The sequence below is a fragment of the Candidatus Blastococcus massiliensis AP3 genome (assembly GCF_000582785.1).
In the GTDB taxonomy this organism is placed as follows: domain Bacteria; phylum Actinomycetota; class Actinomycetes; order Mycobacteriales; family Geodermatophilaceae; genus Blastococcus; species Blastococcus massiliensis.
Map to the genome: position 1 here is coordinate 331908 of NZ_HG931174.1, position 57671 is coordinate 389578.

Consider the following 57671-nt stretch of genomic DNA (forward strand, 5'->3'; position numbering starts at 1 on the left):
CTGGGGCGCGACCGGCGGCGGCGGAGGTGGCGGCGGCGCCGGGAGGTCGGCCACCACTCCCCCGGGCAGCGGCTCGGCCGGGCACGAGCTGAGCACCGTGGCCATCGTGTTCTTCTCCGCCTGGGTGACCCACGCGCCGTAGCGGATCTTCACCGCGACCTGCCGGGCGACGTAGGCACACCGGAAGGACGTCGCCGGCGGCAGCCAGGTGGCCGCGTCGCCGTCGCCCTTCTGCATGTTCAGCGGCCCGTCGACGGCCAGCAGGTTGAGCGGATCGTTGGCGAACTGCGTGCGCTTCGGGGTGTCCCACTGCTGGGCACCCTTCTGCCAGGCGTCGGACAGGGCGACCACGTGGTCGATCTGGACGGCGTCGCTGGTGCCCTGGCCGCGCTGGAAGGCGATCGTGCGCCCCGAGTACGGGTCGGCCAGCGTGCCGGTGAGGACGACGCAGTCGCGGGTGCCGGGCTTGAACGTCTCGCCGGTCAGGTCCCGGGCGAGCATGTCGTTGCGGGTGTCGCAGCCGTTGCGGTCGGTGTCCACCCAGCCGGCTCCGAACAGGTCGCGGTCGTACCCGGTGCGGGGCGCCCGTCCCTTCACCTCGAGCGCGGCCAGGGCGGCCAGGGCCGAGGTGGGCGCGGCGGTGCCGATGACGGCGTCGGCGCTGCCGGGGTTCAGCCCACCGGCGGACTCCGCGAGGCCGTCCGGAGGCAGGGGGTCCTCGGCCGTCTCCTGGTCGGCGACGCCCTCGTCGGCCACCGCGGCGGTGTCCGTGGGGGTGTCCGCGGCGGGCGAGGTCTCCGGGCCGCAACCACCCAGCAGCGCCATCGCCAGCAGCGGAGCGACCACGGACCGCACCACGCGTCGACGACGGGCGTAGAGGCGAGCGGACACGCGGGATCCCCCGGAGGTGAGACGGCAGCGCCCCGGAACCTAGGCCGGTGCGGGGGTTGCCGAGCCGCGACACGCAGGCCGCGGCCGGAGGTCAGGCGACGTTCGTCGTCGACCGGTAGAGGACCGCGGGACCGCGGGCGGTCACCGGTGTGCCCGCCGGCACGAAGGCGGAACTGCCCTTCGCGAGGGTCAGCTCCTCGTCGGCCGAGGTGAGCACGGCGGTGCCCTCGGTGCACAGCAGGAGCTGCGGGCCTCGGGTGGTGAGCGTCCCGGCCTGCTCGTCGAGCTGGCACCGGGTCAGGTCGAAGTCCTCGACCGGGACGGGATAGCGCAGCCCGCCGGGCCCGAGCACGGGGTGCAGCACGGGCACCTGGGCGTCGGTGAAGTCCAGGACCTCGATCAGCGCCGCGAGGTCGACGTGCTTGGCGGTGAGCCCGCCCCGCAGCACGTTGTCCGAGCTGGCCATGACCTCGACACCGGCGCCGGACAGGTAGGCGTGCAGGTTGCCCGCCGGCATGAAGACCGCCTCACCGGGCGCCAGCTTCAGGTGGTTGCACATCAGCGAGATGACCACGCCGGGGTCGCCGGGATAGGTCTCGGCCAGCGAGGCCGCCCACCGGTAGGTGTTGATGAACTCCGGGTCGTGCGCGGCCACGAAGCCGGCCGCCGCCTGCGCGACCTCGCGGACCAGCACCTCCCGGTGCTCGGGCGAGAGCGCCAGCAGCTGCGGGATGGCCGCGCGCAGCCCGCCGCGGGCCAGCGCGGCGATGGTCGGCTTCAGCTCGGGGACCTGGAGCTTCGCCAGGCAGTGCAGCGACTTCTCGACCGGCCGGAAGCCGCAGAGCGCCTCGAAGGGCGTCAGCGCCACCAGGATCTCGGGCTTGTGGAACGGGTCCTTGAACGTGCGTGTCGAGTCGTCCCGCGGGACGCCGGCAGCTTCCTCGGCGGCGAAGCCCGCCTCCGCCTGCTCGTTGGTGGGATGCGCCTGCAGCGACAGCGGCTGGTCGGCGGCGAGCACCTTCATCAGGAAGGGCAGCCGGGCGCCGAAGCGCTCGACGACCTCACGACCGAGGAGCACCTCGGGCTCGCTGGCGATGGCCTTGTCCAGCGGCACGCCGTCGGAGCGGACACTCGGCTCGTCGGGATGGGCGCCCATCCAGAGCTCGGCGTGCGGCCGGTCAGCCGGTGAGGGCAGGCCGATCAGCTCAGGGATGACGGTGTGCGAGCCCCACGAGTAGTGACGCACCGCATTCTGAAGCTGCCACATCGGCTCAGGCTAACCCGCGTGTCCGGCTCCCGGACCGTTCACCGGCACTGCGGAGCCCTCCCGTCGCAGGAGTCCCTCCGCTCCCCGCGGGAGCGACCCCGGCACGCACGTCGGGGGCGCCCAGCCGGGCGGCGTCGGCGGTCCGGTCGTCGGGCATCCGCTGCGACTCCCGCTCCGCGTCGACCCGGGCGGTGTAGTGCGCGACCTCCCGTTCGGTGCGCTCCTCGTCCCAGCCCAGCTCCCGGCCCATCAGCTCCGCGACCTGCACCGCGGAGTCCACCCCGCGGTGCGCCGTCTCGATGGAGATGCGAGTGCGACGGGTCAGCACGTCGTCGAGGTGCAGGGCGCCCTCCGCGATCACGGCGTGCACGACCTCGGCGGCGAGGTAGTCGGGCGCGCCCGCGAGCGGCCGGGCCAGCTCCGGGTTCCCGGCGGCGAGCGCCAGCACGTCGGCGGTGCGGTCGCCGTGGCGGCCGAGCAGCCGCTGCACCGCGTCCTCCGGCACCCCCACGCCGGCCGCGAGCGTCGCGGCGCTGCCGCGCACCTCCGCCCAGCGGTGGGCGCCGACCAACGGCAGCTCCTCGGTGCGCGAGGCGGGCACGCCGGGCAGTCCGGCGACGGCCGCGTCGACGGCGTCCTTCGCCATGACCCGGTAGGTCGTGTACTTGCCACCGGCCACCAGCACCAGGCCGGGCACGGGGGTCACGACGGCGTGCTCGCGGGACAGCCGGCTGGTCTCGTCGGACTCACCCGCCAGCAGTGGCCGGAGGCCGGCGTAGACGCCGAGGATCTGGTCGCTCGTGACCGGCCGGGTGAGCACCCGGTTGACCTGGTCGAGCAGGTAGGCGATGTCCGCGCTGCTGGCCGCGGGGTGGTCCCGGTCCAGCTTCCACGGGGTGTCGGTGGTGCCGACGATCCACTCGTCGCCCCACGGGATGACGAACAGCACGCTGGTGGGCGTGCGCAGGATCAGCCCGTCCGGCGTGCCGCCGGCAGCCACGAGCGAGCCGCCGTCGATCGCCGACCGGGGCACCACGAGATGCACGCCCTTGGAGGCGCGCACCGTCAGGTTCGGCGCCGAGTCCCCGAGCATCGTCCCGATGTCGTCGCTCCAGACGCCGGTCGCCGCCACCACGCTGCGCGCGCGGACGGTGAACGAGGAGCCGTCGGTGAGGTCGGCGACCCGCACGCCGACGACCGCGGCCATGTCTCGCCCGCCGTCCCCGTCGTCGCCGTCCCGGAGCAGGCCGGTGACCCGCGCGCTGGACAGCACGCGGGCGCCGTGTCCGGCGGCGGTGCGGACGACGGCCAGTGTGTGGCGGGCGTCGTCGACCTGCGCGTCCCAGTAGCGGATGGCGCCGTGGACGACGTCGCGGCGCAGCCCGGGGAACGCCTCCAGCGTGGCCGAGCGGGACAGGTGCCGATGGCGCGGGATCGGCCGGCGCCGGGTGAACGCGGCTCCGAGCACGTCGTAGAGCGCGACGCCCGCGCCGAAGTAGGCCCGCTGCCAGACCGGCGAGGTGAGCGGCAGCAGGAACGGCAGCGGGCGCACCAGGTGCGGGGCGATGGTCTGCACGAGCCGGGCGCGCTCGTGCAGCGCCTCGCGCACCAGCGGGAAGGCGAACTGCTCGAGGTAGCGCAGGCCGCCGTGGATGAGCTTGCTGGAGCGGCTGGACGTGCCGGCGGCGAAGTCGCGGGCCTCCAGGAGTGCGACGGTCAGCCCCCGGCTCGCCGCGTCCAGCGCCGCTCCGGCGCCGGTGACCCCGCCGCCGATGACCAGGACGTCGACGACCTCGTCGGCCAGCCTCGCGCGATCGGCCCGGCGGCGGGCCGGGGAGAGCTGCGTGCGGTCGGTGTTCGCCGGATCCATGACCTCTACTGTCCCCCGCCGTCCCGGAGCGGGCAGGAGAACCCCGTCACAAGGACCCGGCGAGTCGGTCCGGCCCGGAGCGCTGCGGTCACCGGGCGGATCCGGGGGCGTGCTCGGCGGAGGAGCCGCGGTGGACCGTCAGGTTCATGACCAGTACCGCCAGGGCGCCGACGCCGAGCCCGAGGAGGGCGCTGCCCAGCGTGTTGACCACCCAGCCGATGACTCCGCCGACGGCTCCGGTGGCGTCGTGGGCCGCCTCCTCCAGGTGGTGCACCGCGTCGTAGAGGACGTGCAGACCCAGGTCGTCGGAGCCCACCAGCAGGATGTGGCCACCGACCCAGAGCATCGCGGCGGTGCCGACCACGGTGAGCCCGGTGAGCAGCTTGGGCATGCCCTTGACCAGCCCGCGGCCGAACGCGGCCACGCCCTTGCCGGTGCGCTGGGACAGGCTCAGCCCGATGTCGTCCATCTTCACGATCAGGGCGACGACGCCGTACACCAGCACGGTGATGCCGATCGCGACGACGAGCAGGATGATCGCCCGCGACCAGAAGCTCTCGTCGGCCACCTCGTTCAGCGAGATCACCATGATCTCCGCCGAGAGGATGAAGTCGGTGCGCACCGCCCCGGAGACGAGCGACTTCTCGTCCGGGAGCGCGTCCTCCACCGTCGCGTGCGACTCCTCGTGGCCGCTGACCCGGTGCCACACCTTCTCCGCCCCCTCGTAGCAGAGGTAGACACCGCCCAGCATCAGCAGCGGGGTGAGCAGGAAGTCCAGGAACTCGCTGAGCAGCAGGATCGCGGGCAGGATCAGCAGCAGCTTGTTGCGCAGCGAGCCCGTGGCGATGCGCCGGATGATCGGCAGCTCACGCTCGGCGTTGAGGCCGTGCACGTACTGCGGCGTGACGGCGGTGTCGTCGATGACGACGCCTGCGGCCTTCATGCTGGCCCGTCCCGCGGCCGCCCCGATGTCGTCGATCGAGGCCGCGGCGGCCCTCGCCAGCACCGCGACGTCGTCCAGCAGCGCTACCAGTCCACCCGCCACGGGAAGTCCTTCCGGTCGGTCAGCGCTCGCGCTGTCCCAGTGATGTGATCCGTCGGACCGACGGACGCCGTCGTAGCCGCGCCGGGGACTACCCGGTCGCGACCGCCTCCGAATCGCCTGTCGGCCCGGTCATGGCCGCACGCCGCGTTCCTGATCCAGCACCAGGGCGAGGTAGACGGCGCTGAAGTCGGCGACGGCCAGTTGGCGCGCCAGCTGCGGCAGGCGGCCCGACTCCGGCTCGCCGTGCTCGGCGAGCGCGCTGACCGGGACGTTGTTGGCCGCGGCGGTGCTCAGCACCGCCTGCATGGCCTCCCCGGCCGAGCGGGGCTCCCGTTCGCCCGCCCCGTCGTGCCCACCGGCCGCGGCGTCCCGGATCGTGAGCAGCCGCAGCCGCCGGCCGACGTCGTCGGCGCGGTCCCGGAAGAAGTCGTCGGCGTCCTGCGGGGCCAGCGGCCCGCCGAGGACGGCGCACGCGGCGACCCGCTGGTCGGGCAGCCGGAAACCCGTCGCCGGCAGCCCGGCCAGCGTGGCCAGCTGGTCGGCCACCCGGGAGGCGGCGGCGCCGGCGAGCGGCCCCTCGGCCGCGAGGACCGGCAGGGCGTCGAGCAGCTCCAGGGCCAGGGTCTTCGCCGGGTTCACGAACGTCTCCCGCGCGGGGCCGCACTCCTCGGCGGTGCGGTCGAGCGCCGCCGCGATCGCCTCCGGATCGGCGACCTCCCCCGGCAGCAGGCCGAGGTCGGAGGCCAGGAGGAGCATCGGCGTCAGCAACGACCACAGCGTCGTGTGCCGCACCCGCGAGCGCGGCAGGGGAACGTACGGCGCCCGGGCGGTCGAGCAGGCGGCCTGCAGCGGCGCATCCTCCGCCCCGATGCCGAGCAGCGAGACGCCCCGGCGGGCGGCCTCGTAGGCGGGGGCGACGGCGTAGGCGCCGGCTCCCGTCCGGGTCGCGACGACGACGACGTCGCTGGGGCCCGTCCACAGCGGCAGGGCCGGTCCGGGCACGACGTCGACGGTGACCGGGCTGGCCGGCCCCAGCAGTGCACGCAGCACCGAGGCGGCCACCGCACCCTCGCGACGGGCGACCACCACCAGCCCGCGGGGGCGCCCCCCGCCGGTGACCCGCTCGAGCCCCGACTCGCCGGTGAGCCGGGCCGTCTCCCGCACCTGGGCGCCGGCACCTGCCACCGCCGGCAGCAGGCCCCGCGGATCGCGGGCCCGCAGGACGGCGAGATCGTCGAGGACCTCCTCGGCGAACTCGGGCGAGTTCACAGGTCGCCCGGGATCACAGGTCGTCCCGCATCACAGGCTCGCGATCACGCCGTGCCGTGTTCTCCGCCCGCGCCGCCACCCCGGCGACACGCCTCGTCGAGGAGGAGCACCGGGATGCCGTTGCGCACGGGGAACGCCCGGTCGCAGGTGGTGCACAGCAGCTCGCCGGCCGCCTCGTCGACGGTCAGCGGGCTGTGGTGGGTGTCCGGGCAGGCCAGGATGGCCAGCAGCTCGGGGTCGAGCCCGAGCGGCCCTCCGGTCGTCGCGTCCGTCGTCATGCCCGCACCATCCCCAGTACCTGATCCCGAAGTTCGGTCATCCGCGCCTCGTCGGGCGCTTCCACGTTGAGCCGCAGCAGCGGCTCGGTGTTGCTCGCGCGCAGGTTGAACCACGAGCCGTCGGACAGCTCCACGGTGAGCCCGTCGAGCTCGTCGACCCGCGCGCCCGGCTGGTCGGCGAACGCCGACCGCACGTCGGCGGTCCGCGCCGCGGCGTCGGCCACCGTGGAGTTGATCTCCCCGGAGGCGGCGTAGCGCGAGTAGGCAGCGGTGAGCTGCGACAGCGTGCCGGACTGCTCACCGAGGGCGGCGAGCACGTGCATCGCCGCGAGCATCCCGGTGTCGGCCCGCCAGAAGTCGCGGAAGTAGTAGTGCGCCGAGTGCTCGCCGCCGAAGACCGCGTCGGTGCGGGCCATCTCGGCCTTGATGAAGGAGTGCCCGACCCGCGTGCGCACCGGCTGGCCGCCGTGCTCGCGGACGATCTCGGGCACCGCCTTCGAGGTGATCAGGTTGTGGATGATCGTCGTCCCGTGGCCCTTGGCCAGCTCGCGGACGGCGACCAGGGCGGTGATCGCCGAGGGGCTCACCGGCTCGCCGCGCTCGTCGATCACGAAGACCCGGTCGGCGTCGCCGTCGAAGGCCAGCCCGATGTCGGCGCCGTGCTCGCGCACCGCCGCCTGCAGGTCGACCAGGTTCGCCGGGTCCAGCGGGTTCGCCTCGTGGTTGGGGAAGGAGCCGTCGAGCTCGAAGTACAGCGGCACGACGTCCAGCGGGAGGTCGGCGAGCACGACGGGGACGGTGTGCCCGCCCATGCCGTTGCCGGCGTCGACGACGACCTTGAGCCGGCGGATCTCCGACAGGTCGACCAGGCCGCGCAGGTGGGCGGCGTACTCGTGGATGACGTCCCGCTGGCTGACCGACCCGACCCGGCCGGGGTCGCGGTCGTAGCTGTCCCGCTCGGCGGACTCACGGATCTGGGCCAGGCCGGAGTCCTGCCCGATCGGCGCCGCGCCGGCCCGGCACATCTTGATGCCGTTGTACTGGGCGGGGTTGTGGCTGGCGGTGAACATCGCGCCGGGGATGCCGAGCGAACCCGCGGCGAAGTACAGCATGTCGGTCGACCCCAGCCCGGCCTCGACGACGTCGAGGCCCCGGCTGATCACGCCCTCGGCGAAGGCGCGCGAGAGCGGCACCGAGGAGTCGCGCATGTCGTGGGCGGTGACGATCGACGTGGCGCCGCTGTCCCCGTGCACGAACTCGGCGAAGGCCGCCCCGATCGCGCGGGCCACGCTCTCGTCCCACTCGTCGGGCACGACGCCGCGGACGTCATAGGCCTTGATGATCGATGACAGGTCCGGCAATCCACTCACCCTCGACAGTCCCCTGCCGCCGCCTGGCCTGGCAACGGTGCGAGGGCGACCCTATAAGCAGAAGGACCCCGTCGCCCCCCACCCCTCGCGAGCTCGGGGCGGGCCTCCGCGACGGGGCCGTCAGGAGAGGTCGGGGAGGACGCGCAGGTGGCCGCGCCGGGTGCCGCGGCCGTCGTCCAGCGGGTCGCGCGCCGGCTCGGGCCGGGCGGCCTCGCGGACGGCGTCGGCGAGGGCCAGCAGGTCGTCGCCGGTCGGGCCGACGTCCTCGAGGTCGATCTCGTGCCGGACGACCTCCCAGCCGCGGGGCACGGTCAGCCGCTCGGCATGGAACTCGCACAGGTCGTAGCTGTGCGGCTCCGAGAACGTCGCCAACGGACCGACAACGGCCGTCGACTCCGCGTAGACATAGGTCAGGGTCGCCGCTGCCGGTTGCGCGCAGCCGCTGCGCGAGCAGCGACGTGACTGCCTCACCACCGGTTCCTCACGCAAGGCACAGTAAACCCGCCTGCAGGCACACCGCAGCAGGCACACCGGGAATTCGGAGGAGGCAGCACCATCCTGCACGATGACCCCGTGGGCATCGACACAGGTCCGGTCCTGGTTCTCGGGGGGCGCAGCGAGATCGGCACGGCCGTCGCCGCCCGCCTCGCCGCACGCGGTTGCGGCACGGTCGTGCTCGCGGCGCGGCGCGCCGCCGACCTCGACGAGGAGGAGGCGGAGCTGCGCCGCGCGGGCGCCACCACGGTGGGCCGCGTCGAGTTCGACGCCGACGACCTGGCCGGGCACGCCGCCGCGCTGGCCGAGGTCGAGGAGCGGTTCGGGCTCCCCGCGACGGTGGTCGTGGCCTTCGGCGTGCTCGGGGACCAGGCCGCCGCGGAGCGCGACCCGGCGGCGGCCGTCGCCGTCGTGCACACCGACTACACCGCGCAGGTGCACGTGCTCACGCTGCTCGCCGACCGGCTGCGCGCGGCGGGTCGCGGCACGCTGGTGGTCTTCTCCTCGGTGGCCGGCGTGCGGGTCCGTCGCGCCAACTACGTCTACGGGTCGGCGAAGGCGGGCCTGGACGGGTTCGCCAGCGGCCTGGCCGACGCGCTCGCCGGTTCCGGCGTGCGGCTGCTGCTCGTCCGGCCGGGGTTCGTGATCGGCCGGATGACGGCCGGCATGTCACCGGCGCCCTTCTCCAGCACCCCCGACCAGGTGGCCGACGCCGTCGTCGCCGGCCTCGGGAGCCGCCGCGGGGAGGTCTGGGTGCCCGCCGTGCTCCGCCCGGTCTTCTTCCTGATGCGGCTCCTCCCCCGGCCGCTCTGGCGCCGGCTCCCCCGCTGACCGCGCCCCCGCGCCGTAGGCTCTCCGCCGTCATGACCCGCCCTCCGCGACGCCCCTCCCGCTCCCGCCGCGACCGCCACGGCCGCGGGCTGCGCGGACGCCTGGTGCCCGCCGAGGTGCCGATGGCGCGCAGCCGGGCCGAGCAGTTCGACGACCTCGTCCTCGACGCCGTCGAGGACCTCGAGCGCCGGTGGGAGCGCGAGCTCGCCGGCGTGGAGTTCGCCGTCGAGGACGTGCCGTGGGTCGAGCACACCAGCCCCGACGAGGTGGTGCTCGACGCCGACGTGCTGGACGACGGCAGCGTGCCGCTCTCCCGGCTGCTCCCCGCCCACCGCGAGGACGGCCGGGAGGTGCCGCCGCGGATCATCGTCTACCGGCGCCCCCTGGAGCTGCGGGCCGGCGACCGCGACGACCTCGCCGACCTGGTGCGCGACGTCGTCGTCGACCAGGTGGCGGCGCTGCTGGGCCGGGACCCGGAGGAGATCGACCCCACGGGGTGACGAGGGCGGCTGGAATGCTCTCGTCCGATGGACGTTCCCGCGGCGGCTGCCGGGCCCTGGATCGCGCTCGGCGCGGTGCTGGGCATCCTGCTGCTCCTGGCGGTGGGCGCGGTCCTCCTCCGGCTCCGCGGCGACGGCGGCGCAGCGGCACCGCAGGCCCCACCCCCGGAGGCGCGGGACGACCTCGCCCACTTCCTCGAGCACCCGCCCGGCACACCGGGCGCCACCGTCGACGACGGCGAGGGGTGGGCGTCTCTGTACGCCGCTCCCCCGGTAGGTCGGGGCGCGCCGGATGCGGCGCCGTCGGCCTCCGGGGCCCGCCCGGGCGCGGTGCTGACCGGGTTCGCGATCGCCGCCCTGCTGCTCGTGGGGACGGCGGCCGCACTCGCGACCGCCCGCTCGCCGGAGCGGCCGGCAGCCTCGGACACCGCCGCGCCCGCGGCGCCGTCGGGAGCCGACCCCTCGTCGGCTCCGCCCGCGCCCGACGGCGTCGCCGCCCGCCTGTTCTTCGGTGGCGTCGTCCTGGAGGAGCACGCCGTCGGGGTCACCGCGGCGTTCCCCGAGCTGGAGCTGAGCTGGGACGACGAGCGGGCCCAGGCGCACCTGCGACTGCCCACGGCCAACTGCCTGGCCGCCGAGGCGCCTGCGGCGGCCGGGGATCCTGCCTGCCGGCCGGGCCGCACCGAGTACGCCGACCTCACCGCGCCCGGGCTGCGCGTGGACCGGGACGGCGAGACCCTGCGGATCAGCGGGAGGTTCGCCACCTACCTGCGGCCGCCGGGGCGGTCCGCCGAGCCGACCGGGCGGAGCTATGAGCTGACGGTCACCGCCACTCCTTCCGTCGACGAGGACTCGGGCTGGCTGCCCGCCGAGGCGGAGCTGCGGTGGGACGACCGGACGGTCGTCGCCCGAGCGGAGGACCGGCCCAGCGCCCTGCGGTACGGCGGCTGACCTCCGCTACCGCCGTCCGACGCCGAGCCGGCGGGCCACGTCCGGCGCCGGCAGCAGGGAGCGGGCAGGAACGGTCAGCGACACCAGGGGCGACCCCGGCTCGGTCCGGAGGCCCGGCGTGCCGGGTGCGGCCCACCACGGCCACCGCTCGCCGCCGTCGAGGAGGGTGAGCAGGCAGCCCTCCGGCGCGGTCCCCGACCCGCCGGGTACGACCGCGACCTCCAGGGATCCGGTGGCCGCGTGCAGCCGGGCCGCGGCGCGCAGGAACGCCCGTGCCCGCCGGTTCCCCTCGCGCTCCAGCAGGAGGGGCAGCCGGTGCTCCAGCTCCCGGGGGTCCCGGCTGCGCGACACCGGCCCGGTCCCGTCGAGCTCGTCCACCAGGCGGGTGCTCCGGTCGTTCGCCAGCTTCGCGGCGGGGAACCGGGCGGCCAGCCGGCGGGCCGTCGGGTCGCCGAGGGGCAGTCCGGCCAGCCGGAGCGACCACGGCCACCGGAGGGTGCCCAGCAGTTCCGCGATGCCGTCCGCGAGACGGTCCGCGGCGTCCTCGTCCGCGGCCGGCAACCGGCCCGTGGGCCGCCCCCCGGGCAGCGGCGCGACGCCGTCGCCCAGGAGCGTCACCGACGTGACCGGCCCCCGCCGGCGCAGGTGCAGGAACGCCGCGGCGTCCACACCTCCCCCGCCGGGTACGTCCACGACCACCGCGACAGGGGTCCCACCCCCGCGGCGCGCCGCCCGCACGTTGAGCGCCGCGGTCAGCCACGGCGCCCGCGCGGTCAGCGGCGCGCGCAGGCGTTCGGCCAGCGCCTCCGCGGCGCGCAGTTCGCGCGCCACCCCGGCACGACCCACGACGACCCGGCTGCCCATCCCCCGAATAGCACCACAGCCGCCGACGAAGATCGTCGGCGGCTGTGCGGTGCCGGCCATCCTTCGGGGGGCCTGGCCGAGCCTGGAGGGGGGGTGGCCTGCTACTAGACGGCGCGACGGCGCAGGCGACGGCGCTCGCGCTCGGAGAGACCGCCCCAGATGCCGAACCGCTCGTCGTTGGAGAGCGCGTACTCGAGGCACTCGGCCTTGACCTCGCAGCCGGTGCAGATCTTCTTCGCCTCGCGGGTGGAGCCACCCTTCTCCGGGAAGAAGGCCTCCGGGTCGGTCTCGGCGCACAGGGCGCGCTCCTGCCAGGACTGACCCTCGGTCTCCAGACCGATGCCCAGCAGACCACTGATCCCCGGGCCGGAGGGAGACCCGAGGCTCTGCCCGGCGCCCGCCCCGAATCGGTCGGTCACCCGGTCGCTCCCGTTGACGTAATCGCTCAACCACGACACCTCGGCCACGATGCGTCCCCTCTCGTTCGCGTCCCGGTGCGCGGCTGTCGAGACGTTCTCGGTCCGCTCAGCACTCGATGACATCGCCGGAATTACACGCGTGTCGTTGCCACCTCGTCAACTTCGCTCGGTGTAAGCGACACGCCACACCAGTCACGCCCGTCACAGCGCATTCGTCAGATCTCGTGCGGTACCCCGACACGCCCGTGGAACAGTCGACAACTGCCTATCGGGCACGATGGCTTTGTGCAGATCGTCGTGCTGGCAGGTGGGACCGGTGGGGCTCGATTCCTGCGGGGGGTGCGAGCAGCCGCGCCGGGAGCGGAGATCACCGCCGTGGTCAACACCGGGGACGACGTGACCCTGCACGGGATGCGCATCTGCCCCGACCTCGACACGGTGATGTACACCCTCGGTGGCGGCATCGACGAGGACCGCGGCTGGGGCCGGGCCGGGGAGACCTGGACGGTCAAGGAGGAGCTCGCCGCCTACGACGCCGACCCCGACTGGTTCGGCCTCGGCGACCGCGATCTGGCCACCCACCTCATCCGGACCCGCATGCTCGACGCCGGCTATCCGCTCTCTGCCGTCACGGCCGCCCTCGCGGACCGCTGGCAGCCCGGGGTGACCCTGCTGCCCATGAGCGACCAGCGGGTCGAGACCCACGTCGTCGTGGACGACCCCGGGACGGGGCGCCCCCGGGCCCTCCACTTCCAGGAGTGGTGGGTGCGCCACCGTGCCGCCCTGGACGCCTCGGCCTTCGTCCAGGTGGGGGTGGACGCCGCCCGCCCGGCTCCGGGCGTCGCGGAGGCGTTCGCGGCGGCCGACGCCGTCCTCCTCGCCCCGTCGAACCCGGTGGTGTCGATCGGCACGATCCTCGGGGTCCCGGGGGTGCGGGAGGCCCTGCTCGCCTCCCCCGGGCGCATCGCCGGAGTCTCGCCCGTGATCGGCGGAGCGGTCGTGCGCGGCATGGCCGACCGATGCCTGCCGGTGCTCGGCATCGACGTCAGCGCAGAGGGCGTGGGGCGTCACTACGGCGCCCGTTCCGAAGGCGGGCTGCTCGACGCCTGGCTGGTGGCCCCGGACGACGACGCCGAGGTGGCCGGGGTCGACGTGCGCCGCGTGCCCCTGCTCATGTCCTCCCCCGAGACGACGGCGGCGCTGGCCGAAGCCGCCCTGGACGCCTGCCGTGGATGAGGAAGAACCCCCCTGCCCCCCACCGCCCGCACGCTCGCAGCGGGACCCTGCAGCGGGGCCGTCGGATCGGAAGGAGCTCCCACCTACCGGTCTGTCGATCCTGCCCGTCGCGGGGCTGCCGGAGTTCGCGCCCGGCGACAACCTCGCCGCGGAGATCGGTCGGTGCGCCCACTGGCTGGCCGACGGCGACGTCGTCGTCGTGACCTCGAAGGTCGTCTCCAAGGTCGAGGGCGCCCTGGTGCGGGTCCCGCCGGACGGCGACCGGGAGGCCGCGCGCCAGGCCGCGATCGACGACCAGACCGTGCGCGTGGTGGCCCGGCGGGGTCCGCTGAAGATCGTCCAGACCTTCCACGGGTGGGTGGTGGCCGCCGCCGGGATCGACGCGTCGAACGTCGACCAGGGCTCGCTGGTCCTCCTGCCCGAGGACGCCGACGCCTCGGCCCGGGCGCTCCGGGCGCGGCTGCGGGAGCTGCTCGGGGTCGACGTCGCCGTCGTCGTCAGCGACACCTTCGGCCGCACCTGGCGGGAGGGGCTCACCGACGTCGCCGTCGGCGCCGCCGGGATCCCGGCGCTGGTCGACCACCGCGGCGCGATCGACGCGCACGGCAACCGGCTGGAGACGACGCGCATCGCCCTCGTCGACGAACTCGCCTCCGCCGCCGACCTGGTCAAGGGCAAGCTCGACGGCGTGCCGGTCGCGGTGGTCCGCGGTCTGCCGGTGTCCCCGCCCGATCCCGACGAGGGCACCCGGCCACTGGTCCGGCTCCCGGACGAGGACCTCTTCCCCTACGGGTCCCGCGACGTCGTCGCCTCCCGCGAGGTGGCGGCCGACCTCGTGCCGCGGCCCGGCGAGCTGGCAGCGGTGGCCGCCGCGTTCCGCACGGCCAGCGCCGCGCTGCCCGAGTTCCCGGTCGTGCTGCGCTACGGCGGCGAGGGCGACGGGGTGGTCGACGTCCACCTGACCGACGCCGTCACCACCACGACCGCTCTCAACCTCGGCGCGCTGCTGGGTGCGGCCGTCGTGCAACTCCACGCCGAGGGCTGGCGCACCCGGTGGGAACCGGCACCGACGGCGGGCGGCACCTCGCTCGTCGGCCGCCTGTGGCTCGGGACGTCCGTCACTCCGGCAGGCTGATCTCCGTGGTCCCCTCCGGCGGGTACCAGACGAACGCCTGCACGTCCGGCGTGTCCACGATCTGCGTGGCCCCGAGCTCGAGGACCCGCTCGCCGGCGGCCTCCTGCTCGGCCGGCGTCGGCATGTTGCCCACGGTCGGCGAGAAGACGAACACCACCCGGTCCGCGGCGATCGGCACGGTCGACTGGACGAGGAAGCGGCGCACCTCCTCGCGTCCGGCGAACCGGCCGACGAGGCCGAAGCTCGCGACGACCTGGTCGTCCGGACGGAGCTGCTCCTCGACCGCGTCGAGCCCGGCCGCAGCCGACGCCGGCTCGGGGAACGGCGCCTCCGCGGGCGCGCGGCCGACCAGGACCACGACGGCTGCCACGACGAAGGCGGCGACCACCGCACCGCGTCGCCACGCCTGCGGCCGGGCGCCGTCCTGCTTCCTGCGGAACAGCCAGTCCATCGTCATGGCGGTCCCGGCCGTGACGAAGACGATCGCCGGGAAGTTCTGGAAGGCCGCGAAGAAGGCCAGGCTCTCCTGGAGAGCGCCGCTGACGACCACGACGGCGGTGACGCCGAAGGTCCACGGGTGGAGCATCCCCACGAAGCCGGTGCTGGCGAACTCGGCCGCGGTCAGGCCGGCCTTGCTCCACAGCACGGCGAGCGGCCGGCCCGGGTGCAGGAGGAGGGCGGTGAGCACCATGAGCAGCGCGCCGCCCGACACCGGCAGCGTCTCGTCGACGAGGTGCTGGTAGCCGCCGATGGCGGAGCCGTAGTTCGCGTTCAGGGCGCCGACGAGCAGCACCCAGCCCGCGCCGGCGGCGATGAACGCCAGCCCGGTCGCGCGGGTGTCCCGGCGGGCCACCAGGGCCGACAGCCCCAGTCCGGCGACGTAGGTGCCGGCCACGTCGCCGGTGAGCAGCGCGGGCAGGATCCACAGCCAGGCCTGCCGGGTGTCGCCGCGCCACAATGCGCGGGCGGCGCCCAGCACGAACATGGTCGCGAGCGCCTGGAAGTGGAAGTCGGCCTTGGCCGCGAGCCCGATGCGCTCGTTGGTCACGAGGGCGAACAGGGCCACCGCCACCGGCAGCAGGTGCACGGCGCGCAGCGTCCGGCCGCGCCGGACGACGTCGAGGACCCACAGGACGGCGAGCGCCTCGGCGCCGACGATGGCCAGGTCCTGGACGACCAGCAGCGTGAAGCCCGACGGGAAGATCGGGTACAGCAGCGCCAGCGGCCACATGATCACTTCGAAGTGGCTCTGCCAGTACGGGATGTCGGAGATGGTGCTGTGCGGGTTGAGGTTCCCGGAGCCGATCTCCGCCCAGGCCTGGTGGAAGATCGCGAAGTCCATGGACACCGCGCCGGTGTCCCACTGCACCCAACTGCGGTGGATCAGGAGCGCGAGCTGGCCGAGCAGGGTCACCCCGATCACCGCACGGGCGAGCACCAGCAGGCGCCGGGCGCGCGAGGCCTCGGCGTCCTCGACCGGCACCACGACGTCGCCGGCGCGCGGCGACTCCTCCAGCAGGACACCGGAGGCACCGGCGGGCAGCAGCTCGTCGGTGCCCGCCGAGCGCTTGCTGCCGACCATGCCGCCCCGCGACGTGGCGCGGGGCGTCGGGACGCCCCGTCCGTCCGTCGTCGGGACGACGACGGGCTGCGCGCCGGTCGGGGTGTCGGTACTGCTGGAGGTCATGTCGTCACGCTAGGGAACCAGCGGGTGCACAATCCGCCACTCCCCGAGGAATGTGTGGCGCAGCTCATGCCCGCGGCAGCTCCGTTGCCGCGCTGACCTGCGCGTTCATCCCGACCGCGGGCGACGGCGCTGCCCCGGCCACCCCTCGGCACTCATTCGTCCCAGTCGTCCCACGCGTCCGGCGAGGATCAGGCCGCACGCCCGTCTCCCCGACACCCGGCCGGGATCCGGCGGCCACCGCCAGGACCGGTCCGGCGCGCGGCGACTCACGCCGACGGGTGAGCACGTGATGGTTCGCGGCGGCCGGCGCCCCGTACGGTCTGTCCCGTGCGAGGCATCATCCTGGCCGGTGGAACCGGAAGCCGGCTCTTCCCCATCACGCAGGCCGTGAGCAAGCAGCTCATGCCGGTCTACGACAAGCCGATGATCTACTACCCGCTCTCGACGCTGATGATGGCCGGCGTCCGCGAGGTGCTGATCATCACGACGCCCGGTGATCAGGAGGCGTTCCGCCACCTGCTCGGGGACGGCAGCCGGCTGGGCATGCGGATCGAGTACGCCGTCCAGCCGCGGCCCGAGGGGCTGGCCCAGGCCTTCCTCATCGGCGCCGAGTTCCTGGACGGCGAGGCGGCCGCCCTGGTCCTCGGGGACAACATCTTCTACGGAGCCGGTCTCGGCAGGGCGCTGTCCCGGCTGACCGCGCCCGAGGGCGGTCACGTCTTCGCCTACCACGTGGGCAACCCGCAGGAGTACGGCGTCGTCGAGTTCGACCGCGACGGCCGCGTGCTCTCCATCGAGGAGAAGCCGGCCCGGCCCAAGAGCTCCTACGCGGTGCCCGGTCTGTACTTCTACGCCGGCGACGTCGTCGAGGTGGCGCGCGGCATCCGGCCGAGCGCCCGGGGCGAGCTGGAGATCACCGCGGTCAACGAGCACTACCTGCTGGAGAACCGGCTGACCGTCACCGCGCTGGACCGCGGCACCGCCTGGCTGGACACCGGCACCTTCACCTCGCTGCGCCAGGCGACCGAGTTCGTCTCGGTGGTCGAGGAGCGCCAGGGCCTCAAGATCGGTTGCATCGAGGAGGTCGCCTGGCGCAACGGCTGGCTGGACGACGACGGCCTGGTCCGGGTGGCCGGTGAGCTCGGCAAGAGCGGCTACGGCGACTACCTCCTCGGCCTCCTCGCCGGCTGAGGATCCCGCCTACATCCGCCGGTAGTCGGTCGGCGCGAAGCGGGGACCGCGGCGCGGCCGCCGGGGACCGCCGGCCAGCAGCAGCCGCACGACCCGCTGGCGGTGTCCCCGCCACGGCTCCAGCAGGGCGAGCATGCCGTCGTCGTCGGTGACCCGGTGCCCGGTCAGCGCGTAGCCGACCAGATTCTTCAGGTGGTAGTCCCCCACGCTGACGGTGTCCGGGCAGCCCAGCGTCCGCTGCACCACCTCGGCGGCCGTCCACACCCCGATGCCGGGGACCGAGCACAGCCGCCGCTGCAGGGCGGCCGAGTCGCAGCCGTCGTCCGGCTCCAGCCGTGCCGCGACGGTCGCGACGGCTCGCAGGGCACGGCGTCGCGCGCCGTCGAGTCCGCAGGCGTGCCACTGCCAGTCGGTGACCTCGAGGACGCGCGCGGCGGTAGGGACGACGCGCATCCCCTCCGGCGCGGGACCGGGTGCCGGCTCGCCGGCGAGCCGGAGGAGTTGCCGCCACACCCGGTGCGCCTCGACGACGGTGACCTTCTGCTCGAGCACGGCGGGCACGAGGGCGTCCCACGTCCGGCCGGTGGCGCCCAGCCGCAGCCAGCGCGTCCGGCGGTGCAGGTCGGCGACCAGGGGGTGGTCCCCCGGGTCGAAGCCGTCGGCGCGGTCCTCCGCACCCAGCACGCGCGGCACCGCCGCTCCGGCCCACTCCGCGCCGGGACCCCAGGCCGACACCGTGACCCGTCCGGCGGCGACGCGGATGCGGACCGTCGCCGGCCCGTCCGGGGTGCTGGTCGACCGCCAGATGCCCTCGGGGGTGACGCGGTGGGCCGGGTCACCCGCACCCCGGCCGTGCGGTGCGAGCGAGCGCACCAGGTCCAGCGGCCAGTCCGGCTCCCACGTCGTCTCGAACGGAGCGGCCGTGGCCGGGGCGAGCGCGGTCATCGAGGTCCGCCGCCGTCGAGGGCGGCGACGGCGTCCGGGCCGTCGCCCTGCTGCTCCGGCTCCTCCTGCGCCGCCGCGCGGCGCCGGCGGAGGGCGGCGACCCCGGTCCGCACGCCTGCCTCGAGGAGGACCGCGAGCAGCAGGCCGGTGGCGAAAGCGGCGTGGATGTTGTGCTTGGCCAGTTCGTAGTAGCCGTCGCCGAGCGCCATCACCGACTGACTGACCGCGTAGGCCGTGAGGAACACGGCCAGCGTCCCGCGAGCGGCCCGGAACGGTTCCCGCGACCGGGCCCACCGCACCCCGAGAACGGCCGCCCCCAGCCAGACGAACGCGATCGCCGGCACCGGCCAGCCACTCGGCAGCAGTCCGAGGGCCCAGAAGACCGGGCTGGGGCGCTCGGCCAGCGGGGCCTCCCCGCCCGGCTCACCCGGCAGGTTGGCGAGGTAGTCGACCCGCGCGTCGGGCACGGAGTCGATCGACTGCGGCACCATCTCCAGGAACCGGCCGGGGTGCGCGGCGAAGAACCCGACGTACGTGCGCCAGGAGAAGATCGTCCCCGCGTTGTCGATGAGGACGGGGTCGTCCCACGGCGTGTCCTCCTCCCACGCGCTCATGCCGGCGAAGCGGCCCAGTTCGCTCGGCAGGCCGAGTTCCCGCAGGTCGGCCTGCGGATCGTCGGACTCCTCGAGCAGCGTGTAGAAGAGCAGGTTGAACTGGTTGCCGTTGCTGAGCAGGCCGCCCTGGCTGCGCGCGACCTGCGCGGTCAGCCCGCCCAGGACCGCCACCAGCACCAGGAGCACGACGCCCAGCCGGGGCACCTCCCACCGGCCCGTCGCCGTCGGGCGGTTCCAGTGCCGGCGGCTGAGCAGGAGCGCGATCGCCACGGCGGGGACGACGGTGATCAGCGCGGACTTGGCCGTTCCCGTGAAGAGGGCCGCCGCCGCGAGGACCAGCAGCCAGGGCCAGGTGCGGTGGACCACCACGCCCACGAGGCCGGCGCACACCCACAGCAGCCCGATGAAACCGGCCTGGTCGGTGTAGCCGGAGTTGAGGTACGTGACGAACCCGATGTCGCTCACGGCCACCACGACGAGGGCCACCAGGGGCCATCGCCGACCCGTCGCCCCGGGCAGGGCGAGGTAGAGCGCGGCGGCGCCGGCACCCAGCAGGACCGCTCCGACGACGGCCATCACGGTCATGTCGAAGGTCTGCTCGCCGGTGACCTGCCGGGAGAACCAGTAGGTGAGCCGCAGCAGCGGCCGCCAGGAGGTGGTGTAGTCGAACCCGTCCCCGTCCGGGCAGGGCTCCACCGGCCCGTAGTCGCTCTCGAACCCCTCCTGGGAGGACTCCGGGCCGATCACCAGCCCCAAGCGGCAGACCAGCCGGTTGGCGTCACCGTTGTCGGCCAGCCCGACGGTTCCGCGGACGAGGAGCTGGGCCAGCACGACCGCCGTCGTCGCGGCCCACACCGCCGCCGCGACCGCGGCACGAGGACGCCCGAGGCCACCCGCGGGGTCCCGCTCCTCCACGGCTCCGGCCGTTCGACGCCGGTCACCGAGGAAGCGCACGACGACCATCTTCCGCGACGACGGGACCGAACGCCGGTGCGAGGCGCCCCGAGTTCGTCACAGCGACCCGACCACCCCTCGGGTCACTCGGGCGCCATGCGCAGCGCGGCATCCGGCTCAGCTGAACCGGTCGCCGTGCCGTGTCTCCACCTCGGCGAGCATCTGCTTGACCCGCTCGGCGTCGGACACGGGGCAGACCATCGTGACGTCGGCGGTGTGCACGACGACGCTGTCGCGGACCCCGAGCAGCGCGATCAGGTGGTCGGGGTCGTCGGAGAGCACCACGTTCCCGGAGCTGTCCAGCAGCACCCGCAGCCCCCGGCCGGCGTTGCCGTCGGCGTCGGTCTCCAGGGTGTGCGCCAGCGCCGGCCAGGAGCCGATGTCGAGCCACTCGACGTCGAGGTCCACCACGGCCACCCGGCCGGGTTCGGCGGCCGCGGGCTCGAGGACCGCGTAGTCGACGCTGATCTTCGGCAGGGTCGGGAAGACCTCCGCCAGGACGGCGTCGCGTTCCGGCCCGGCCGGGGCCGCCACGATCGCGGCCAGGCCCTTCGCCGACTCGGGCAGGTGGTCGGCGAGCGCGTCCAGCACGGTCTGCGCCCGCCACACGAACATGCCCGAGTTCCAGACGTACTCGCCGGAGGCCAGGTACTCCTCGGCGGTCGCGAGGTCGGGCTTCTCGCGGAAGGACGCCGCCTCGGCCGCACCGGGCACCTCCGTCGGTGCGCCCTTCTGGACGTAGCCGAACCCGGTCGCCGGGGAGGTCGGGGTGACCCCCAGGGTCACCAGGGCACGCGGGCGCACGGCGAGGAGGTCGTAGGCCGTGGTCAGCGCCGTGACGAAGCGCTCCACCGGCCGGATGACGTGGTCGGCGCTCACGACGGCGAGCTCGGCGTCCGGGTCGACGTCGGCGACCAGGGCGGCGGTCAGCCCGACGGCGTTGGCCGTGTCGCGGGCGGTCGGCTCGAGGATCAGCCGGTCGTCGCGCAGCCGGGGCAGCGCCGCGCGGACCATGTCGGCGTACCGGGCGGCGGTGCAGACCCAGATCCGGTCGGCCGGCAGCACGGCCTCCAGCCGCATGAACGCCTCCGCCAGCAGGCTGTGCGCGCCGCCGTGCTCGTCGGCCACGACGTCGAGCAGCTGCTTGGGGCGCTGGGCGCGGGACAGGGGCCACAGCCGCGTGCCGGAGCCGCCCGCCATGATCACGGCGTGTCGCATCAGTCGTCCCTCTCGGTCGTCCGGTCGGCTCAGGAGTGGCCGGGAGCGGGGTGGTCCGGGTGGTCGTGCGGGAGCTGGTCGACCGTCTGCTGCGGCTGGGCGCCTTCGTCGACCCGGCTGCTCACGTAGGACAGCAGCATCCGGGCGCCCAGGCCGGCGCGGAGGGCGGCCCGCAGCGGGGCGTGCCGGCGCCGCGGCCAGTCGGCCGACAGGTACCGCAGCGCGCTGGTGTGGTGCACCCGCTGCATGCGCCGGGCCGACCGCCGGGTGGCGTGCCCGCCCTCGTGGGTGACCACCGCGGTGGGCACGTAGACGTGCAGCCAGCCCCGCTGCCCCATCCGGCGGGCGAGGTCGACGTCCTCGAAGTACATGAAGTAGCCGGGGTCGAAGCCGCCGACCGACGCGTACGCCGCCAGGTCGACCAGCAGGCAGCTGCCGGAGAGCCACCCCGCGGGACGCTCGGTGAGCTCGTCCCGCTCCCGGCGGTAGCGCGCCGTCCACGGGTTGGTGGGCCACACCCAGCCGAGGGCCGCGTGGCCGACGCCGGTGGACAGGGACGGCAGCTCGCGGGCCGAGGGGTAGATGGCCCCCTCGGGCGTGCGGATCGCCGGGCCGAGGGTGGCCGCCCGGGGCCAGCGTCCGGCGGCGGCGAGCAGTTCGTCGACCGATCCCGGCTCGAAGCGGACGTCGGGGTTGGCCACGATCGCGTACCCCGAGTCGTGCCCGGCCAGCGCCGCGTTGGCGGCGGCGCCGTAGCCGATGTTCCCGCCGGTGCGCAGCAGGCTGACCTCCGGGCGCTCGCGCGCCGCCCGCTCCGGCACGCCGTCGGTCGAACCGTTGTCGGCGAGCACGACCTCGTAGGGCCGGGTGGTGGCCAGGGCCAGGGAGTCGAGGAAACCGGCCAGGGTGTCCCCCGGCGAGAAGGTCACCACCACCACCCGCAGCGGCGCGTCGGCGGAGGCGCTTCCCACGGAGGCCACCCTACGTCGGACGCCCACCACCTCAGGCATGGTCCCGCCGTGCGCCGGTCGCGGCGGCGTACGCGCGCAGGTGCTGCTCCGCGCACGTCCGCCAGGTGAAGCCGGCGGACCGGGCGACCGCGGCCGAGGACAGCTGAGCCCGCCGCTCGGGATCGGCCAGCAGCCCGCGCAAGCCGTCGGCGATCGACGCGGCGTCCGGCTCGGTGTAGGCGACGGCGTCCCCGCCGACCTCCGGCAGGGCCAGCGACCGGGTGGTCAGCACCGGCGCGCCGCAGGCCATCGCCTCCAGCACGGGCAGCCCGAAGCCCTCGGCCAGGCTCGGGTAGGCCAGCACCTCGGCCCCGCCCAGGAAACCGGCCAGCAGCTCGAGGGGCAGGTATCCCGGCCGGAGCACCTCGAGGTGGTCCGGGACCCGGGCGAGCACCTCGTCCACGCGCTCGTCCCAGCCGCGCCCGCCGGCGAGCACCAGGGCGGGCGGGTCGGGCATGTCGGCCACGGCCTGCTGCCAGCCCTCGATCAGGGCCGGCACGTTCTTGCGGGGCTCGATGGTGCCGAGGAAGGCGACGTAGCGGGTGGCGCGCAGGCCGAGGTACCGGCGGGCGTCCGCGGTCTCCTCCCCGGTCGGGACGTGGAAGCGGGCGGCGTCCACCCCGTGGTGGGCGACCTCGACCTGCCCGTGCACCCCGCGCGTGACCCGTCCCAGCTCGTCGAGGGTCGCCCGCGACGGGACCACGCAGCGGGCCGCCCGGCGCAGCGAGACCGTCGTCCAGGCCCGGAAGAACGCCCGCTTGACCGGCTGGTGCACCTCGGGGTGGGTGAAGAAGGTGGCGTCGTGCAGGGTCGTCACGACCGGCAGGCCCGCGGCGAGCGGCATCGTGTAGTGCGGGCAGTGGATCACCGCCGCGCCCACCCGGCGGGCCACCCGGGGCAGCCCGGCCTGCTCCCACGCCAGCCGGACCGGCCGCCGCTGGACGCGGTCCGGCGCCACCTCCAGCCGGATCCCGGACAGCAGGTCGCGGTAGAAGGTCTCGTCGCGGCGCTGGCAGACGACGGCGAGGTCGGCGCCGAGCTCGACGAGGGCGGGCAGTAGCTGGTCGACGTAGCGACCCACGCCACCCCGATCGGCCGGCACGGCCGTGGCGTCGACCAGCACGCGCGGTCCGACACCCACAGCACGCTCCCGTTCCGCCCACGTGCCCGGCACGCCGCCCTCGCTGGAATCGCGCCCACGGTAGCCCCGCGTCGGACGGGGTGAGGTCCGGGCGCCGGCGCCCCCGCCCTCAGAGTTCCCTCCCTCTACGTTGCTCCCATGGGGACACCCGGACCACTGCGCGTCGACATGACGGTGGAGCAGCTGTGGCAGCCGGTCCCCGGCGGCTCGGGGACCTACATCCGGGAGCTCCTGGCGGAGTACGCCCGCATGCCCGACGTGTCGGCGACGGGCATCAGTGCCTGGCACGACGCCGCCGCGGTGGCCGAGGCCGCCCCCGGTGTCGCGCTCCGGCGGCTGCCGCTCCCCCGCCCCGCGCTGTACGCGGCGTGGGAACGGGCCCGCCGACCCCGCGCCGGTCGGAGCGCCGACGTCGTCCACGCCACGACCTGGGCCGTCCCCGGCAGCCGGGTCCCCCTGGTCGTGACCGTCCACGACCTGGCCTTCCTGCACGACCCCGACCACTTCACCGCCCGCGGAGTGCGCTTCTTCCGCCGCGCACTGGAGATCACCCGCGCCGAGGCGGCCGCGGTCATCGTGCCCTCGCAGGCGACCCGCGCCGACTGCATCGCGGCCGGGATCGTCGAGGACCGGCTGCACGTCGTCCCGCACGGCGTGCGTCCCCCGGCGACGACACCCGCCGACGCCGTCACCTTCGCGGAGCGCCACGGGCTGCGACGGCCCTACGTCCTGTGGGCCGGCACCCGGGAGCCGCGCAAGAACCTGCCCACGCTGGTGTCGGCCTTCGCGCGGGTCCTCGCCGAGGGGGCCGACCTCGATCTCGTGCTCGTCGGGCCCCAGGGGTGGGGCCCGGAGCAGGCGGCGCTGAGCGGACCGGACGCCGAGCGGGTGCACCTGCTCGGGCACCTGCCCACCGCCGAGCTGGCGGCGGCGTACGCCGGCGCCCTGGCGTTCTGCTACCCGTCGCTCCGCGAGGGCTACGGCCTGCCGGTGACCGAGGCGATGTCCCACGGCACCCCGGTCGTGACCTCCCGCGGGACGTCGACCGAGGAGGTGGCCGGCGGCGCCGCCGTCCTGGTCGACCCCCGCGACGACGCGGACGTGGCACGGGGCCTGCGCGAGGCGATCGAGCCGGCTGCGAACGCGCGGCTCCGACAGCTCTCGTCCGCCCGTGCGGCGGAGCTGGACTGGTCCGTCACCGCCCGTGCCACGACGACCGTCCTGCGCCGCGCGGCCGGAGTTGCGGAACGCTGACGTCGCCTCACGAGTCACACGCGTCCCGCGAAGCCCTGTCGACGCGGAACTCCTTGCTATCGGCAGGCCGGGAGCTACCTTGGAACTGTGGCGGGGCGACGACGGACAGTGATGCCGGCATGAGCCTCGGCACCGAGAAGGTCGTCATGATCGGGGGCGGCGGGCACGCGATGTCCTGCCTGGACGCCGCGGATCCCCGACGTCTGGAGTTCGTGGGCTACGTGTCCCCGAAGCCCGACGAGCGACTGCCCCTGCCCTACCTCGGCGGCGACGACGTCCTCGAGGAGCTGCAGCGGACCGCGGCCACCTCGGCGTTCGTCGCACTCGGGGACAACACCGCGCGCCGCTCGCTCTGCGAGGTCGTCACGCGGATGGGATTCGAGCTGGCGACCGTCGTGGCCGACACGGCGCGCGTCTCCCCGTACGCCTCGGTCGCCCCCGGGGCGGCCGTCCTGCACGGCGCCCTGGTGGGCCCGCGTTCGGAGATCGGGACCGGCGCGGTGGTCAACACCGCCGCCAGCGTCGACCACGACTGCGTGGTCGGCGAGTACGCACACCTCGCACCCGGTACCCACCTGGCCGGTGGGGTCCACGTCGGCGAGGGCTCCTTCGCCGGGGTCGGCGCCTCCGTCATCCCCGACGTCCGGATCGGCCCCTGGGCCGTGGTGGGCGCCGGAGCAGTAGTCATCACCCACGTCCCACCGCGTGAGACGGTCGTGGGCGCCCCCGCACGATCCAGGAGACGTTCATGACAGCCCTTCCCAGCATCGCGACCCGGACCGTCACCGTGGCCGAGCCCCGGCTCGGCGGCAACGAGGCGCGCTACGTGCAGGAGTGCGTGGAGTCGACGTGGATCTCGTCGAACGGGCGCTTCATCGACCTGTTCGAGCAGCGGTTCGCCGAGGTCGCGGGCACCCGCCACGCGATCGCCACGAACAACGGCACGACCGCGCTGCACCTCGCGCTGGCCGCCCTCGGCGTCGGCCCGGGTGACGAGGTCATCGTGCCGTCGCTCACCTACGTCGCCACGGCCAACGCCGTGCAGTACTGCGGCGCGACCCCGGTGCTCGCCGACGTCGACCCGCTGACCCTGTGCATCGACCCCGCGGACGTCGCCCGGCGCATCACCCGCCGGACGGTCGCCGTCATCCCGGTGCACCTCTACGGGCACCCGGCGGACATGACCGACCTCCGCCAGCTGGCCGACCGGCACGGGCTCGCCCTGGTCGAGGACGCCGCCGAGGCGCACACCGCCACCTGGAACGGCCGCCCGGTCGGCTCCCTGGGGACCGCCGGCGTCTTCAGCTTCTTCGGCAACAAGGTGCTCACCACCGGCGAGGGCGGCGCGGTCACCACCGACGACGACGCCCTGGCCGCCCGTCTGCGGCTGCTCCGCGGGCAGGGCATGGACCCGCAGCGCCGGTACTGGTTCCCGGTGGTCGGCTTCAACTACCGGATGACCAACATGGCCGCGGCCATCGGCTGCGCCCAGCTCGAGCAGCTGTCCGAGTTCCTGCTGCGCCGCCAGGAGATCGCCGAGCGCTACGACGCCCACCTCGCCGGCGTCCCCGGTATCCAGACCCCGGCCACCGACCCGCGGGCGACCCGGGTGAACTGGCTGTACACGGTGCTGCTGCCCGAGCACGTGAGCATGGCCGACCGCGACGGCGTCATCGGAGCGCTGGCCACCGACGGCGTCGAGACCCGCCCCGTCTTCCACCCGATGCACACGCTCCCGCCGTACCTGCAGGAGGACACCTTCCCCGTGTCGACCATGCTCGGCCGGCGCGGCATCTCGCTGCCCACCCACGTCAATCTCAGCGACGACGACATCGACTTCGTCGTCGAGCGCTTCCTCGCCCGGGTCGCGCGGCTCCGCCTGACGTGAGCGGAGCACCACCGCGCACCGGGGAGGTCGCGCCGCGGTCGTTGTTCGACCGGAGCACCTTCACCGCCCTCGTCCGGGCCCTGCACCCCCAGCGGCAGTCCACGACCGCTGCCCGGCTGAGCGTCGGTCCGCTCGACCGCGAGCCGGACGCCGTCACGGCGTGGGTCTACGGCACCTACGCGACGGTGCTGGGCCGGCTGCCCGACGCCGGCGGCCTGGAGCACTACAGCACCCACCTGCGCCGCGGCGGCCGCCCCGAGGAGCTCATCGAGCTGCTCTCGGCCAGCAGCGAGGCCGAGGAGCGGGCCGCGGACGCACCGGCGCACCCGCACCACGTCTTCGTGACCGGCGCCTACCTCCTGGCGCTGGGCCGGCTCCCCGACATGGGCGGCCTGCACGGCTACGTGGCCGCGCTGCGCGGCGGGACCACCTACGACGACGTCCTGCGCTCCCTCGTGCACTCGGACGAGGCGCGGAGCCTGCTGCGCTTCCCGCCGGCCACTCCCACGCTGGAGGAGGAGCTGGCCCGCTCGGTCCACCGGTCGGTCACCGGCCAGGCCGATGCGGACCTGGAACGCGGTCTGGTCGCAGGCCTGCACGCCGGCCGGCCGGCGACGTGGCTGGCCTGGGCGATCGTGCGCAACCGCGGTGGTGGCCGGCGTGCGATGCTCCGGGCGCTGCCGCGCGCCGTGTGGGCCACCCACCGGACGCGGCGGGACGCGGGTTCGGCCTGGGTCGTCAGCGCGCTCGAGTCCAACACCGAGTGGAACTGGCGTGTCCAGCGCCGGCTCGAGCAGGACGTGGCGCGGTTGTCGCGGGAGGTCGCCGACCTGCAGGACCTCCTGCGCCGGCGGTGACGGCGAGAACTCCGCGGAGGCGTCGGAGCGGGACCGGTCGTGCGGACCACCCGTGGGCGACCAGGAGCGGACACGGCCACCGGTCAGGTACCGGAGGCGGAACGAGACGGGGGACGGCGACGATGAAGGTCGCGATCGGAGAGGGCGGACGATGAAGATCATCATCGTCACGTCCATGGTGCCGTTCGTGGAGGGCGGCGCGGAGTCCCTGGCGACGTGGCTCAGCGACGCGCTCGAGCGACGTGGGCACGAGGTGGACCTCTTCCCCATCCCGGTGCAGGGGCAGACCGACCTGCTGCCCGGTCAGATGGTGGGCCTGCGGTCGATGGACTTCACCGGCATGGGCGACCGCCTGATCGCGATCAGGACGCCGAGCTACCTCGTCCGCCACCACCACAAGATCCTCTGGTTCATCCACCACCACCGGCCGTCCTACGACCTGTGGGACGAGTACCGCGACGTCCCGAACGACCCCGACGGCTGGGAGTTCCGGCGCATGATGTTCGCCTCGGACGAGGTGGCGCTGGCCGAGGCCAAGCAGATCTTCACGAACTCCGCGCGGGTCCGGGACCGGCTCCGGCACTACAACGGCGTCGACGCCGAGGTGCTGTACCCGCCGCTGCCCGAGGGCCTCGACGTGACCCCCGGCCCCTACGGTGACTACCTGTTCTCGATCTCGCGGATCCAGCAGCACAAGCAGCAGCTGCTGACCGTCGAGGCCATGGCGCACACCGAGACCCCCGTGCGGCTCGTCCTCGCCGGCCGCGGCGCCAACGACGGCTACGCCGAGCAGATCGAGCGCCGCGTGCGGGAGCTCGGCCTGACCGACCGGGTCACCTTCCACCACGAGCGCGTCCCGGACGAGAAGAAGTGGTCGCTGATGAGTGGCGCCCTCGCGTCGGTGTACCTGCCGCGCGAGGAGGACAGCTACGGCTACGTGGGGCTGGAGAGCGCCCTCGCCCGGCGGCCGCTGGTCACCGCCACCGACAGCGGCGGGGTCCTGGAACTGGTGCGCGACGGGGTCAACGGCCTGGTCACCGCGCCGCAGCCCGAGGCGCTGGCCCAGGCGTTCGACCGCCTGTACCGGGACCGCGAGCTGGCGGCCCGGCTCGGCGCCGGCCACGACCAGCGCCTCCGCGAGATGAACATCGACTGGGACCACGTGGTGGAGAGGCTGGTGTCGTGAAGGTCCTGGTCCTGAACAACGGGATCCCCTTCCTCAAGGGCGGCGCGGAGCACCTCGCCGACTCCCTGGCGCACGAGCTCGAGGTCCGCGGGCACCAGGCCCAGGTCGTGCGGCTCCCCCTGCGCTGGCACTCCCCCGACGCCATCGCCGACAGCATGGCCGCGGCCGCCGCCATCCGGCTGGAGGACGTGGACCGGGTGATCGCCCTGAAGTTCCCGGCCTACCTGGTCCCGCACGAGAACCGGGTGGTCTGGCTGCTGCACCAGTTCCGGCAGGTCTACGACCTCTGGGCGACCCCGCACCAGTACCTGCCGGACGACGAGTCGACCGAGGAGCTCCGGCGCGCCATCCAGGCCTCGGACACCCGCGCGCTCCGCTCGGTGAAGGGGCTCTACTGCAACAGCTCGGTGACCGCCGACCGGCTCGAGCGGTTCAACGGCCTGCGGGCCGAGGTGCTGCTCCCGCCGCACGGCGACGCGGGCATGTTCCACGACGCCGGCGACGAGGGCTACATCCTGGCGATCGGCCGGATCACCGCCAGCAAGCGCCAGCACCTGCTCGTGGAGGCCATGGCGCACGCCGGTCCGGACGTCCGGCTGGTCGTCGCCGGTCAGCCGGAGACCGACCTGGACCGCCGGGCCATCGAGCGCTACGTCGCCGAGCACGGCCTGGAGGACCGGGTCCGGCTGCGCCTCGAGTTCATCAGCGACGAGGAGAAGGTCGCGCTGCTGTCCCGGGCACGCGGCGTGGCCTACCTCCCGCACGACGAGGACTCCTACGGCTACGTGACCGTGGAGGCGATGCTGTCGCGCAAGCCGGTCCTGACGACCACCGACTCGGGCGGGGTCCTCCAGCTGGTGCACGACCAGCACACCGGCCTGGTCGCCGAGCCCGACGCCCCGTCGCTCGGTGCGGCGATGACCACGCTGAGCACGAGACCGCGGCTCGCCGCGGAGATGGGCGCCGCCGGCCACGCCATGGTCGAGGCACTGGACCTGAGCTGGGACACGGTCGTGGAGACGTTGCTGTCGTGAGGATCGCCTGGTGCACCCCTTTCTCCCCGCGGAGCGCGATCGGCGCCGTGGGAGCACTCGCCGTGGACGCCCTGCGCCGGACCGGTGACGTCGACGTCGACATCTGGTACCCGGTCGACGCGGGCGGCCGGACGTGGCCCGACCCCGGCCGCGAGATCGACGAGACCACCGTGGAGCGGCTCGCCGAGTACGACGCCGTCGTCTACAACATCGGTGACCAGCCGGTCTACCACGGCCCGATCATGGACCTCGCCCACGCGGTGCCGGGCGTCGTCATCCTGCACGACCTCTCGATCGTGCACCTGGTCTACAACCGGCTCCGCGAGGTCGGCGACGACCACTTCGCCCGGACCATGCAGCGCTGGTACGGACCCGAGGGCGAGCAGGCCGCGCGCGAGGGGCTGGCCCGCCCGGAGGACTGGCTGTGGCGGCCCGAGACCGTGCAGACGTACCCGATGACCGAGATCGCGCTGGAGCACGCCACCGGGGTGGTCACGCACTCCGCGTACGCCGCCGAGGCCCTGCGCGACCGCTACGTCGGCGACGTCACCGTGGTGCCCCTGCCGGTGTCCGTCGAGGACGCCGACGCCGGCTCCCTCGACTCCCTCGGTCTGCCCGACGACCGGCTCGTGGTCCTCCAGGCGGGGGTGCTCAACCCCAACAAGCACGTGCACACCGTCGTCGAGGCGATCGCCGAGGCCGGCCTGGGCGACCGGGTGCACCTGGTGGTGTGCGGTCACGCCCAGCCGCAGGACCTGGAGCGGCTGCGCCGGCACATCGACGACCTGGGCCTCACCCGGAGCTCCACGGTCCTGGGCGAGGTGAGCGACCAGACGCTGAACGCCCTGCGCACCCGAGCCGACATCGCGACGATCCTGCGCCACCCCTGCGGCGAGGCCGCCTCCGCCGTCCTGGCCGAGAGCCTGGCCTTCGGCCTGCCGGTCGTGAGCGTGGACGACGGCTGCTACCGGGAGGCGCCGGCCGACGCGGTGAGCCGGGTGCCCACGCCGCCGTCGGCGTCGCGGGTCGCCGCGGCGCTGCGCCGCTGGGTGGATGCCCCGGAGGCACGCGAGCGGGCGTCGGCGGTCGCCCGCGAGTTCGCCCGGGAGCAGCACTCCCCCGAGGCCTACGCCCGGGGCATCCTCGACGCACTGGCCACGGCCGGGGCCGCCCGGCGCCGGACCGCGCTGGCCGAGGACCTGGCCCGGATCGCGGCGCGGAGCGGCTACGGGCCGGAGTCGTCCCTGGTCACCCGGCTGGCCGCCCGGGCGCACGAGCTCTTCGGCGCGGCACCGCGCCGCCTCCCGCCGACGTTCCCGCCCGGCGGCGACTCGGCGCTGTGAGGCTCCGGTTCTAGGACTGGTTCACGACACCCCGCAGGGCCAGTACATGTTCTTCAGCAGCCACACCGAAGTCAGAATCCCGATTCCGCCAGGCAAGGACCCGGAGTGCCCACGCTGTACCTGCGCAGCCGCCCCTCGCCGCGGCTGCGCAGCCACCTCGGAAGGAACTCTCGAAGCATGGACGCTCGTACCCCAGAACACCGCAACTACTGGGACTCCTTCTACGCCGGCAAGCGCAGCGGCGCCGTACCTGCAGAACCGTCAGCGTTCGCGAGGTGGACCCAAAGGCGGCTTTCCCCGTCGCAGCCCATCGTGGAGTTCGGCTTCGGAAACGGCCGGGATTCGCTGTGGTTCGCCCGCGAGGGCCACCCGGTCACGGGATATGACTTCGCCTCATCAGCGGTAAGCCAGGGCCAGGACCGCGCGGTCAGGGAAGGACTGCCCGCAAGGTTCTTCGAGCTGGACCTGTACGACTCGGCAGCGACCGCGATGGTGGCGGAACGCACCGCGGGATTAGGCTCACCCGCGCTCTTTGGCCGCTTCCTGATCCACTCGCTCGAAGAGGCTGGCCGGCAGAACCTCTTCGACATCGCCGCCACAGCTCTGGGCGCGTCCGGAGGAGACCTCTACCTGGAATTCCGCACCGGCAAGGATCAAGGGCGCAAGCACCTGTTTGGTGACGATCACTTCAGGGTGTACCTCGACCCCACCATCGTCGAGAACGAGTTGGTGGACCGGGGGGCGCACATCTTGCACACAGAAGCCGGACATGGCCTGTCTGTCTACAAGACGGAGGATCCGCATGTCGCCCGAATCGTCGCAGCCTGGACGACCTAGGGCGTGTCGCCCAATCCTGAGCGCCTGTGGACGTGATCGTGCGGCACGTCGTGGCGAGCGGTGCCGCCCCTGCCCCGTGGAGCGGATGAACGGCACGCGCTCGGTGTCCGGCCAGAGGTTGAGATTCTCTGGATACCCCAGCACCACCACGTTGTCGAAGATCGCGTCGAGGGTGTCGCGCTGAGCCGTGATTCGGGAAGAGCAAGCCGACCTCGTAGGCCCGGATGTGAGCCAGTCGCCATCACGGCGACGGCCGGCGCGTGCTCGATCCGGTCAACGAAGCGCGCGAACGGGTAGACGGTGCCGCTGCCACATCGACCAGCACTCCGCCGTCGGCCGGCAGCACGCCTTGCATGAAGCTGAGGTCCTGCCGCAGGGGCGCGACGCTCCCGGACCTGCGACCAACTCGTCGATAACCCGAGCGCGTCCTCAGCCAGCAGGTGCGCTGCCATGCGGCGATAGCTGGCCCGGCTGGTTCACCACCACCGCCGTAGGAAACGACACAACATGCTCTCGTTCTTGAATGCATACCCGGCGACCTCCATCAGGGAGTCCGCCGCTGGATGGACGCCGCACCAGGCGATCCCGACCTCCGCGGCCCGGACCATGGCGGCGTCGTTGGCTCCGTCGCCGAGTGCGATGCGGAACCGTCCCTGGTGCCGGCGGATGGCCTCGGCCTTGTTGAGGATCGACCCTACGCCGATCCCACCCCCCTCCAGCACGGTGGCGCGGGAGGTCATCCCTTGCAGCCCGTGCCGGTCGAGGAAGGGCTGCACCCAGATGTCGAGGTTCCCCGTGACGACGGTGACCCGCTCCGGGTGCTCCATGAGCAGCGCCATGAGCTCCTCGAACACCGGCGCACCCAGGATGGCTTCGTGCACGACCTCGACGGGCACCTGAGACAGCATCGCGACCCGCGACCGGAAGCTCTCCGCGAACGGGATGCGACCGGCCAGGGTGTCGTCGGTCAGCCGGGTGATCTCCTCTTCGATGCCGGCCGACCGCGCGATGGTCGGCAGCAGCTCGGTGCGGGTGAGCGTGCCGTCGAGGTCCACGAGCACCACCGGATCGGCCACGGGTCATCCATTCCGTCGCGCCCCCAGCCGGTCGTGCACCGCCGTAAGGAAGAGATCGGTGTCGAACGAGCCCTGCCCTGGCCGGACCCGGCCAGCGCGCGAGAGAACGTCCGGAAACTCGTCGTCGCCGCAGACGATGGCGTCGAACTCCGCGAGTTCACCGCCAAACAGGATGTCCCCGCCCGGCGGCAGCACGCAGATGGGGCGGTGACCAGCCAAAGACGCCTCGGCGATGACAGAGCCGGATGCAGTCGAGACGACCAGAGGCGCCTCGGCGATCAACGCGGAGGCTGGCATTCGGGGGTCCAGCATGATCGCCCCGGCGTCTCGGAGCGCCGACTCAAGATCTTCCAACCCCGGCCAAACTGGGAGTTTGACCGCCATGCCGTGGGCCAGGGTGCGTCGGAGCGACTGAACGAGAAACGGTCCCCCTCCCTCACTCATCAGCCATTTGAACGCCGAGACGAACAAGATTCCGCGGTCGCGGACCACGTCGGGCACGACGGTCTGCGCCGTCCCTGCCGAGCCGATCCAACCCGCTACGACGGTGGGCACGTGCGCGCTCGCCCACCACGTCGAGTCGTCGGTTGCGACGTACAGGTCGAGCAGGGAAAGAAAGGGAATCTCTCCCGGCATCACGGGGTCGGCGAGGTCGTGCGGCACGTAGACGAGCAGGTCCGCTCCGACCGCTACCTTGAGGCTCTGCGGCGTCGCGTTGAACGTCTCGATGTCGTAGTACTTGTCGTAGACCCGCCCCGCCAGGCCCAGGTGCTGGGACGTCACGAGCACCAGCGGACCGTCGCCGGGGGGCACCGTCTCCGGCCCGACCGGCTCCACCGCCAGGTCGACGACCGAAACCGACATTCCGCGCCGCTCCAGCTCGGCGGCGAGCGGGCGAAGCGACAGCTCCGTTGCGGAGCCCACCATGAGAAAGCGCGGTGTGCTCATGACTGATCCTCCACCGGCACGCGGCGGGCGACGAGCCAGGCCGCCATCGGTTCTTTGCCCTCAGGAAGGGTTGTTCGGGGGACGGTCAGAATCTCGCCCGGCACGGGCATGGCGAACGATGTGTCGACCACGACCGGCTCGCCACCGTGGCGCCGCCCGAAGACATGACTCACCTCGATGAACCCAAGTCGATGCAGGCGACGCCGCGCGCCGAGCACGGCCAGCTGCCGCTCGTCGTGCGACTCGCCGAAGTGAAAGGGCACGGGATGCAGCAGTCGCAGCAGCGTGCCATCGATGATGTCGCGGCGCACTCTTGCGAGCGCGCTGACGTATAGCTCGTCCGTCAGCACCAGCGTCCCATGCGAGCTCTGCGTCTCTTGGCCGGCCGCGCCCGACAGTCCGGCGTAGGCGACGTTCACGACCTCCCGCCCCACGAGCTCCGCAGACAGCTGCTGGGCGTACGGCCCGAGGACAAGGGCAGGCAACTCACCCCAGGGATCCGCCACCTCATGCCACGGCAGCGTCCGAAGCACCGAAGGCAGAGAGAACGGGTCATCCAGCGGCGCGAGTCCGTCGCTCGCGGCCAGCGTGGCGCCTACGTCGGCCATCACTCCATCGTCGCCGCGACCGTCGCCAGCGAGAGCGGCGAGAAGGCGGACCCGCTGCTGGTGCTCCCCGGTGTCGGAAACGGCCTTGACCAGCACCTCGAGGTCAGACGTGCTCGACCAGTGGGCGAGACCCTCAGGATCCGGTGCCCGGCCCAGCAGTGCCCGATACACGTCATTCACCACCGCAGGGCCCAGGGGCGGAGATTCGTCCTGGGGCGTGGCGGCCCTAGGCTGGGGCCGACGGAGCTTCGCCGCCAACTTAGCTACCTGGGACATCGCGCTTCCTCATGCTCTCGAGCCGGTCACCCCAGTGCGCTCCGGAGCGGTGTGGACAAGCCCCGCCGCTCCGGAGCGGCGTGGACAAGCCCCGGCGATCGTACGGAGCCGGGCAGGCAGGGACGACCGCATAGGTCTCACCGGCCACTTCCGCCGCCGCCCGTCACTCCAGCCCTCCGGCACCGGACGTTCCCGCGGGGGAACCGGGCCGGCTCACGGTTGGTCGAGGAGGGCCAGGTCGTGGTCGACCATCCGGGCGACGACCTCCTCGAACGGGACCGTCGGCGACCAGCCCAGGACCTCGCGGGCCCGGGTCGAGTCCCCCACGAGCTCCGGCGCGTCCGAGGGACGCGCGAAGCGGGGGTCGAGGGTCACGTGGCGTTCCCAGTCCTCGATCCCGGCGGCCCGGAAGGCGACGGCGACGAAGTCGCGGACGCTGTGCGAGACGCCGGTGGCGATCACGTAGTCGCGGGCCACGTCGTCGCGCTGGGCGAGCACCATCGCCGCGACGTAGTCCGGCGCCCAGCCCCAGTCCCGCCGGGCGTCGAGGTTGCCCATCGCGAGCTCGTCCTGGAGGCCCCGCGCGATCCGCGCCGCCCCGACGGTGATCTTCCGCGTCACGAAGGCCTCGGGACGACGGGGCGACTCGTGGTTGTAGAGGATGCAGCTGCAGGCGTGCAGCCCACGGGCCCGGTAGACCCCGACCAGGTGGTGGGCGTAGGCCTTCGCCGCGCCGTAGGGGGTCAGCGGGCGCAGCGGCGTCGTCTCGTCCTGCGGGACGCGCGAGGTGCGGCCGAACATCTCCGCGCTGGACGCCTGGACGAAGTGCACCGGCCGCCCGGTCCGCTCCTGCAGGTCGTGGGAGGCCTTGAGCAGGTGCCCCACGGCCACGCCGCTGACCTGCGCGGTGAGGGCGGGTTCCTGCCAGGACAGCGCGACCGAGCTCAGGCCGCCCAGGTTGTAGACCTCGGTGGGCTCCACCTCGGCCACCACCGACTCCAGGCCGGCACCATCGCCGAGGTCGCCGACGTGCCGGTGCACGGCCTGGGGCAGCACGAACGGGCCCTGCTCCTCGTCCGCGGCACGCACCAGCGCGTGCACCTCCGCGCCCTCGGCCAGGAGCCGCTCGACGAGATAGCTGCCGTCCTGTCCGGAGGCCCCGGTCACGAGGGCGCGGACGGCGCTCACCGGCCCGCGAGCTCCTTCTGCTGCGCCAGGTCGGAGTCGAGCATCATGCGGACGAGGTCGTCGAACCCGACCTTCGGCTGCCAGCCCAGCTGCTCGCGGGCCTTGGTCGGGTCACCGATCAGCAGGTCCACCTCGGCGGGCCGGAAGAAGCGCGGGTCCTGCGTCACCTTGCCCTCCCAGTCGTCGATCCCGACGTGGGCGAACGCGACCTCGAGGAACTCGCGGATGGAGTGCGTCTCCCCGGTGGCGACGACGTAGTCGTCGGCCTGCTCCTGCTGGAGCATCAGCCACATCGCCTCGACGTAGTCACCGGCGAAACCCCAGTCGCGCTTGGCGTCGAGGTTGCCCAGCGCGATGCCGTCCTGCAGGCCCAGCGCGATGCGGGCCACCGCCTGGGTGATCTTGCGGGTGACGAACTCCGGACCGCGGCGCGGGGACTCGTGGTTGAACAGGATGCCGGAGGACGCGTGCATCCCGTACGACTCGCGGTAGTTGATGGTCATGTAGTGGCCGTAGACCTTCGCGACGCCGTACGGCGAGCGCGGCCACAGCAGCGTGCTCTCCCGCTGGGGCACGTCCTGCACCTTGCCGAACATCTCCGAGCTCGAGGCCTGGTAGAAGCGGACCTTCGACAGGTCCTGGCCGGCGTACAGCCGGGTCGCCTCGAGCACGTTGAGGACGCCGATGCCGGTGACGTCCGAGGTCAGCCGCGCGTTCTCCCAGGAGTACGCGACGAAGGAGATCGCACCCAGGTTGTAGACCTCGTCGGGCTGGGCCTCCGAGAACGCCCGGATCAGGCTGGACAGGTCGGTGATGTCCCCGTTCAGCAGCTTGACGTCGGGGACGACGGACCGGACGAGCTCGGCCTTCGGGTTGTTCTGGCCACGGATGAGGCCGTAGACCTCGTAGCCCTTCGACAACAGCAACTCGGACAGGTAGAGCCCGTCCTGACCGGTGATGCCGGTGATGAGTGCGCGCTTCATGTTGTCCTTCGATCGCCGAGCCGGAACTCCGGCCACCCTAGCGGGACGGGCTCGTCGGGGCTCGGCTGCGGGCACCCGCGGAAACTCCTGCACGCCCTGACACGATCGCCGGACACCGACCGAGGAGGAGACCCCATGCGCGTGGCCCTCGACGCCACCCCGCTGCTCGGGCAACGCAGCGGAGTGGGCAACTACGTGCAGGGTCTCGTGCAGGGACTGGCCCAGCTCGAGGACGGCCCCGAGGTCCTGCTGACCCTCTTCAGCATCCGCGGCGCCGTCCCCGGCCCCCTGCCCGCGCGGACCCGCCCCGCTCCGCGGCGGGCACCCGCCCGCCTCCTCCGCCGGGCCTGGCGCCGGTGGCCCTGGCCGCCGGCCGAGCTGCTCACCGGACGCGTGGACGTCTTCCACGGGACCAACTTCGTCGTCCCGCCGCTGGCGCGCGCGGACGGTCTGGTGACCGTGCACGACCTCGCCTACCTGCGGTACCGGGAGACGGTGACCGGGGACGCCGCCGAGTACGCCTCGCTGGTCCCGCTGGCCCTCCGCCGCGGAGCCGCGGTGCTCACCGTCAGCCGGGCGGTCGCCGACGAGATCGCCGCCGAGTACGACGTGCCGGCCGACCGCATCACCGTCGCGCACAACGGCGTCGACCCGGGCTGGGCCGACGCCGCCCCGGCCTCCGACGAGGACCTGCGGCGCCTGGGCCTGCCCGACCGGTACGTGCTGTTCACCGGCAACTTGGAGCCGCGGAAGAACCTCGGCACCCTCCTCCGGGCGCACCGGGCGGCCCGCCGCGAGGACTCCGCGGTGCCGCCGCTGGTGCTGGCCGGACCGGCCGGCTGGGGCGACCGCTGGCAGGGTTCCCCGCCCGACCCGGCCGACGTGGTGATCGCCGGCTACCTGGCCGACGCCGACCTGCGCGCGGTGGTCGGGCGGGCGGGCGCGGTCTGCATGCCGTCCCGGTACGAGGGGTTCGGGCTCCCGGTGCTCGAGGCGCTCGCGGCGGGCCGTCCCGTCCTGGCCAGCGACATCCCCGCTCACCGCGAGGTGGCCGGGGGGCACGCCACGTTCCTCCCGTCCGACGACGCCGACGCCTGGTCGGCGGCGCTCGGCCGGCTGCCCTCCGACGACGACGTCGCGCAGCGGTCCCGGCGGTCGCACGCCGCGCAGTTCACCTGGGAGGCGAGCGCCCGGGCGCACCTCGCCGCGTACGCGCAGGTCGGCGCGACTCCGTAACGGACCGGCCGGTCCTCGTAGGATGTGCCGGTGCTGCCGGACCAACGATTCGTGTCCTTCGCCCAGAACGCCGAGGACGTCGTTCTCTGGCGGGCCCTGAAGCATCTCCCCCGCGGGTGCTACGTCGAGGTGGGTGCGAACGATCCCGTCGACGGATCCATCTCCCGCGCCTTCTACGACCGCGGCTGGTCGGGCATCGCCATCGAGCCGGTGCCCGCGTTCGCCGAGGCGTACCGGCGGGAAAGGGAGCGGGACGTCGTCGTCCGGGCGGCGATCGCCGACTCCGACGGGGAGCAGCTGACGATGCACGTCATCGACGGGACCGGGCTGTCCACCCTCGACGCCGAGGTGGCCCAGCGGCACCGCGAGGCAGGCTGGCCCACCCGCGAGGAGACCGTGCCGGTCCGACGGCTCGACGACGTGCTCGCCGAGCACCTCTCCCCCGAGGACGACATCCACTTCATGGTGGTCGACGTCGAGGGCAGCGAGGCCTCCACCCTGGCGACGGTGGACCTCGGCCGGTGGCGCCCGTGGGTGCTCGTGGTCGAGGCGACCGCGCCGAACAGCGCCGAGCCCACCCACGAGCAGTGGGAGGACACGGTCCTCGCGGCCGGCTACGAGCTGTGCCTCTTCGACGGACTGTCCCGCTTCTACGTCGCCCGCGAGCACGAGGAGCTGCGGCCCGCGCTGGGCGTGCCCGCGAACCCGCTCGACGAGTTCGTCCGCCACCGCGAGGTGGAACTGGACCGCGAGCTGGCCGCTGCCCGGACCGGGCTGACCGAGACCGAGGCCGAGCGCGACGACCTCACCAGCGAGCTCGTGCGCTGGCGCGGCGCCGTGCTGGAGCGCTGGGTGACCGCCGCCGCTGGCGGGGGCGCGGTGGGCGACCGGCCCACCCACGAGCTCGTGCGGCTGCGCAAGGAGCTGGCGGACACCCACGCCACCCTCTCCTGGCGCATCACCGCGCCGCTGCGCGCCGTCCAGACCCGGCGACTGCGGGGCTGGCGGTGACCTCGTCCTCCGTCGTCCCGCCCCCGGTGACGACCCGCGACCTGGTCGGCGCGCTCCGCCAGCGGCTGGAGGTCGCGGCAGCGACCCTCGGTGTCGAGGTCGACGTGTCCGGTGCCGACAGCCGGACGGCGGCCTCGCTGCTGTACGCGGCCCTGGTCGAACGGGTGCACGAGGACAGCGGCACCGAGTCGCTCTGGCTCCTGCTCACCGCCGTCGCCGCCGCCATGCCGGACTCGGACGAGGTGCTGGCCGCCCGTCGCGCCCGGGACCTGCACCGGAGCGGCGACTTCGGCGCGTGGCTCCTGGACGCCACGTACGAGACGGCGGCCCACCGGGGCGCGCTCGCCGCCGAGATGGCGGTCGTCGAGGACACCGTCGTGGTGGACGTCGACTTCACCGCCCAGCACAAGCTGCACACCGGGATCCAGCGCGTGGTGCGCGAGACGGTCCCCCGCTGGCACCGCGACAACGACCTGACGCTCGCCGCGTGGACCACGCAGGGCGGCGCGATGCGGTGGCTCGAGGAGACGGAGTCCGACCGCGTCCTCCGCTGGCACGACCTGGTCGACCCCGACGACGAGGACGACACCGAGGAGCGCGACCAGCGGCTGCTGGTCCCCTGGCGGTCGTCGATCCTGCTGCCGGAGAACCCGCCGCCGGAGCACTGCCCGGCCCTGGCCGCGCTCGCCGTGCACTCGGGCAACCGGGTCGCGCTCATCGGCCACGACTGCATCCCGGTCATCAGCCCCGAGCTGATCCACACGGGGCTCCCGGACCGCTTCACCCGCTACCTCGAGGTGGTCAAGCACGCCGAGCGGGTCGCCGGGGTCAGCGCCTCGGCCGCCCGCGAGTTCCGCGGTTTCACCCAGATGCTGGCCGCCCAGGGCCTGACCGGCCCCGACGTCGCCGTGTGCCCGGAGCCGAGCGAGATCCCCTCCGGCCAGCCGGCTCCCCAGCTCGACCCGCCGCTGGTGGTGAGCATCGGCAGCTTCGAGCCGCGCAAGAACCAGCTGGCCGTGCTGCACGCCGCCGAGCACCTGTGGCGGGAGGGCCTGCGCTTCCAGCTCCGGTTCATCGGCGGCGGCGGCTGGGTGACGGAGGCCGACGGCTTCCTCCAGCGCCTGCGGGCGGCCGGCCGACCGGTCACCCGGGCCACCGCGGTGACCGACGCGGAGCTGTGGCACAGCCTGCGGTCGGCGCGCTTCTCGCTGTTCACCTCCCTGCACGAGGGTTTCGGCCTGCCGGTCGCCGAGTCGCTCGCCTGCGGCACGCCGGTGATCACGACCCACTACGGCTCGACCGCCGAGATCGCCGCGCAGGGTGGCGCGCTGACCGCCGACCCCACCGACGACCTCGACATCGCCGACCGGATGCGGCAGCTCCTGACCGACGACGTCCTCCTGGCCCGGCTGCGGGACGAGGCCGCCGCCCGGCCCCGCCGCACGTGGGACGACTACGCGCGCGAGTCCTGGGCGGTCCTCGTCCCGTCGGCCGACGATCCCGCGGGAGCCCCGGCATGAACCGCTTGACCGCCCGCCTCACCCGGCCCGTCGGCCTGGCCGCCCGGATGGCCGGCGCGCCGCCGTCCGAGCGGCAGCGGCTGCACGAGCGGGCGTCGCTCGTCGTCGCGACGCTGTCCGGCGCGCCCGCACCGGCCGGCCGCCGCGACCTGCTGACCCGGCTCGAGCAGCTCCTCGAGAGCGGCGACCCTGCGGCCGTGTGGCTGACCCTGTCGGTCCTCGAGGGACGGCTGGCCACACCGGCCGACGTGCGCCGCACGGTGCGCGCGATCCGGCTCGACGGCGTCGGCGCCGCCCTCGGCGCCACCGTCGCCCGCATCGCGCTGTCCTGGCTGCCGCAGCGGGACGAGGCGACGGTGCGGGTGGTGCAGGGCGCGGTGCTCGTCGACCTCGACCACACCGCTCGCACCGGCCTGGCCACCGGGATCCAACGCGTGGCGCGGGAGACCGTGCGTCGCTGGTCCCGCGACCACGACGTGGTCCTGGTCGGCTGGGACGCCGACTACGAGCAGCTGCGCCTGCTGACGCCGGCGCAGGCGACGACGGCCCTCACCGGGGAGGGCGCCGTCGAGAGCGAGCGCACCGGTGACGTCGTCGTCCCCTGGGAGTCGACCTATCTGCTGCCGGAGCTGTCACTGGAGTCCGAGCGCAACGAGCGGATCAGCGCCGTCGCGCAGTACGCCCGCGGTCGTACCGGTGTCATCGGATTCGACTGCGTGCCCATCACCACGGCTGAGACGACCGCGCTGGGGGTCAGCGAGGCGTTCGCCCGGAACCTGTCGGCGGTGCGGCACATGGACCGGGTGTCGGCGATCTCCCGCGCGGCCGCGGCCGAGTACGGCGGCTGGCGCACGATGCTCGGCTCGGTGGGCGACACCGGTCCGGAGATCGTGGCCGCCCCGCTGCCCGCCGAGGCCCGCGCGACCTCGGAGGCGGAACTCGACGCCGCGCGGGAGCAGCTGACGGTGCCCGGGATGCCCATGGTGCTGTGCGTGGGCACCCACGAGCCGCGCAAGAACCACCTGGCGCTCCTCCACGCAGCCGAACTCCTGTGGCGGGAAGGCGTGGAGTTCAACCTGGTCCTGATCGGCGGCCGGTCCTGGAACGACGAGCGGTTCCAGCGGGCCCTGGGCGAGGCACGCGCCCTCAACCGCCCAGTGGACACCCCGCAGGGCGTCACCGACGCCCAGCTATGGGCCGCCTACCGGTTGGCGCGGTGCATGGTGTTCCCCTCGCTGAACGAGGGCTACGGGCTTCCGGTCGCGGAGGCGCTGGCCTGCGGCACGCCGGTCATCACCTCCGGGTACGGCTCCATGGCGGAGATCGCCGCCGACGGCGGGGCGCTCCTCGTCGACGCACGCGACGACCACGACATCGCCGCGGCGCTGCGGACGCTCCTGACCGACGACGCGGAGCGCGACCGCCTCGCCGCCGAGGCCCGGAACCGTCCGGTCAGGACCTGGGACGACTACGCGCGTGACGTGTGGGATGTGCTCACCGGCTGATCGGCGTGGCTCGCCGGGGAGGAGCGGACCGGTCCGGTACGTGACCTACCCTCGACTCGCCCCGTGCCCGCGTTCCGCCGGCACCCCGCGACACCACGGAGACGCATGACCACGCTCGAGTCCGAGGCGCGCAGCGCCCGGCTGGCAGAAGCGCCCTGGGTGGACAGCGCACCCAAGGGTGGCGCACTGATCTCGGGAACCGGTCAGTCCATCCGGCGGATCCTCGGCCAGCGCGAGCTGCTCGGCATGCTGGTGCGCCGCGAGCTGAAGGCGCGCTACAAGGACAGCACCCTGGGCTTCCTGTGGAGCCTGCTGCGGCCGTTGTCCACCCTGCTCGTCTACTACGTGGCGATCGGCAAGTTCCTGGGCGCCGAGCGGAACATCCCCGATTTCGCCATCTTCCTGTTCTGCGGGCTCATCGCCTGGCAGCTGTTCCAGGAGAGCGTCAGCACCGGCACCGGCTCGATCGTCAGCAACGGCGGGCTGGTGCGCAAGGTCTACCTCCCCCGCGAGGTCTTCCCGCTGAGCACCGTGGGCTCGGCGATCTTCAACTACGGCACCCAGTTCGTCATCCTGGTCGCCGCGATGCTGGTGGTCGGCCGGTTCCCCACCGGCAGCCGGCTGCTCTACTTCCCGCTCGCGCTGGCCGTGCTGCTCGTCTTCGGGACGGCGCTGGCGCTGGCTCTGGCGGCCATCAACGTCTACCTGCGCGACTTCCAGTACCTGGTCGAGATCGTGCTCAACATCCTCTTCTGGGCGTCTCCCATCGTCTACTCGTGGGAGCTGGTCAGGAACACCATCGGCGGCGGGTTCCTCGAGACGCTCTACCTGTCCAACCCGGTCACGCTGGCCGTCCTCGGCATGCAGCGCGCGTTCTGGGTGTCCGGTACCGACGCGCCTTTCCCGGACGGCCTGCCCGTCAGACTGCTGATCGCCCTGGGCGTGGGACTGGTGCTCCTGTGGCTGAGCCAGCGGCTCTTCGCCCGCCTCGAGGGCAACTTCGCACAGGAGCTGTGAGCATGAGCGACACCGCAGACGTCATCCAGGTGGAGCAGCTGTCCAAGCGCTTCACCATCCGCAAGGACAAGTCGATCAAGGAGCGGCTGGTCAACGCGACGGCCTCCCGGCGGCACCGGGAGGACTTCTGGGCGCTGCGCGACGTGAGCCTGTCCATCCCCTCCGGCTCGACGATCGGCCTGATCGGCCCCAACGGCTCGGGCAAGAGCACGCTGCTCAAGGCCATCGGCGGGATCATCCAGCCGACCTCCGGCACCGTGCGCCGGCGCGGCCGGCTGGCCGCGCTCCTGGAACTCGGCGCGGGCTTCCACCCCGACCTCAGCGGGCGCGAGAACGTCTACCTCAACGCGGCCATCCTCGGCCTGTCGACGAAGCAGACCGACCAGTACTTCGAGTCGATCGTCGACTTCTCCGGCATCGAGAAGTTCATCGACAGCCAGGTGAAGTTCTACTCGTCGGGCATGTACGTCCGGCTGGCCTTCGCGGTCGCGGTGCACGTCGACCCGGACATCCTGCTGGTCGACGAGGTGCTCGCCGTCGGCGACGAGCCCTTCCAGCGCAAGTGCATGGACCGCATCAAGCAGTTCCAGCAGGAGGGCCGCACGATCGTCCTGGTCACCCACGCCCTCGACCAGGTCGCGGACATCTGCGACCGGGCCGTGGTGCTGGAGAACGGCCAGGTGGTCGTCGACGGGACTGCGCGGGACGCGATCCGCACCCTGCGCGCCGACTTCGACGCCCAGACGGCGAGCGACCGGGTCGACCAGAACCCGGCCGGCGCCAAGGTGCTCAGCATCCAGCCGACCGGGCCGGACGGGCGTCCGGTCCAGCAGCTGGTGCCCGGTGAGGACCTCCTCCTGCGGGTCACGGTGGAGGCCGACAAGCCGCTCGACGACTGGATCGTGGGGGTGGGCATCGACACCCCGACCGGTCAGCAGGTGTTCGGCACCAACACCCAGCTCCTCGGGGTCCGGATGGACCGGCTGGTCGGCCGCAGGACCATCGACATCCGCCTGGCGGGGCTGGCCCTGGGCGAGGGCGATTACCACGTGCACGGGGCGCTCGCCCACTGGAACGGGCCCGCCTTCACGAAGCTGTCGGAGGGGGCGAGCCTCTCCGTCGAGGGGCCGCGGCGCAGCATCGGCCCGGTGGGGGTCCGCGACATCTCGGCCACGGCGCACGACGAGCAACTGGTGCCCGACGCGGGGTAGCTGCCACGCGCGCCGGGAGCCGATCCCCGAGGATGGACGACGTGTCCCGCCCCCTGGAGTCAGCTCCGGCGACGCCGGAGCCGGCTCCGGCCCCGGAGAGGCGCGACCTGCGCCGGACGGCCCGGGTCCTGCTCCGTCCGCTGGCCGTCTACGCGGCGTCCCGCGCCGCGGTGCTGGTGAGCCTCTGGCTGGTCACCCGGCTCCAACCGGGGCAGAGCATGACGGAGCTCTTCAAGACCTGGGACGGGAACCTCTACCTCCAGATCATCGAGGGTGGCTATCCCGAGTTCCCCGACGACCGGGGGATCTTCGCGTTCTTCCCGCTCTACCCCCTCACCTCCCGGGCTGCCGCCGCCCTGCCGGGCCTCGGCGCGCTGGAGGCCGGCCTGCTCGTCGGGGCCGTCGCCGGCTGCGCGGCCGCCGTCCTCCTGTGGCTGTTGTGCCGCGAGCTGCTCGACGAGCGGACCGCCGACCGGGCCGTGGCGCTCTTCGCCTTCTTCCCCGGGTCGTTCGTGCTGTCGATGGTCTACTCGGAAGGGCTGATGATCGCCCTGGCCGCGGGCTGCCTGTGGGCCCTGGTCCGGCACCAGTGGCTGCTGGCGGGAGTGCTCGCCGCGCTGGCGACGGCGTCCCGACCGAACGCCATCGCGCTGATCGTCGCGTGCGCGTGGGCCGCCGGCATGGCCGTCCACGCGCGCCGCGACTGGCGGTCGCTGGTGGCGCCGGCGCTGGCACCGCTCGGCGTCCTCGCCTACTTCGGCCTGCTGTGGGTCCGGACCGGCGACCCGCTCACGTGGTTCACCGTGCAGCGCGAGCTCTGGGAGGAACGGGTCACGCCGATGGCGCTGATCGACGACCTCCGCGTCTTCGTCGCGGCGCCCTTCGAGAACACCAACACGACTGCGGTCGTGATCGGTGCCGCTGTCTCCGCCGTGGGCCTGGTCATGCTGGTGCGCAGTCCCCTGCCGAGCGTGCTGAGCGTCTACGCGGCCGTGGTGATCGCGATGGCCGCGTGCAGCGAGACGCTGGGCACGCGGCCGCGGTTCGTCCTGACGGCCTTCCCGATCTTCTTCGCGTTCGCGCTGCGCCTGCAGGGTGTGGCGTTCTCCGCCGTGCTCGGGCTGTCGGCCACCCTGCTGGGCGGCTTCACGATGATCAGCGTCGCCACGCTCCTGTTCACGCCCTGACGCCCGGCTCCCGCCACCCGGCGTCCACCCAAGGGCACCGGCGGGCTCAGCGGCGCGCCCGCTCCTGGACGACGACGATCTCCGGCCCGTTCACCCCGCTGACGACCCCGAGCTGCCCGGCCAGGGGCTCGTTCTCCGGGTCGGCGAGCTCCTCGGGGTCGCCCGGTACGAAGCTGACCCGCCACTTCTCGTCGCGGACGGTGGCGCGGTCGGAACCGAATCCGTAGACCCACTTCTCCGAGACCGTCACCCGGTAGCCCTCCTGCTCGAGGCGCAGGGCCACCGAGGTGGCGGTCGACCAGGCCGCCGCCTCCCGGATGTCCAGCAGCACCCGGGCGTCGTCCCCCTCGGGAGCGGGCAGCGCACCGAGGACCATCGCGGTGGCGTCGGCGGCCCCGGGGTGGTCGTACATCTGGGTCGAGGCGGACCGGTGCAACGAGAAGCCCACGCCGACCGACAGCGCCACCGCGACCGCCGCGGCGGCCGCGGCGGCGCGGGTCCGCGACGCCGCCGAGGGCCGGGGCAGCAGGTCGGCGAGGAGCGAGACCCCGGCGAACAGCAGGACCGCCGGGAGCACGGTGATCCACAGCACCAGGTAGTTGTGCATCGGGCCGGTGACCGCGCGCGCCGAGGCCAGCGCCGCGACCGTGCCCACGGCGGCGACCGTGCCCAGCCACGCGGGCAGCTCGGCACCGCGGCGCCAGGCCACGACCGCGACGCCGATGCCACCGAGCAGCTGTCCGGCCACTGCGGCGATGACCGCCGGCGTGAGCAGGGTCGTGTCCATGACCTCCGGCAGCGTGTGCCAGCCGTAGACCGGCGAGCCGAGGAGCCGGCCGACGGCCGAGATCGCCTCGCGCCAGGTGTGGCTGCCCTCCTCGCCACCTCCGTAGCGGAGGTACTCGGCGAGCATGCCCAGGTTGCCCCGCCCGGCGGGCGCGGTGAGCTGCTGCCACAGCGGCGGAACCCACATGAGGACGGCGACGGCGGCGGCGATGCCGGCGCGCAGCCGGGCCCGCGGCGTCCACCCGAGCCCCGATCGCCGTAGCCGGATCCCCAGTGCCACGACCGTCGTCAACCCCACCAACCCGACGAGGGGTGCGGTGCCGACGTGGGTCTGCAGCACGAACGAGGCCACGGCGAGGGTGGCGGCGAAGGCGGGGATGCTCCCCGCGCACGCCCGCGCGGCGACGACGAGCAGCAGCAGGACCGGCAGGAGCAGCGCGAACGGGTTCCACAGGTTGACGAACTCGATGGCCGGCATGCGGAGCACGTAGAGCAGGACGACGGCGGCGGCCAGCGGGCGCTGCCAGCGCCGTCCGGTGCCGGCAGCCAGGACCACCAGGGCGGCGAACAGGCCGTGCACGAACATCGACGAGGCGATCAGGGCCTCGCCGGTCGAGCCGAACAGCCAGTACAGCGGTGCCAGGAGGACGAACCACGCCGGGCCGGGGTGCGCCCAGCCCATCCGGGAGTACGGCCCCACCGACTGGTTCAGGTGCAGCACGTCGTAGGTGTCCAGCGCCAGGAGCGCCTGGTCGCCGCCGAGCACGTGGTCGGCGGTGACCAGGAAGTAGATCCCCACCACCAGGAACGGCGCCGTCGCCGCCACGACGGACAGCAGGTCGATGACGAGCCCCGGGCGGATCCGGCGTCGACCGGCCGGCGCCGGCGTCGACTGCACGGACACGTCTTCTCGGATCGCCATCTGCGCCTCTCGCGGGGGCGCGGGTCCCCCGCGCCACGGACATCGAGCGGCCCGACCGCCCGGGCGGGTCCGCCGTTCGAGTATCGGCGCTGCGGTCCCGCCCGGGCGAACACGGGGGCGCTCGTGTGACGGAGTGGTCGCATGGTGTTCACGGGATCCGTACGACCCTCGTCTACCCGTTCCGAGGCTCTTCCGGCCCTATCCTGAGCGCCGCTCCGCCGCGGGAAAACAGCCTCCCGAACGCTCCAGGTGAGCCGGCCCGCCCCACGTGAGGACCTGCATGACGGACAACGCCGACCGCTCCGGGTACGGCCGCCCCCTGCCCGCGCGGCTGGACCCCCGCGCCGGGGCGCCCTCCCGCCGGGACCGCAGGGCCGCCGCCCGGACGGACCGCGCGGAGCGGGCGCAGGACCGGCCGCGCCGTGGCCGCCGTCGCGCCGTCGCCGCGGGCCGGCTCGTCACCGCCGCCGCCTCCGTCGCGCTCCTGGCCGGCAGCGGCTGGGGCTGGTACCTGGGCCAGGTGGCCGACGCGAGCATGAACCGCACCGACGCCATCCCGGACAGCGGCAACGAGGGCCTCGGCGACGCGATGAACCTGCTGCTCGTGGGCAGCGACAGCCGGGCGGGTGCGACCGACGCCGAACTCGACCTGCTCAACACCACCGAGAACGACGGCACCAACACCGACACGATGATCCTCGTGCACGTGCCCGCCGACGGGTCGGAGGCGTCGTTCGTGTCCTTCCCGCGCGACTCCTACGTCCAGATCCCCGGCTACGGCTGGGACAAGCTCAACGCCGCCTACGCCTACGGCTACTTCCAGGAGGCGGACGACGACGCCACCGACGCCGAGCGCCAGGCCTCGGGCGCCCAGCTGCTGATCAAGACGATCAGCAGCCTCACCGGTCTGTCCATCGACCACTACGCCGAGGTCGACCTGCTCGGGTTCTTCAAGCTGTCCGAGGTCGTGGGCGGCGTCGAGGTCAACCTGTGCGCGCCGGCGAAGGACTCCTACTCCGGGGTCGACCTCCCTGCCGGCCCCCAGGTCCTGCAGGGCGAGCAGGCACTGGCCTTCGTCCGCCAGCGGCACGGCCTCGACCGTGGCGACTTCGACCGGATCATCCGCCAGCAGACCTACATGGCCGGCATGATCCGCAAGCTGATGGCCGATGACGTGCTGCTCGACCTGGGCAAGCAGCGTCGGCTGGTGGAGGCCGCCGCCGACTCGGTGACCGTCGACGAGTCGCTGAAGCTGCTCGACCTCGCCGCCCAGATGCAGTCGGTGCAGCCGGACAGCATCCACTTCCAGACGGTGCCCTACATCGGCGACGACCGGGACAGCCAGGACCGCTACATCCTCCGGCTGCAGGAGAAGGAGGCGCTGCACGCCTTCTTCGCCGACCTCTCCGCCGAACCGGAGCCGGCGCCCGGGGCGCCGGCCGCCGCCCCGGAGGCCCCCGAGACCGTGGCCCCGAGCGAGGTCTCCGTCGCGGTCTACAACGGGTCGAACACGTCCGGGCTGGCCGCCTCCACCGCCGAGGAGCTGACGGCGCAGGGGTTCCCGGTGGCCACCACGGGCAACGCGGACAGCCGCGGCTACGAGGTCACCGAGATCCGCTTCGCCGCGGGCGACGAGGGCCTGGCGGCGACGCTGGCGGCAGCCGTCCCCGGCGCGGTCACCGTCGAGTCCGACGAGCCGGCGGCCGGGACCCTCCACCTGGTCCTGGGCTCGGACTTCAACGGCGTGGGCCAGCCGGTGGACCCGCCGGCACCGGTCGAGGTCGTCGAGGGTGAGGACCCCCGCACGGCAGCCGACACCGACTGCATCAACTGACGGAGAGCTCCGCCCTCCGTCGGCCCCCGCGCAGGGGCCCGTCGTGAGCTCGCGAACGACGGGGGGCGAGGGGGTCCTTTCAGAAGGGCAGGCGGCGGAAGACCGCGCGGGGGGTGTGCCGCAGTCCGCTCATGACCCAGCGCATCGCGCCGGGCACCCACACCGTGTGCCGGCCCTTGCGGATGCCGGTGACGATGGCCTCGGCCACGGCGTCGGGCGACGTCGACAGCGGTGCGTCGGGCAGGCCCTCGGTCATCTTGGACCGGACGAACCCTGGCCGGACGACGAGCACCGAGACACCGGACCCGACCAGCGAGTCCGCGAGGCCGGAGAAGTAGGCGTCCAGGCCGGCCTTCGTGGAGCCGTAGACGTAGTTGGACCGACGGGCCCGCTCGCCGGCCACCGAGGACAGGGCGACGATCACGCCGTGGCCCTGGCTGCGCATCCGGTTGGCCAGCACGGTGCCCACGACCACCGGGGCCACGTAGTTCACGTGGCCGAGGGCGGCGGCCGCAGCGGGGTCGGTGGCGAGCTGCCCCTGGTCGCCCAGCTGGCCGAACGCGATCACGGCCACGTCGATGTCGCCGCCGGCGGACGCGGCCGCGACCATGCGCGCCGGCGAGTCCGGGTCCTCCGCGTCGAAGTCGACGACCTCGACGTCGGCACCGGCGGCCCGCAGCTCGTCGGCCACGGCCGTCCGGCGGGGCGTGTCCCGGGCGGCCACGACGACGCGCAGGGGCCGCTCGGCCAGGTACCGGTGCGCGGTCGCGACGGCGATGTCGGAGGTGCCACCGACCAGCAGCAGGGAGCCGGGCGATCCGAGGGCGTCGATCACAGCGAAAGCCTCCTGGCGAGGTCGGACGTGAACACGCCGTCGGGGTCGACCCGCTCGCGTACGGCACGGAAGTCCTCGAGCCGCGGGTACATCTGCGCGAAGGTCTCCGGGCGGACCCGGGAGTCCTTCGCCAGGTAGGTGCGCCCCTCGGCGGCGATCACGACCTCGTCCAGGGAGTCGAGCAGGCCGGCCAGCCCCTTCATCACGGGGATGTCCAGCGCCAGGGTCCAGCCGGGCGAGGGGTAGGACAGCATGCCGGGGTTGCCCGGACCGAAACGCTTGAGCACGGCAAGGAAGGACGCCGTCCCGAACGAGCTCAGCCGGTCCAGCAGCTCGCGCATGGCCTCCTCATGCCCGAAGGGCACGGTGACCTGGTACTGCACGAAGCCCCGCGGGCCGTAGATGCGGTTCCAGCCGCCCACGGCGTCCAGGGGGTGGAAGAACGTCGGGATGCTCTGCAACTGGTTGCGCTTGAGCTTCGGCGACTTCCGGTACCAGAGCTCGTTGAACGCGGCCACGGTCGCCAGGTTCAGCAGCCCCGGCGGGAAGACGTCGGGCACCTTGACCTTGATCGACCCGTGGTACTTCAGCGGGTCGGCCTTCCGCTTCTCCGGCAGTTCGTCGAGTCGGGCGAACCGGCCGCGGGTGACCACCGAGCGGCCCATCCGCTTCCCCTTGGCGAGGGTGTCGATCCAGGCCACCGAGTACTCGTAGAGGTGGTCGGTCTCGCTGAGCAGCGTCATGAGCGAGTCGAGGTCGGGCGTGCGGTCGGTGTCCACGAGGCAGCGCGAGGACTCGATCCGCTTCATCTGCACCTGCGCGCGCAGGATGACGCCGGTCAGGCCCATGCCGCCGGCCGTGGCCCAGAAGAGGTCCGGGTCCTGCTCGGGGCTGACCCGGTGGACCTCGCCGTCGGCGGAGAGCAGGTCCAGCCACCGGACGTGCTGGGCGAAGCTGCCCGCGACGTGGTGGTTCTTGCCGTGGATGTCCGCGCCTATGGCGCCGCCCACGGTGACCAGCCGCGTCCCCGGGGTCACCGGCACGAAGAAGCCCTGTGGCACGAACCGGTTCATCAGCTCGTCGAGCGAGATGCCGGCCTCGACGTCGACCAGTCCGGTCTCCGGGTCGAAGGCGAGGACGTCGTCGGCCGCGGTCATGTCGAGCACGTGGCCGCCGGCGTTCTGCGCCGCGTCGCCGTAGCTGCGCGCCAGGCCCCGGGCCACGACGCCGCGGCCGCCGGCCGCCGCCGTCGCGAGCACGGCGCGCACCTCGGCGTCGTCGTGCACGGGGGTGAGGACGGCGGGGGTGGGCGCGGTGCGCCCCCAGCCGTGCAGGAGGGTCGTCCTAGACATCGAAGACTCCCAAGGCCATGGTCACGACCCACAGCACGCCGAGGAAGAGCAGGACGCGGTCGCGCAGGACGATCTCCTCGGGCGCACCGGCGGCGCCCTTGTCGACGTCGACGGCGTACCGCAGGATCGCCATGACGAACGGCGCGATGGAGATGGTCGACCACGGGACGTGCTCCTGGGTCTCCCCCATCTCGAACGCCCACAGGCTGTAGGCGGTCACCGCCACGCCGGCCGACAGGCTCCACACGAACCGCAGGTAGCTGGCCGAGTACTCCTTGAGCGTCTTGCGCGTCGCCGCGGCGTCGCCGACGAGGACGAGCTCGGAGTACCGCTTGCCGGCCACCATGAACAGCGAGCCGAAGGCGGCCACGAGCAGGAACCACTGCGAGAGCAGCAACCCGGCGGCGACACCGCCGGCGATGCCGCGCAGCAGGAAGCCGGAGGCGACGACGGCGAGGTCGATGACCGGCTGGTTCTTGAGGAACACGCAGTAGGCCAGCTGGATGACCACGTAGCTCGCGAGCACGAACGCCAGTTCCGGCCGGGTCAGCAGCACCGCCGCGACCAGCGCGACGGTGAACAGCACGGCGGCCATAGCGACGGCCAGCCAGCGCGGGACCACCCCGGCGGCGATCGGCCGGAACCGCTTGCGCGGGTGCCGGCGGTCCTCCTCGACGTCGATCGAGTCGTTGACCAGGTACACCGCGGAGGCGGCGAGGCAGAACAGCACGAAGGCGACGGCGGTCGGCCGCATCACGTCGGCGTTGAAGATCTCCCCGGCGGCGAGCGGGGCGGCCAGCACGAGGACGTTCTTGACCCACTGCCGCGGCCGCAGCGCCCGGACCAGGCCCCAGGCGAAGCTGCCGCGGAAGCCGGGCAGCCGGGGGGCGAGTTCCGGCGAGGAGTGCGTCCCGACGGCGGCGGCCTCCGCCGTGGCCTCGGGAGCCAGGGCGGGGCTCGAGTGCGGTTGCACGGTCATGCCTTCCTGCCTGCGTCGGGAATCATGCGACGGCGCACGACCGTGGCCACGCCCGCGCCGAGCGCCGCGCCGGACACCACGTCCGAGGGGTAGTGGACTCCCAGGAGGACCCGGGAGACCAGCATCACGGCGGTCAGCCCCACCATCGGGGGACGGCCGATCATGGGCCCGAAGCCGACGGCGGCCGCGGCGGTGGAGCAGCTGTGCGCGCTGGGGAAGGACAGCCGACTCGGCGTCCCCACCAGCGGCGGGACGTCCTCGAGGGAGGGGCGGACCCGGCGCACGACGCGCTTGACCACCACTCCCGCCGCGTGCGCGGCGACCACGCCGGCCATGCCGGCCGCCCACTCCTCGCGGCGCCGACCGCGGGCCCACCCGGCAGCGCCGAGGGCCAGCCAGCCCAGCGCGTGCTCGCCGAAGTGCGACAGTCCCTGGGCGACGGGCACGGCCTTCGAGCCGCCCAGCGTGCGGCGTACCGACCGGAGCCCCGCGTGGTCGATCCGGGTCAGGGCAGCACTCGGTACGGCGGTCATCGAGTGCCGACTGTAGACGGGAGCCCGGTCGGACGCCGGTACGACGCGGGGCGGACCGCTCCGTCGCAACGCCCGCCTGCCACTCTTGTCCCGTGTCCACCACGCCTCCCATCGCCGCCGGCAGCGGTCGCCCGGCGGAGGTCCTGCCGGCCGAGCTGCTGGCCGCCGCGGTGCGCCGGTCCGCGGCCACGCCGCTGCTCACCGCCTACGACGACGCCACCGACGAGCGGGTCGAGCTGTCGGCCGCGACCCTGGCCAACTGGGTCGCCAAGACCGCCAACCTCCTGCAGGACGAGTGCGACGTCGGGCCCGGCAGCACGGTGGCCCTGGCCCTGCCGGTGCACTGGCAGACCGCGGCGGTGCTGCTCGGCGTCTGGAGCTGCGGGGCGACGGTGGTCGACACCGCGCTGGAGGACGACGGCCGGGCGGCGGGCGTCGACGTCGTGCTGGCCGCCCAGGACCGGATCGCCGCGCTGGAGGAGGCCGCAGGCGAGCAGCTGCCGGCCGAGTTCTGGGGGCTCTCGCTGCACCCGCTGGGGCTCGGCATGACGGACTACGTCGGCGCGGCCCGTGACTTCGCCGTCGAGGTGCGGGTGCACGGCGACGTCTTCTCCGCCTACGAGCAGCCCGATCCCGCCTCGCCGGGTCTGGTCGCCGGCGGCGTCATGTTGAGCCTGGGGAGCCTGGGAGCCGCCGCCGCCGAGCTGGCCGGCAGGCTGGGCATCGCCGAGGGCGACCGGGTCCTCGTGGACGAGCAGACCGCCGCCGAGGCGGGCCCGGTGGCCTGGCTGCTCGCCCCGCTGGCGGCCGGCGCGTCACTCGTGCTCTGCCGGAACGCCGCCGCGGACCGGCTCCCGGCGCGGGCCGCCGCCGAGCGCGTGACGGCTACCCTCGGGGTGCGGATCGAAGGCATCCGCACCCTCGGCCGGGCGGCCTGACCGCAGCTCGCCGCGCGAGGCATCGTGGTTCCCCACACGGACAGGCGCCGCACCCGCACATGACCTTCTCCGTCCTGGCCCGCGACCCGGTCACCGGGGAGCTGGGCGTCGCCGTCTCCTCCTGCATCCTCGCGGTCGGCCGGTCCGTCCCGGCCGCCCTCCCGGGGGTCGGGGTCGTGGCCGTGCAGGCGCGCTCCCGTCGAGGACTGGGCCGCTCGCTGATCGGCCGGCTGGCCGACGGCGCCGCCCCGGACGAGCTCGTCCGGGCGGCCGCCCACGCCGCGGAGGACGCCACCCGTCAGGTCGCCGTCGTGGACGCGACCGGCCGGGTCGCCGCACACACCGGACCGGGCTCGTTCCCGGCGAGCGGTCACCAGGTCGGTGAGGGGTACAGCGTCCAGGGCAACATGCTCGCCTCTCCCGACGTGCTGCCCGCGATGGCGGCGGCCTTCGAGGCCGCCACGGGGTCCCTGACCGACCGGCTCCTGCGAGCGCTGGCCGCCGGGCAGGACGCCGGAGGGGACCTGCGCGGACGCCAGTCCGCGGCCCTGCTCGTCGTCGGGGGTGAGCCGGCCACCGAGGAGGACGACGGGGTCCGCGTCGACCTGCGGGTGGACGACTCCGGCGACCCCGTGGCGCAGCTGCGGATGCTGCACAACCTGCAGCGCGCCTACGACGAGGCCGACTACGAGACCCTCGCCGTCTTCGCCCCCGAGGGCGCCCGGGAGCTGTACGGGGCGCTGGCCGCGTCCCGCCGGGGCGACCGCCCCGCGGCCCGTGCGGCGCTCGAGGCGATGCGCAGCCACCCCGGCTGGACCGTCTGGCTCAGCGCCATGGCGGGGGACTCCCGGGTGGCCGCGGTCTCGCATCTGCTCGACCCGACGTCACCGCCGTGACCCACCGCGCCGCGGCCGGAGCGACCTCCGCCACCCCTACACTCGCCGCGTGACGGCCCGGCGACCCACGCACCCCGCATGAGCGCGCCGGCGCCTCCTGACACCCCGCCTGCCTCCCCCACCAGCGGCGCGAGCTCCGCCACCGGGAGCGGACCGCACCGCCGCCGGCTCCTCCCCTGGCTGCTGGCGGGCGTGACGCTGGTGCTCGCCGTGGCCCTGCCGCTCGCTCCCGTGCGGGTGGACACGCCGGAGGTGCAGTGGCCGCTGGACCCGTCGGACCCCCAGTCGACCATCGCCCTCTTCATGCCCTACCGGCCGATCGACCTGCGGGCCGAGATCCCGTGCGCGGCGGTCGGTGCGCTCGCCGGCCGGCAGGAGGCCGGCGAGCCGCCCGCCGTGCTGCTGGCCACCGCACTACCCGACTCCGAGCGGGGCAGCGCCCGCGGGCTCCGGGCGACGACGACCGCCGACACCGTGCGCATCGTGTCCTCCGGCGAGGAGCTCTACAACGGCCCCCTCCCGGCGTCGAGCGACTGCACGGTCGTCATCGACGCCGACCAGGCGGGCACCAGCGTGGTGCTGGAGGAGCCCGGCTCGGGCAGCGAGGTCCTGGCCGACGAGCCGGAGCTCGCCGTCCCCGAGGTCACCGCGTTCGTCACCGACCTGACCGCCGCCGACGGCACGTCGCCCACGGTGACCGCCCATCCGGACGCCCGTTTCCAGACGTCGCCGACCGCGGTCAAGGGCGCGCTGGTCGTGGCGCACGTGCTGGCGCTGCTCGGCTGCCTCTGGTTGCTGTGGCGCGCGGGACCCGCGTCGCACCGCCGGCGCCGCGAGCCGCTCCCCGCCCTGGCGAAGCCACCCCTCGGACGTGGCGCGCGGGCGTGGACGGTGCTCGCGGACGTCGGCGTCGTCACCACGCTGGTGTTCTGGACCTTCGTCGGGTTCATGAACACCGACGACTACTACTACAGCGTCGAGGCCCGGACGATCGACTCGGCCGGGTACGTGGGCAACCAGTTCCGGTTCTTCAACGTCCCCGAGATCCCGTTCGTCCTGCACCAGACGCTGCTCGCGCCCCTGACCGAGCTGTCCAACCAGCCGCTGGTCATCCGGCTGCCCTCGCTGGTGGCGGGACTGGCCGTCTGGTGGCTGCTCAGCCGCCAGCTCGTGCCGCTGCTGGTGGACCGGCCGCACCCGGCGCTGCGCATCGTCGCGGGGCTGGCGTTGCTGGCCTGGTGGTTGCCGTGGAACATCGGCGCCCGCCCGGAGTTCCTCATCACCCTGGCCTGGGCCGCCACCCTCACCCTCGCGCTCCAGGCGATCCGCCGGCAGCGGGTCTGGATGCTCGGTGCAGCGGCCGTCGTGGCGGGCACCGCGGTGACCATCACCGCGTCGGGCCTGTCCTGCGCCGCGACGCTGATCGTGCTGCTCCCCCGCCTGTGGCCGCTGCTGCGCCGCTCGGCCCTGGGCCTGTGGGCGACCCTCGCGCTCGTGGTGGCCTCGGCCAGCGTCGCCTCCTCCATCGTCTTCTCCGACGCCACGCTCGCCAGTGCGCTGACCGCCCTGCGCGTCCACCGCGAGGTCGGGCCGGTCGAGCCCTGGTACATGGAGGTCATGCGCTACTGGTACCTGACGCTGGGTCCGGACCCGGCGCAGCGCACCTTCGGCCGCCAGCTGGTGGTCCTCCTCACGCTGGCCCTGCTGGTCGGCGTGTCCGTGGTGCTCACCCGCGTCACCCGGCACTCGGGCGGGCGCACCACCTGGGCGGTTCCGGCGCTGGCGTACGTGGCGGCCAACCTGGCCTTCTTCGTCTCGCCGACCAAGTGGACCCACCACTTCGGGGCGCTCGCCGCGCCGGGCGCCCTCGTCCTGACCGTGGCCGTGGCCGTGCTGGTCCGCCGCCGGCCCGACCGCTGGGCCTCCGGAGCGCTCGCCGTCGGGGTGGGGCTCACCGCGGCCATCGCCTTCCACGCGGGCAACCACCAGGTGGAGTACTCGGCCTACGGGGTGGTGAAGGAGCTCCCGGCCCTCCTGGGCAACCCGGCGACCTGGGCGCTGGTCGCGCTCGGCAGCGCCGCGGTGGTCTGGTGGGCCTGGCGGCGCTCGCCGCAGCCCCGTCCCCCGGGTCACCGCCCGTGGCCGGAGGCGGCGATCGGGACGACGGTGGTCGTCCTGCTGGCCTCCGTCCTGGTGCAGACCAGCAGCGCCTCGGCGGCCACGATCCGGATCCGCGAGAGCTGGTCCATGGCGAAGGACACGACCTCGGCCCTGACCGGCAACGCCGGCTGCGGCCTGGCCGACCGGGCCGTCGCCCTCACCACGCCGGGGCCGCTGCCCGTCGTCGCGGCGAGCGAGGGGTCGGAGGCGGCCGGGGACATCCCCGACGAGGACGAGGGAGCCTTCGCGGACCTCGTGGCCCCGGACACCGACCGGTGGTCGAGCTTCCGCAGCGGGCCGGTGAACGAGAACATCGAGCTGGTGACCCCCTGGTTCGACCTGGACTCGATGACCGACGAAGAGGTGCTGGCCGTCGCCGTCACCGGGCGGCCGGACGACGGCACCACCGTCGTCGCGGAGTTCGCCGATGCCCCGGCGGACGGTTCGGGCGAGCTGACCCCCACCGCCGAGGTCGAGATCGAGCTGGACGACGTCCGGCCCGGCTCGTGGGCCCGGGAGGTGCTCGGCGCCCGCAAGCACCACCCGCTGGGGACGTCGCTGGTGCGCTACCGGCTGACCGACCGGAACTTCACCCCGGGCGGCTGGCTGGCGATGACGGCGCCGTACCTGGTGATCGGCGAGCCGCTCAGCGAGCTGTTCGAGGGGACGTCGGTCGCCCTGGACTGGCCCATCGGCTTCAACATGCCCTGCATCGAGCCACCCCGCATCGCCGACGGCATGGTCGAGCCGGTCGACTGGGTGGTCTTCAGCGCCACGTTCGCCGACTCGCCGGACCTGACGATCGTCGACGACCGGGGCGGGGCCTACGGAACCCTCGACGAGGTGACGACGGGGACCGCTTACCGGGGCTTCATGCCGGGCGTCTTCCCCTACACCGAATGGGGCCGGCTCATCGAGCTGGAGTACGACCTGCCCACCGACGCCTTCCGCATGGAGAGCGACACCCGCACGATCGCCGGCTGGGGCTGGTGGCCCGGCGCCGGGCCGGGGCCCTCCCCGGAGGGTGGTTCGGCCCAGAGCGAGGCGCCCCGGAACTGATCAGCGCAGGAGGCTGATCAGCGCAGGAGGC

The 57671-nt window shown here is 73.7% G+C and carries 50 protein-coding genes and 1 pseudogene; 25 read left to right on the forward strand and 26 right to left on the reverse strand.

All coding sequences use genetic code 11. From position 1 onward, the window contains the following. The 8 genes and pseudogenes from BN344_RS10050 to BN344_RS10085 form a co-directional block, all read right to left on the reverse strand. A partial coding sequence (locus BN344_RS10050; RefSeq protein ID WP_231486709.1) for an HNH endonuclease family protein occupies positions 1-891 on the reverse strand: 891 nt, incomplete at its 3' end. A gap of 91 nt (positions 892-982) precedes the next feature. Then, complete coding sequence (gene manA / locus BN344_RS10055) at positions 983-2158, reverse strand: mannose-6-phosphate isomerase, class I (RefSeq protein ID WP_040338408.1); 1176 nt, start codon at positions 2156-2158, stop codon at positions 983-985. A 4-nt stretch (positions 2159-2162) separates the two neighbouring features. Further along, positions 2163-4028, reverse strand: coding sequence for a glycerol-3-phosphate dehydrogenase/oxidase (locus BN344_RS10060; protein ID WP_081788527.1), 1866 nt, complete (start codon positions 4026-4028; stop codon positions 2163-2165). 88 nt (positions 4029-4116) lie between these two features. After that, positions 4117-5073 (reverse strand): DUF808 domain-containing protein, encoded by a 957-nt coding sequence (locus BN344_RS10065; protein WP_040338409.1) that lies wholly within the window; start codon positions 5071-5073, stop codon positions 4117-4119. A 129-nt stretch (positions 5074-5202) separates the two neighbouring features. Next, positions 5203-6342 (reverse strand): SIS domain-containing protein, encoded by a 1140-nt coding sequence (locus tag BN344_RS10070; RefSeq protein WP_040338410.1) that lies wholly within the window; start codon positions 6340-6342, stop codon positions 5203-5205. Positions 6343-6515: 173 nt separating this feature from the next. Next, positions 6516-6620: pseudogene (locus tag BN344_RS21190) on the reverse strand (Trm112 family protein); the annotation flags it as partial. Beyond that, positions 6617-7981: a phosphomannomutase/phosphoglucomutase gene (locus BN344_RS10080; protein WP_040338412.1), complete on the reverse strand. Its 1365-nt coding sequence runs from the start codon at positions 7979-7981 to the stop codon at positions 6617-6619. The pseudogene BN344_RS21190 and the gene BN344_RS10080, both read right to left, overlap by 4 nt. Before the next feature lie 129 nt (positions 7982-8110). After that, positions 8111-8461 (reverse strand): DUF3499 domain-containing protein, encoded by a 351-nt coding sequence (locus BN344_RS10085; protein ID WP_040338413.1) that lies wholly within the window; start codon positions 8459-8461, stop codon positions 8111-8113. Positions 8462-8563: 102 nt separating this feature from the next. On the opposite strand from BN344_RS10085, the gene BN344_RS10090 reads away from it, so the two are divergent. The 3 genes from BN344_RS10090 to BN344_RS10100 are packed head-to-tail and all read left to right on the forward strand — an operon-like array spanning position 8564 to position 10767. Then, positions 8564-9316, forward strand: a complete 753-nt coding sequence (locus BN344_RS10090; RefSeq protein WP_197022300.1) for an SDR family NAD(P)-dependent oxidoreductase — start codon at positions 8564-8566, stop codon at positions 9314-9316. A gap of 32 nt (positions 9317-9348) precedes the next feature. Next, positions 9349-9816, forward strand: a complete 468-nt coding sequence (locus tag BN344_RS10095; protein WP_040338414.1) for a metallopeptidase family protein — start codon at positions 9349-9351, stop codon at positions 9814-9816. Positions 9817-9843: 27 nt separating this feature from the next. Then, positions 9844-10767, forward strand: coding sequence for a hypothetical protein (locus BN344_RS10100; protein ID WP_040338415.1), 924 nt, complete (start codon positions 9844-9846; stop codon positions 10765-10767). A 6-nt stretch (positions 10768-10773) separates the two neighbouring features. Here BN344_RS10100 and BN344_RS10105 read toward each other — a convergent pair whose 3' ends face one another. Together BN344_RS10105 and BN344_RS10110 are read right to left on the reverse strand one after the other, a co-directional pair. Then, complete coding sequence (locus BN344_RS10105) at positions 10774-11631, reverse strand: hypothetical protein (RefSeq protein ID WP_040338416.1); 858 nt, start codon at positions 11629-11631, stop codon at positions 10774-10776. 104 nt (positions 11632-11735) lie between these two features. Then, positions 11736-11990 carry a WhiB family transcriptional regulator gene (locus tag BN344_RS10110; protein ID WP_040339056.1) on the reverse strand — a complete coding sequence of 85 codons (255 nt, stop codon included), beginning with the start codon at positions 11988-11990 and terminating at the stop codon, positions 11736-11738. Between the two features lie 345 nt (positions 11991-12335). Between BN344_RS10110 and cofD the strand changes: the two genes are divergently transcribed. Both cofD and BN344_RS10120 read left to right on the forward strand, forming a co-directional pair. After that, a complete protein-coding gene (gene cofD / locus BN344_RS10115; protein WP_040338417.1) occupies positions 12336-13286 on the forward strand; it encodes a 2-phospho-L-lactate transferase in 951 nt (316 codons plus the stop codon). Then, positions 13279-14421 carry a coenzyme F420-0:L-glutamate ligase gene (locus tag BN344_RS10120; protein WP_081788529.1) on the forward strand — a complete coding sequence of 381 codons (1143 nt, stop codon included), beginning with the start codon at positions 13279-13281 and terminating at the stop codon, positions 14419-14421. Before cofD ends, BN344_RS10120 begins: the two co-directional genes overlap by 8 nt. Here the strand turns inward: BN344_RS10120 and BN344_RS10125 are convergent. Beyond that, complete coding sequence (locus tag BN344_RS10125; RefSeq protein WP_040338418.1) at positions 14405-16108, reverse strand: DUF2079 domain-containing protein; 1704 nt, start codon at positions 16106-16108, stop codon at positions 14405-14407. The genes BN344_RS10120 and BN344_RS10125 overlap by 17 nt on opposite strands. Before the next feature lie 327 nt (positions 16109-16435). Here BN344_RS10125 and rfbA point away from each other — a divergent pair, with 327 nt between their 5' ends. After that, positions 16436-17299 (forward strand): glucose-1-phosphate thymidylyltransferase RfbA, encoded by an 864-nt coding sequence (gene rfbA, locus BN344_RS10130; protein WP_040338419.1) that lies wholly within the window; start codon positions 16436-16438, stop codon positions 17297-17299. Positions 17300-17308: 9 nt separating this feature from the next. On the opposite strand, the gene BN344_RS10135 is transcribed toward rfbA, so the two are convergent. The 5 genes from BN344_RS10135 to BN344_RS10155 form a co-directional block, all read right to left on the reverse strand. Further along, positions 17309-18244: a DNA-3-methyladenine glycosylase family protein gene (locus BN344_RS10135; RefSeq protein ID WP_040338420.1), complete on the reverse strand. Its 936-nt coding sequence runs from the start codon at positions 18242-18244 to the stop codon at positions 17309-17311. Next, positions 18241-19812 (reverse strand): glycan biosynthesis hexose transferase WsfD, encoded by a 1572-nt coding sequence (gene wsfD, locus BN344_RS10140; RefSeq protein WP_155858830.1) that lies wholly within the window; start codon positions 19810-19812, stop codon positions 18241-18243. Before wsfD ends, BN344_RS10135 begins: the two co-directional genes overlap by 4 nt. 117 nt (positions 19813-19929) lie before the next feature. Continuing rightward, a complete protein-coding gene (locus tag BN344_RS10145) occupies positions 19930-21030 on the reverse strand; it encodes a mannose-1-phosphate guanylyltransferase (RefSeq protein WP_040338422.1) in 1101 nt (366 codons plus the stop codon). Between the two features lie 29 nt (positions 21031-21059). Further along, positions 21060-22001: a glycosyltransferase family 2 protein gene (locus tag BN344_RS10150; RefSeq protein WP_051515907.1), complete on the reverse strand. Its 942-nt coding sequence runs from the start codon at positions 21999-22001 to the stop codon at positions 21060-21062. A gap of 31 nt (positions 22002-22032) precedes the next feature. Continuing rightward, positions 22033-23181 carry a glycosyltransferase family 4 protein gene (locus BN344_RS10155; RefSeq protein WP_231486711.1) on the reverse strand — a complete coding sequence of 383 codons (1149 nt, stop codon included), beginning with the start codon at positions 23179-23181 and terminating at the stop codon, positions 22033-22035. A gap of 138 nt (positions 23182-23319) precedes the next feature. Here BN344_RS10155 and BN344_RS10160 point away from each other — a divergent pair, with 138 nt between their 5' ends. From BN344_RS10160 to BN344_RS10195, 8 genes are all read left to right on the forward strand, one after another. Beyond that, the gene (locus BN344_RS10160) at positions 23320-24435 is read left to right on the forward strand and encodes a glycosyltransferase family 4 protein (RefSeq protein WP_155858831.1); all 1116 of its coding nucleotides are present in this window, start codon (positions 23320-23322) and stop codon (positions 24433-24435) included. Between the two features lie 119 nt (positions 24436-24554). Beyond that, positions 24555-25187 carry an acetyltransferase gene (locus tag BN344_RS10165; RefSeq protein ID WP_051515774.1) on the forward strand — a complete coding sequence of 211 codons (633 nt, stop codon included), beginning with the start codon at positions 24555-24557 and terminating at the stop codon, positions 25185-25187. Next, the gene (locus tag BN344_RS10170; RefSeq protein ID WP_040338423.1) at positions 25184-26323 is read left to right on the forward strand and encodes a DegT/DnrJ/EryC1/StrS family aminotransferase; all 1140 of its coding nucleotides are present in this window, start codon (positions 25184-25186) and stop codon (positions 26321-26323) included. The genes BN344_RS10165 and BN344_RS10170 overlap by 4 nt, the downstream gene beginning before the upstream one ends. Beyond that, positions 26320-27180, forward strand: a complete 861-nt coding sequence (locus BN344_RS10175) for a DUF4214 domain-containing protein (protein ID WP_081788531.1) — start codon at positions 26320-26322, stop codon at positions 27178-27180. Before BN344_RS10170 ends, BN344_RS10175 begins: the two co-directional genes overlap by 4 nt. A 151-nt stretch (positions 27181-27331) precedes the next feature. Further along, positions 27332-28366, forward strand: coding sequence for a glycosyltransferase family 4 protein (locus tag BN344_RS10180; RefSeq protein ID WP_040338425.1), 1035 nt, complete (start codon positions 27332-27334; stop codon positions 28364-28366). After that, positions 28363-29400: a glycosyltransferase family 4 protein gene (locus BN344_RS10185; RefSeq protein WP_040338426.1), complete on the forward strand. Its 1038-nt coding sequence runs from the start codon at positions 28363-28365 to the stop codon at positions 29398-29400. The genes BN344_RS10180 and BN344_RS10185 overlap by 4 nt, the downstream gene beginning before the upstream one ends. After that, the gene (locus BN344_RS10190) at positions 29397-30743 is read left to right on the forward strand and encodes a glycosyltransferase family 4 protein (RefSeq protein ID WP_155858832.1); all 1347 of its coding nucleotides are present in this window, start codon (positions 29397-29399) and stop codon (positions 30741-30743) included. Before BN344_RS10185 ends, BN344_RS10190 begins: the two co-directional genes overlap by 4 nt. A gap of 105 nt (positions 30744-30848) precedes the next feature. Further along, positions 30849-31580, forward strand: a complete 732-nt coding sequence (locus BN344_RS10195) for a class I SAM-dependent methyltransferase (RefSeq protein WP_155858833.1) — start codon at positions 30849-30851, stop codon at positions 31578-31580. 476 nt (positions 31581-32056) lie between these two features. Here the strand turns inward: BN344_RS10195 and BN344_RS10200 are convergent, their stop codons facing one another. From BN344_RS10200 to gmd, 5 genes are all read right to left on the reverse strand, one after another. After that, complete coding sequence (locus tag BN344_RS10200) at positions 32057-32656, reverse strand: HAD-IB family phosphatase (RefSeq protein ID WP_051515776.1); 600 nt, start codon at positions 32654-32656, stop codon at positions 32057-32059. A gap of 3 nt (positions 32657-32659) precedes the next feature. Beyond that, positions 32660-33604, reverse strand: coding sequence for a hypothetical protein (locus BN344_RS10205; protein WP_040338428.1), 945 nt, complete (start codon positions 33602-33604; stop codon positions 32660-32662). Continuing rightward, the gene (locus BN344_RS10210) at positions 33601-34383 is read right to left on the reverse strand and encodes a hypothetical protein (RefSeq protein WP_155858834.1); all 783 of its coding nucleotides are present in this window, start codon (positions 34381-34383) and stop codon (positions 33601-33603) included. The genes BN344_RS10205 and BN344_RS10210 overlap by 4 nt, the downstream gene beginning before the upstream one ends. A 318-nt stretch (positions 34384-34701) precedes the next feature. Next, positions 34702-35676: a GDP-mannose 4,6-dehydratase gene (locus tag BN344_RS10215; RefSeq protein WP_040338430.1), complete on the reverse strand. Its 975-nt coding sequence runs from the start codon at positions 35674-35676 to the stop codon at positions 34702-34704. Beyond that, on the reverse strand, positions 35673-36659 hold the full coding sequence (gene gmd, locus BN344_RS10220; protein WP_040338431.1) for a GDP-mannose 4,6-dehydratase: 987 nt from the start codon (positions 36657-36659) through the stop codon (positions 35673-35675). The genes BN344_RS10215 and gmd overlap by 4 nt, the downstream gene beginning before the upstream one ends. 135 nt (positions 36660-36794) lie before the next feature. Between gmd and BN344_RS10225 the strand changes: the two genes are divergently transcribed. The 7 genes from BN344_RS10225 (at position 36795) to BN344_RS19035 (ending at position 45346) form a co-directional block, all read left to right on the forward strand. Beyond that, positions 36795-37895: a glycosyltransferase family 4 protein gene (locus BN344_RS10225; protein ID WP_040338432.1), complete on the forward strand. Its 1101-nt coding sequence runs from the start codon at positions 36795-36797 to the stop codon at positions 37893-37895. Positions 37896-37925: 30 nt separating this feature from the next. Beyond that, complete coding sequence (locus BN344_RS10230) at positions 37926-38906, forward strand: FkbM family methyltransferase (protein ID WP_166518220.1); 981 nt, start codon at positions 37926-37928, stop codon at positions 38904-38906. Further along, a complete protein-coding gene (locus BN344_RS19025; RefSeq protein ID WP_051515778.1) occupies positions 38903-40426 on the forward strand; it encodes a glycosyltransferase family 4 protein in 1524 nt (507 codons plus the stop codon). The genes BN344_RS10230 and BN344_RS19025 overlap by 4 nt, the downstream gene beginning before the upstream one ends. Next, positions 40423-41931: a glycosyltransferase family 4 protein gene (locus BN344_RS19030; protein WP_051515779.1), complete on the forward strand. Its 1509-nt coding sequence runs from the start codon at positions 40423-40425 to the stop codon at positions 41929-41931. The genes BN344_RS19025 and BN344_RS19030 overlap by 4 nt, the downstream gene beginning before the upstream one ends. 105 nt (positions 41932-42036) lie before the next feature. Next, entirely contained in the window at positions 42037-42948 is a 912-nt protein-coding gene (locus BN344_RS10245) for an ABC transporter permease (RefSeq protein WP_081788533.1), read from the forward strand. A 2-nt stretch (positions 42949-42950) separates the two neighbouring features. Then, positions 42951-44159, forward strand: a complete 1209-nt coding sequence (locus BN344_RS10250) for an ABC transporter ATP-binding protein (RefSeq protein WP_051515780.1) — start codon at positions 42951-42953, stop codon at positions 44157-44159. Positions 44160-44200: 41 nt separating this feature from the next. After that, positions 44201-45346 carry a glycosyltransferase family 39 protein gene (locus tag BN344_RS19035; protein ID WP_166518221.1) on the forward strand — a complete coding sequence of 382 codons (1146 nt, stop codon included), beginning with the start codon at positions 44201-44203 and terminating at the stop codon, positions 45344-45346. A 46-nt stretch (positions 45347-45392) separates the two neighbouring features. Here BN344_RS19035 and BN344_RS10260 read toward each other — a convergent pair whose 3' ends face one another. After that, positions 45393-47030, reverse strand: a complete 1638-nt coding sequence (locus BN344_RS10260; RefSeq protein WP_040338433.1) for a hypothetical protein — start codon at positions 47028-47030, stop codon at positions 45393-45395. Positions 47031-47334: 304 nt separating this feature from the next. On the opposite strand from BN344_RS10260, the gene BN344_RS10265 reads away from it, so the two are divergent. Beyond that, complete coding sequence (locus BN344_RS10265; protein WP_040338434.1) at positions 47335-48888, forward strand: LCP family protein; 1554 nt, start codon at positions 47335-47337, stop codon at positions 48886-48888. Positions 48889-48967: 79 nt separating this feature from the next. On the opposite strand, the gene BN344_RS10270 is transcribed toward BN344_RS10265, so the two are convergent. The 4 genes from BN344_RS10270 to BN344_RS10285 are packed head-to-tail and all read right to left on the reverse strand — an operon-like array spanning position 48968 to position 52587. Then, positions 48968-49723 carry a decaprenylphospho-beta-D-erythro-pentofuranosid-2-ulose 2-reductase gene (locus tag BN344_RS10270; protein ID WP_040338435.1) on the reverse strand — a complete coding sequence of 252 codons (756 nt, stop codon included), beginning with the start codon at positions 49721-49723 and terminating at the stop codon, positions 48968-48970. After that, on the reverse strand, positions 49720-51075 hold the full coding sequence (locus BN344_RS10275) for an FAD-binding oxidoreductase (protein WP_040338436.1): 1356 nt from the start codon (positions 51073-51075) through the stop codon (positions 49720-49722). The genes BN344_RS10270 and BN344_RS10275 overlap by 4 nt, the downstream gene beginning before the upstream one ends. Beyond that, a complete protein-coding gene (locus tag BN344_RS10280; protein WP_081788534.1) occupies positions 51068-52054 on the reverse strand; it encodes a decaprenyl-phosphate phosphoribosyltransferase in 987 nt (328 codons plus the stop codon). The genes BN344_RS10275 and BN344_RS10280 overlap by 8 nt, the downstream gene beginning before the upstream one ends. After that, a complete protein-coding gene (locus BN344_RS10285) occupies positions 52051-52587 on the reverse strand; it encodes a phosphatase PAP2 family protein (RefSeq protein WP_051515782.1) in 537 nt (178 codons plus the stop codon). Before BN344_RS10285 ends, BN344_RS10280 begins: the two co-directional genes overlap by 4 nt. 92 nt (positions 52588-52679) lie before the next feature. Between BN344_RS10285 and BN344_RS10290 the strand changes: the two genes are divergently transcribed. The 3 genes from BN344_RS10290 (at position 52680) to BN344_RS10300 (ending at position 57640) form a co-directional block, all read left to right on the forward strand. Beyond that, a complete protein-coding gene (locus tag BN344_RS10290) occupies positions 52680-53525 on the forward strand; it encodes a TIGR03089 family protein (protein ID WP_231486712.1) in 846 nt (281 codons plus the stop codon). A 59-nt stretch (positions 53526-53584) separates the two neighbouring features. Beyond that, positions 53585-54421: a DUF1028 domain-containing protein gene (locus tag BN344_RS10295; RefSeq protein WP_040338437.1), complete on the forward strand. Its 837-nt coding sequence runs from the start codon at positions 53585-53587 to the stop codon at positions 54419-54421. Between the two features lie 78 nt (positions 54422-54499). Next, a complete protein-coding gene (locus BN344_RS10300) occupies positions 54500-57640 on the forward strand; it encodes an arabinosyltransferase domain-containing protein (RefSeq protein WP_040338438.1) in 3141 nt (1046 codons plus the stop codon). The last annotated feature ends 31 nt before the right edge of the window (positions 57641-57671 follow it).

Bases quoted from the DNA above. Each gene is read 5' to 3' on its own strand.
- BN344_RS10135 (WP_040338420.1), bottom strand. From the start codon at position 18,244: ATGACCGCGCTCGCCCCGGCCACGGCCGCTCCGTTCGAGACGACGTGG.
- BN344_RS10095 (WP_040338414.1), top strand. From the start codon at position 9,349: ATGACCCGCCCTCCGCGACGCCCCTCCCGCTCCCGCCGCGACCGCCAC.
- gmd (WP_040338431.1), bottom strand. From the start codon at position 36,659: ATGAAGCGCGCACTCATCACCGGCATCACCGGTCAGGACGGGCTCTAC.
- BN344_RS10160 (WP_155858831.1), top strand. From the start codon at position 23,320: ATGGGGACACCCGGACCACTGCGCGTCGACATGACGGTGGAGCAGCTG.
- BN344_RS10180 (WP_040338425.1), top strand. From the start codon at position 27,332: ATGAAGATCATCATCGTCACGTCCATGGTGCCGTTCGTGGAGGGCGGC.
- BN344_RS10205 (WP_040338428.1), bottom strand. From the start codon at position 33,604: ATGAGCACACCGCGCTTTCTCATGGTGGGCTCCGCAACGGAGCTGTCG.
- BN344_RS19030 (WP_051515779.1), top strand. From the start codon at position 40,423: ATGAACCGCTTGACCGCCCGCCTCACCCGGCCCGTCGGCCTGGCCGCC.
- manA (WP_040338408.1), bottom strand. From the start codon at position 2,158: ATGTGGCAGCTTCAGAATGCGGTGCGTCACTACTCGTGGGGCTCGCAC.
- BN344_RS10285 (WP_051515782.1), bottom strand. From the start codon at position 52,587: ATGACCGCCGTACCGAGTGCTGCCCTGACCCGGATCGACCACGCGGGG.
- BN344_RS10275 (WP_040338436.1), bottom strand. From the start codon at position 51,075: ATGTCTAGGACGACCCTCCTGCACGGCTGGGGGCGCACCGCGCCCACC.
- BN344_RS10100 (WP_040338415.1), top strand. From the start codon at position 9,844: ATGGACGTTCCCGCGGCGGCTGCCGGGCCCTGGATCGCGCTCGGCGCG.
- BN344_RS10295 (WP_040338437.1), top strand. From the start codon at position 53,585: ATGACCTTCTCCGTCCTGGCCCGCGACCCGGTCACCGGGGAGCTGGGC.
- BN344_RS10265 (WP_040338434.1), top strand. From the start codon at position 47,335: ATGACGGACAACGCCGACCGCTCCGGGTACGGCCGCCCCCTGCCCGCG.
- BN344_RS10060 (WP_081788527.1), bottom strand. From the start codon at position 4,028: ATGGATCCGGCGAACACCGACCGCACGCAGCTCTCCCCGGCCCGCCGC.
- BN344_RS10300 (WP_040338438.1), top strand. From the start codon at position 54,500: ATGAGCGCGCCGGCGCCTCCTGACACCCCGCCTGCCTCCCCCACCAGC.
- BN344_RS10165 (WP_051515774.1), top strand. From the start codon at position 24,555: ATGAGCCTCGGCACCGAGAAGGTCGTCATGATCGGGGGCGGCGGGCAC.
- BN344_RS10170 (WP_040338423.1), top strand. From the start codon at position 25,184: ATGACAGCCCTTCCCAGCATCGCGACCCGGACCGTCACCGTGGCCGAG.
- BN344_RS10250 (WP_051515780.1), top strand. From the start codon at position 42,951: ATGAGCGACACCGCAGACGTCATCCAGGTGGAGCAGCTGTCCAAGCGC.
- BN344_RS10280 (WP_081788534.1), bottom strand. From the start codon at position 52,054: ATGACCGTGCAACCGCACTCGAGCCCCGCCCTGGCTCCCGAGGCCACG.
- BN344_RS10125 (WP_040338418.1), bottom strand. From the start codon at position 16,108: ATGACCTCCAGCAGTACCGACACCCCGACCGGCGCGCAGCCCGTCGTC.
- BN344_RS10145 (WP_040338422.1), bottom strand. From the start codon at position 21,030: ATGCGACACGCCGTGATCATGGCGGGCGGCTCCGGCACGCGGCTGTGG.
- BN344_RS10225 (WP_040338432.1), top strand. From the start codon at position 36,795: ATGCGCGTGGCCCTCGACGCCACCCCGCTGCTCGGGCAACGCAGCGGA.
- BN344_RS10245 (WP_081788533.1), top strand. From the start codon at position 42,037: ATGACCACGCTCGAGTCCGAGGCGCGCAGCGCCCGGCTGGCAGAAGCG.
- BN344_RS10105 (WP_040338416.1), bottom strand. From the start codon at position 11,631: ATGGGCAGCCGGGTCGTCGTGGGTCGTGCCGGGGTGGCGCGCGAACTG.